42 protein-coding genes, 3 tRNA genes and 2 pseudogenes (1 of these 47 only partly in view) are annotated in these 42674 nt (G+C 67.4%); 23 read left to right on the top strand and 24 right to left on the bottom strand.

All coding sequences use genetic code 11. The features are described 5' to 3' along the window. Window positions 1-131: 131 nt before the first annotated feature. A complete protein-coding gene (locus tag CQY20_RS13470; RefSeq protein ID WP_097940579.1) occupies window positions 132-1169 on the bottom strand; it encodes a phosphotransferase family protein in 1038 nt (345 codons plus the stop codon). Window positions 1170-1178: 9 nt separating this feature from the next. Then, window positions 1179-1787, bottom strand: coding sequence for a histidine phosphatase family protein (locus tag CQY20_RS13465; protein WP_097940578.1), 609 nt, complete (start codon window positions 1785-1787; stop codon window positions 1179-1181). 17 nt (window positions 1788-1804) lie between these two features. Between CQY20_RS13465 and CQY20_RS13460 the strand changes: the two genes are divergently transcribed. Continuing rightward, complete coding sequence (locus CQY20_RS13460; RefSeq protein ID WP_097940577.1) at window positions 1805-2566, top strand: SDR family NAD(P)-dependent oxidoreductase; 762 nt, start codon at window positions 1805-1807, stop codon at window positions 2564-2566. Here CQY20_RS13460 and CQY20_RS13455 read toward each other — a convergent pair. From CQY20_RS13455 to CQY20_RS13420, 8 genes and pseudogenes are all read right to left on the bottom strand, one after another. Then, window positions 2534-2911 (bottom strand): annotated as a pseudogene (locus tag CQY20_RS13455) (MMPL family transporter); the annotation flags it as partial. The gene CQY20_RS13460 and the pseudogene CQY20_RS13455 sit on opposite strands and share 33 nt — an antisense overlap. 35 nt (window positions 2912-2946) lie before the next feature. Further along, entirely contained in the window at window positions 2947-4824 is a 1878-nt protein-coding gene (locus CQY20_RS13450; protein ID WP_097940576.1) for an alkyl/aryl-sulfatase, read from the bottom strand. A gap of 25 nt (window positions 4825-4849) precedes the next feature. Next, entirely contained in the window at window positions 4850-5545 is a 696-nt protein-coding gene (locus CQY20_RS13445) for a Rieske (2Fe-2S) protein (RefSeq protein ID WP_097940575.1), read from the bottom strand. Beyond that, complete coding sequence (locus CQY20_RS13440; RefSeq protein WP_234816232.1) at window positions 5542-6048, bottom strand: RNA polymerase sigma factor; 507 nt, start codon at window positions 6046-6048, stop codon at window positions 5542-5544. Before CQY20_RS13440 ends, CQY20_RS13445 begins: the two co-directional genes overlap by 4 nt. Window positions 6049-6130: 82 nt before the next feature. Next, window positions 6131-6631 (bottom strand): DoxX family protein, encoded by a 501-nt coding sequence (locus tag CQY20_RS13435; protein WP_097940573.1) that lies wholly within the window; start codon window positions 6629-6631, stop codon window positions 6131-6133. 141 nt (window positions 6632-6772) lie between these two features. Then, a complete protein-coding gene (locus CQY20_RS13430) occupies window positions 6773-7186 on the bottom strand; it encodes an MmcQ/YjbR family DNA-binding protein (RefSeq protein ID WP_097940572.1) in 414 nt (137 codons plus the stop codon). Further along, window positions 7179-7685 (bottom strand): metallophosphoesterase family protein, encoded by a 507-nt coding sequence (locus tag CQY20_RS13425; RefSeq protein WP_097940571.1) that lies wholly within the window; start codon window positions 7683-7685, stop codon window positions 7179-7181. The genes CQY20_RS13430 and CQY20_RS13425 overlap by 8 nt, the downstream gene beginning before the upstream one ends. 7 nt (window positions 7686-7692) lie before the next feature. Then, window positions 7693-8079 (bottom strand): nuclear transport factor 2 family protein, encoded by a 387-nt coding sequence (locus CQY20_RS13420; protein WP_097940570.1) that lies wholly within the window; start codon window positions 8077-8079, stop codon window positions 7693-7695. 62 nt (window positions 8080-8141) lie between these two features. Here CQY20_RS13420 and CQY20_RS13415 point away from each other — a divergent pair, with 62 nt between their 5' ends. The 3 genes from CQY20_RS13415 to CQY20_RS13405 all read left to right on the top strand — a co-directional run bounded on the left by CQY20_RS13415 (window position 8142) and on the right by CQY20_RS13405 (window position 11875). Continuing rightward, on the top strand, window positions 8142-9950 hold the full coding sequence (locus CQY20_RS13415) for an N-acyl-D-amino-acid deacylase family protein (RefSeq protein ID WP_097940569.1): 1809 nt from the start codon (window positions 8142-8144) through the stop codon (window positions 9948-9950). A gap of 1 nt (window position 9951) precedes the next feature. Continuing rightward, a complete protein-coding gene (locus CQY20_RS13410; RefSeq protein WP_097940568.1) occupies window positions 9952-10548 on the top strand; it encodes a TetR/AcrR family transcriptional regulator in 597 nt (198 codons plus the stop codon). 238 nt (window positions 10549-10786) lie between these two features. Continuing rightward, a complete protein-coding gene (locus CQY20_RS13405; protein WP_163701127.1) occupies window positions 10787-11875 on the top strand; it encodes a helix-turn-helix transcriptional regulator in 1089 nt (362 codons plus the stop codon). Here CQY20_RS13405 and CQY20_RS13400 read toward each other — a convergent pair. The 4 genes from CQY20_RS13400 to CQY20_RS13385 form a co-directional block, all read right to left on the bottom strand. Then, the gene (locus CQY20_RS13400; protein WP_097940566.1) at window positions 11783-12424 is read right to left on the bottom strand and encodes a dihydrofolate reductase family protein; all 642 of its coding nucleotides are present in this window, start codon (window positions 12422-12424) and stop codon (window positions 11783-11785) included. The two genes, CQY20_RS13405 and CQY20_RS13400, sit on opposite strands and share 93 nt — an antisense overlap. Window positions 12425-12486: 62 nt before the next feature. Continuing rightward, a complete protein-coding gene (locus CQY20_RS13395) occupies window positions 12487-13212 on the bottom strand; it encodes a hypothetical protein (RefSeq protein WP_097940565.1) in 726 nt (241 codons plus the stop codon). A 121-nt stretch (window positions 13213-13333) separates the two neighbouring features. Further along, window positions 13334-13406 (bottom strand) — tRNA-Arg (locus CQY20_RS13390). 35 nt (window positions 13407-13441) lie between these two features. Continuing rightward, window positions 13442-13530, bottom strand: a tRNA-Ser gene (locus CQY20_RS13385). 87 nt (window positions 13531-13617) lie between these two features. On the opposite strand from CQY20_RS13385, the gene hisC reads away from it, so the two are divergent. Then, on the top strand, window positions 13618-14664 hold the full coding sequence (gene hisC / locus CQY20_RS13380) for a histidinol-phosphate transaminase (RefSeq protein ID WP_097940564.1): 1047 nt from the start codon (window positions 13618-13620) through the stop codon (window positions 14662-14664). A gap of 27 nt (window positions 14665-14691) precedes the next feature. Here hisC and CQY20_RS13375 read toward each other — a convergent pair whose 3' ends face one another. Then, window positions 14692-15273, bottom strand: a complete 582-nt coding sequence (locus CQY20_RS13375; RefSeq protein ID WP_097940563.1) for a TIGR03086 family metal-binding protein — start codon at window positions 15271-15273, stop codon at window positions 14692-14694. A gap of 41 nt (window positions 15274-15314) precedes the next feature. Between CQY20_RS13375 and CQY20_RS13370 the strand changes: the two genes are divergently transcribed. Then, window positions 15315-15776, top strand: a complete 462-nt coding sequence (locus CQY20_RS13370) for a hypothetical protein (protein ID WP_097940562.1) — start codon at window positions 15315-15317, stop codon at window positions 15774-15776. 19 nt (window positions 15777-15795) lie between these two features. Beyond that, the gene (locus CQY20_RS13365; RefSeq protein ID WP_097940561.1) at window positions 15796-16620 is read left to right on the top strand and encodes a crotonase/enoyl-CoA hydratase family protein; all 825 of its coding nucleotides are present in this window, start codon (window positions 15796-15798) and stop codon (window positions 16618-16620) included. Here CQY20_RS13365 and CQY20_RS13360 read toward each other — a convergent pair. Then, window positions 16607-17515, bottom strand: a complete 909-nt coding sequence (locus CQY20_RS13360; protein ID WP_097940560.1) for an NAD-dependent epimerase/dehydratase family protein — start codon at window positions 17513-17515, stop codon at window positions 16607-16609. The two genes, CQY20_RS13365 and CQY20_RS13360, sit on opposite strands and share 14 nt — an antisense overlap. Beyond that, window positions 17515-17925 carry a hypothetical protein gene (locus CQY20_RS13355; protein ID WP_097940559.1) on the bottom strand — a complete coding sequence of 137 codons (411 nt, stop codon included), beginning with the start codon at window positions 17923-17925 and terminating at the stop codon, window positions 17515-17517. The genes CQY20_RS13360 and CQY20_RS13355 overlap by 1 nt, the downstream gene beginning before the upstream one ends. A gap of 55 nt (window positions 17926-17980) precedes the next feature. Here CQY20_RS13355 and pdxR (CQY20_RS13350) point away from each other — a divergent pair, with 55 nt between their 5' ends. The 3 genes from pdxR (CQY20_RS13350) to CQY20_RS13340 all read left to right on the top strand — a co-directional run bounded on the left by pdxR (CQY20_RS13350) (window position 17981) and on the right by CQY20_RS13340 (window position 21783). After that, the gene (gene pdxR, locus CQY20_RS13350; protein ID WP_097940558.1) at window positions 17981-19375 is read left to right on the top strand and encodes a MocR-like pyridoxine biosynthesis transcription factor PdxR; all 1395 of its coding nucleotides are present in this window, start codon (window positions 17981-17983) and stop codon (window positions 19373-19375) included. Next, window positions 19372-19800 carry an SRPBCC family protein gene (locus tag CQY20_RS13345; protein WP_097940557.1) on the top strand — a complete coding sequence of 143 codons (429 nt, stop codon included), beginning with the start codon at window positions 19372-19374 and terminating at the stop codon, window positions 19798-19800. Before pdxR (CQY20_RS13350) ends, CQY20_RS13345 begins: the two co-directional genes overlap by 4 nt. A gap of 132 nt (window positions 19801-19932) precedes the next feature. Beyond that, complete coding sequence (locus CQY20_RS13340; RefSeq protein WP_097940556.1) at window positions 19933-21783, top strand: glycosyltransferase; 1851 nt, start codon at window positions 19933-19935, stop codon at window positions 21781-21783. Window positions 21784-21805: 22 nt separating this feature from the next. Here CQY20_RS13340 and CQY20_RS13335 read toward each other — a convergent pair whose 3' ends face one another. The 3 genes from CQY20_RS13335 to CQY20_RS13325 form a co-directional block, all read right to left on the bottom strand. Then, window positions 21806-22651 carry a class I SAM-dependent methyltransferase gene (locus tag CQY20_RS13335; RefSeq protein WP_097940555.1) on the bottom strand — a complete coding sequence of 282 codons (846 nt, stop codon included), beginning with the start codon at window positions 22649-22651 and terminating at the stop codon, window positions 21806-21808. 74 nt (window positions 22652-22725) lie between these two features. Beyond that, window positions 22726-22812 (bottom strand) — tRNA-Ser (locus tag CQY20_RS13330). Window positions 22813-22859: 47 nt separating this feature from the next. Beyond that, the gene (locus CQY20_RS13325; RefSeq protein WP_097940593.1) at window positions 22860-23369 is read right to left on the bottom strand and encodes a MarR family winged helix-turn-helix transcriptional regulator; all 510 of its coding nucleotides are present in this window, start codon (window positions 23367-23369) and stop codon (window positions 22860-22862) included. A 66-nt stretch (window positions 23370-23435) separates the two neighbouring features. On the opposite strand from CQY20_RS13325, the gene CQY20_RS13320 reads away from it, so the two are divergent. Continuing rightward, entirely contained in the window at window positions 23436-24419 is a 984-nt protein-coding gene (locus CQY20_RS13320) for an NAD(P)H-quinone oxidoreductase (RefSeq protein WP_097940554.1), read from the top strand. Window positions 24420-24428: 9 nt separating this feature from the next. Here CQY20_RS13320 and CQY20_RS13315 read toward each other — a convergent pair whose 3' ends face one another. Beyond that, window positions 24429-25625 carry a cysteine desulfurase-like protein gene (locus CQY20_RS13315; RefSeq protein ID WP_097940553.1) on the bottom strand — a complete coding sequence of 399 codons (1197 nt, stop codon included), beginning with the start codon at window positions 25623-25625 and terminating at the stop codon, window positions 24429-24431. 629 nt (window positions 25626-26254) lie between these two features. On the opposite strand from CQY20_RS13315, the gene CQY20_RS13310 reads away from it, so the two are divergent. Genes CQY20_RS13310 through CQY20_RS13290 form a run of 5 tightly spaced genes read left to right on the top strand, consistent with a single transcriptional unit; the run spans window position 26255 to window position 29841 of the window. Further along, window positions 26255-26776, top strand: a complete 522-nt coding sequence (locus tag CQY20_RS13310; protein WP_097940592.1) for a bacterial proteasome activator family protein — start codon at window positions 26255-26257, stop codon at window positions 26774-26776. A gap of 16 nt (window positions 26777-26792) precedes the next feature. Further along, on the top strand, window positions 26793-27620 hold the full coding sequence (gene wzt / locus CQY20_RS13305; protein ID WP_097940552.1) for a galactan export ABC transporter ATP-binding subunit Wzt/RfbE: 828 nt from the start codon (window positions 26793-26795) through the stop codon (window positions 27618-27620). Then, a complete protein-coding gene (gene glfT1, locus CQY20_RS13300; RefSeq protein WP_097940551.1) occupies window positions 27613-28644 on the top strand; it encodes a galactofuranosyltransferase GlfT1 in 1032 nt (343 codons plus the stop codon). The genes wzt and glfT1 overlap by 8 nt, the downstream gene beginning before the upstream one ends. Continuing rightward, window positions 28641-29471 carry a galactan export ABC transporter permease subunit Wzm/RfbD gene (wzm, locus tag CQY20_RS13295; protein WP_097940550.1) on the top strand — a complete coding sequence of 277 codons (831 nt, stop codon included), beginning with the start codon at window positions 28641-28643 and terminating at the stop codon, window positions 29469-29471. The genes glfT1 and wzm overlap by 4 nt, the downstream gene beginning before the upstream one ends. Before the next feature lie 43 nt (window positions 29472-29514). Continuing rightward, the gene (locus CQY20_RS13290; RefSeq protein ID WP_097940549.1) at window positions 29515-29841 is read left to right on the top strand and encodes a TFIIB-type zinc ribbon-containing protein; all 327 of its coding nucleotides are present in this window, start codon (window positions 29515-29517) and stop codon (window positions 29839-29841) included. Here the strand turns inward: CQY20_RS13290 and CQY20_RS13285 are convergent. Both CQY20_RS13285 and CQY20_RS13280 read right to left on the bottom strand, forming a co-directional pair. Next, window positions 29838-30587, bottom strand: a complete 750-nt coding sequence (locus CQY20_RS13285; RefSeq protein WP_097940548.1) for a phosphotransferase — start codon at window positions 30585-30587, stop codon at window positions 29838-29840. The two genes, CQY20_RS13290 and CQY20_RS13285, sit on opposite strands and share 4 nt — an antisense overlap. A gap of 11 nt (window positions 30588-30598) precedes the next feature. Then, window positions 30599-31069 (bottom strand): carboxymuconolactone decarboxylase family protein, encoded by a 471-nt coding sequence (locus tag CQY20_RS13280; RefSeq protein WP_097940547.1) that lies wholly within the window; start codon window positions 31067-31069, stop codon window positions 30599-30601. A 49-nt stretch (window positions 31070-31118) separates the two neighbouring features. Here CQY20_RS13280 and pdxR (CQY20_RS13275) point away from each other — a divergent pair, with 49 nt between their 5' ends. Further along, on the top strand, window positions 31119-32537 hold the full coding sequence (pdxR, locus tag CQY20_RS13275) for a MocR-like pyridoxine biosynthesis transcription factor PdxR (RefSeq protein ID WP_097940546.1): 1419 nt from the start codon (window positions 31119-31121) through the stop codon (window positions 32535-32537). 461 nt (window positions 32538-32998) lie between these two features. Here pdxR (CQY20_RS13275) and CQY20_RS13270 read toward each other — a convergent pair. Further along, window positions 32999-33232 (bottom strand): annotated as a pseudogene (locus CQY20_RS13270) (adenylate/guanylate cyclase domain-containing protein); the annotation flags it as partial. Between the two features lie 151 nt (window positions 33233-33383). On the opposite strand from CQY20_RS13270, the gene CQY20_RS13265 reads away from it, so the two are divergent. The 6 genes in view from CQY20_RS13265 to CQY20_RS13240 are tightly spaced (at most 31 nt apart) and all read left to right on the top strand, a layout consistent with a single transcriptional unit that may run on beyond the window. Beyond that, window positions 33384-33761: a GtrA family protein gene (locus CQY20_RS13265; protein ID WP_097940591.1), complete on the top strand. Its 378-nt coding sequence runs from the start codon at window positions 33384-33386 to the stop codon at window positions 33759-33761. A gap of 31 nt (window positions 33762-33792) precedes the next feature. Beyond that, entirely contained in the window at window positions 33793-35160 is a 1368-nt protein-coding gene (locus CQY20_RS13260) for a decaprenylphosphoryl-beta-D-ribose oxidase (RefSeq protein ID WP_097940545.1), read from the top strand. Then, window positions 35161-35943, top strand: a complete 783-nt coding sequence (locus CQY20_RS13255; protein WP_097940544.1) for a decaprenylphospho-beta-D-erythro-pentofuranosid-2-ulose 2-reductase — start codon at window positions 35161-35163, stop codon at window positions 35941-35943. A gap of 17 nt (window positions 35944-35960) precedes the next feature. Further along, window positions 35961-37835: a galactan 5-O-arabinofuranosyltransferase gene (locus tag CQY20_RS13250; protein ID WP_174814764.1), complete on the top strand. Its 1875-nt coding sequence runs from the start codon at window positions 35961-35963 to the stop codon at window positions 37833-37835. Continuing rightward, on the top strand, window positions 37835-41110 hold the full coding sequence (locus tag CQY20_RS13245) for an arabinosyltransferase domain-containing protein (protein ID WP_097940543.1): 3276 nt from the start codon (window positions 37835-37837) through the stop codon (window positions 41108-41110). Before CQY20_RS13250 ends, CQY20_RS13245 begins: the two co-directional genes overlap by 1 nt. A gap of 24 nt (window positions 41111-41134) precedes the next feature. Next, window positions 41135-42674, top strand: the beginning of a protein-coding gene (locus CQY20_RS13240) for an arabinosyltransferase domain-containing protein (protein WP_234816231.1). Its footprint extends 1856 nt past the window's final position; the window shows 1540 of its 3396 coding nt (coding positions 1-1540); it begins with the start codon at window positions 41135-41137; the stop codon falls past the right edge of the window.

The following is a 42674-nucleotide window of genomic DNA, read 5'->3' as shown; positions in this document are numbered from 1 at the left end:
CATAATCCAGGGATAAGCCTTCAGATACACAACAACCTCCAACAAGGTGGCTGTTGCAATCACCCCCAGAAATCGCCGCGCCATTTTGTGCGAGTCTGCGACTGCTCGGCCATGAAAGTCAGCGTTTAAAGTCAGCGCTTGAGAACGCGCAGACCCTCGGCGATCAGCGGACCGACCGCCTGGTCCACCTCGTCGGTGTCGGCGGCGACGCCGCCACCCATTCTGGCGCGAAATGCGATGCCCGCGGCGATGATCGCCACCTTGAAATAGCCGAGCGCGGTGTAGAAGTCCCAGTTGTCCAACGACTGCCCCGCCGCAACCGAATAGCGTTGCGCCAGTTCGTCGGCCTCGGGCATGAGCGGTGAGGCCCACGCTGAACTCGCGTGGATCACGTTGAACAACGGGTGGCGGTAGACGCACATCAACGCGGCATCGCTGATCGGATCGCCCAGCGTCGACATCTCCCAGTCCAGCACCGCGAGCACTTTCGTGGGGTCGCCGGAGTCGAGCATCGTGTTGTCGATGCGGTAGTCGCCGTGCACGATCGAGGCTCGGCCCTGAGCCGGAATCGCTTCGGAAAGAGCCGAATGCAGCCGCCGCACGTCGGCGTCGAAGCGGTCATTCTCCCGCTTCACCAGCTCCCACTGCGAGCCCCAGCGCCGCACCTGCCGTTCCAGATATCCGGTCGGCTTGCCGAAGTCGGCCAGCCCGACGGCGTTCGGGTCGACCGCATGCAGATCGGCCAGCACCTTGATCAGCGCGTCGACGCAGGCGCTGATGGTGTCCTTGTCGCCAAGCGCCTCGAGCTCTTCGGCGTGCCGAACGACGCGGCCCTCGACGTACTCCACCATCTGGAAGGGTGCGCCGCCCACGGCGTCGTCGTTGCGCATGGTCACCGCGCGGGCGACCGGAACGGGTGTGTCACGCAGCGCGGCGACGACGCGGTACTCGCGCGCCATGTCGTGCGCCGACGGGGTCAGCCCGTGCAGCGGCGGCCTGCGCAGCACCCACTTCGCCGCGTCGTCGGACACCAGGAAGGTCAGGTTGGAACGGCCGCCGGAGATCAGCTGCCCGCGCAGTTCGCCGCTGCGCGGCACCTCCACTTCCCGCAGGTGCCGGTCCAGGGCGACGAGGTCGAGGCCGTCGAGCGAAGTTGACGAGCTGGTCATCGGACTTGTTTACCACCGTTGATTTCTCGGGAGCAGATCCCATACGTGTTCGGTGCCGTTGACCGAGGCGACGTAGAGGTCGCCTTTGCGGGAACGCAGCACCCGGGTGATGCCCGCGTAGTCGACGTTCACGCACAGGATCCTCTCGGTGCGCAGGATGACGTGCAGCAGCGCGTTGATCACCCCGCCGTGGGTGAACACCGCGACAGTGTCCTGGTGATCGCTTGCGGCGGCGATGTCGTTGATCCCCTCGGTGACGCGCCGCAGGAACGCGGCCTCGTCCACGGCGCTGGGGAGGTGGCCGCTGGCCAGCCGGGCCAACTCCTCGGGGTACTCCGCGGCGATCTGCTCGATCGGGATGTAGTGCGCGAGGTCGCGGTCGTACTCGGCGATGCGGTCGTCGATGTCGATGCCGAGCCCTAGCGCATCGGCTACCGGCGCCGCCGTCTGGATGGAGCGCTTCTGCGGGCTGCTGACCAGCCGGGTGATGGGAAACCGCGCCAACGCGTCGGGGAGCCGTTTGGCCTGCGCGACGCCGTCTGCGGATAGGTCTGGATCCGAGCCCTCGCCTGGCTCGCTGCGCAGCGGTAACGCGTGCCGGACCAGTAGGAGTTGCACCGTGACACCATAAGGCCATGGGTTACGCCGACGAGCTGTTCGACCTCACCGACCGGGTCGTGCTGGTGACCGGTGGCAGCCGTGGCCTCGGCCGGGAGATGGCGTTCGCCGCGGCGAAGTGCGGCGCCGACGTCATCATCGCCAGCCGCAAACTGGAGGTGTGTGAGGCCACGGCCGCAGAGATCTCGCAGGCCACCGGCCGCGCCGCGATGCCGTATCAGGTGCATGTAGGCCGCTGGGATCAGCTCGACGGCCTCGTCGAGGCCGCCTACGACCGGTTCGGCAAGGTGGACGTGCTGATCAACAACGCCGGGATGTCGCCGCTCTACGAGTCGCTGGGTTCGGTGACCGAGAAGATGTTCGACGCCGTCGTCAACCTCAACCTCAAGGGCCCGTTTCGCCTGTCGACGTTGGTGGGCGAGCGGATGGTCGCCGACGGTGGCGGGTCGATCATCAACGTCAGTTCCAGCGGGTCGCGACGTCCCCAGCCGGCGCAGTTGCCGTATTCGGCCGCCAAGGCCGGGCTCAACGCGCTGACCGAAGGGCTCGCGCTGGCGTTCGGCCCGACGGTGCGGGTCAACACGTTGATGCCCGGCCCCTTCCTCACCGACATCAGCAAGGCGTGGGACATTCCGGCGACGACGAAGGGTGCGCAGTCCTTCGCGCTCAAGCGGCTCGGCTATCCGCCCGAAATCATCGGTGCCGCTTTGTATCTGGCGTCCGACGCGTCCACCTACACCAGCGGGTCAATCCTGCGCGTGGACGGCGGCATCCCGTAGCTCGCCGACCTCGCTGATCCCGATGCGGTCATGCAGGCGTCTCAACGGCTTGGGCGCCCACCAGTTCCAGCGGCCGAGGACATGCATGAATGCGGGCAACAGCATCATCCTGACCAGCGTGGCGTCCACGAGAACGGCCAGCGCGAGGCCGAGACCGAACATCCGCATGATCGAAACCTGCGCGACCATCAACGATGCGAACAAAATCGACATCACCAGTGCGGCAGCGGTGACAACCCGTCCGGTGCGGGCGATGCCCAGCGCGACGCTCTCGTCGTTGTCGGCATGAGTCTGGTCCGATTCCAGCCAGAATTCGCGGATGCGGGCCACCAGGAACACCTCGGTTCCGGCCTTTGTCCCGTCGTTGCGGTCGCTGCGGATCAGGGCTCGATGATGTTGAAGTTCGGATCCGGCCGGTCGACGACGGCCATGATCGACGGTAGTGCGTCGGCGTCGCCGATGATCTCCAGTCCGGGTGAATCCGCATCGCCTGCGGCGAACGTCAACAGCCGCACCTTGTTTGCGAGTTTGATCGTGGCCTGTGCGGTCGATTCGTCGGTGGGTGCCTTGCGGTAGACCAGCACGCCGTTGCGCAGCGTCAACCGGTAGTTGGTCGCCGTGTCGAGGAACGTGACGTCGACGGCGACATCCAGATCCCATGCCCGCGGGCCGTTGATGTTGATCGCCAACGTGTCGAACATCTGCTCCGGTGTCAGCTGCGCCAGCAGCGTCGGCGACACCGCCTGGGTCGGCGTCCCGAAGTTGCCTTCCCGCAGCTCCGTCGCGCCGCCGAGGAAGAAGTTGCGCCAGACGCCGTTCTCCGCGCCGTACGCCAGCTGCTCCAACGTGTCGGCGTACAGTTCGCGAGCCCCCACGTGGTTGCGGTCGGTGAAAATCGTGTGATCGAGAAGCGTTGCCGCCCAGCGAAAGTCTCCGTCTTCGTAGGCCTTGCGGGCGATGGCCACCACGTTGTCGATACCGCCCATCGCCTCGACATAGCGAGGGCCGATCGCCTCCGGTGGATGCGCCCACAGCCTGGCTGGGTTGCCGTCGAACCATCCCATATAACGCTGGTAGACGGCCTTGACGTTGTGGCTCACCGAACCGTAGTAGCCGCGGGTGTGCCACGCCTTCTCCAGCGCGGGCGGCATCTGGAAGTTCTCGGCGATCTCGATTCCGGTGTAGCCCTGATTCAACAGTCGCAACGTCTGGTCGTGGAGGTAGGAGTAGAGATCACGTTGCAGCGACAGGAATTCCACGATCCGGTCCTTGCCCCACGTCGGCCAGTGATGCGACGCGAACACCACGTCGGCGCGGTCGGCGAACGTGTCGATGGCCTCGGTCAGATAGCCGGCCCATCCGTGCGGGTCGCGCACCAATGCGCCCCGCAGCGTGAGCAGATTGTGCAGGTTGTGCGTGGCGTTCTCGGCCATGCACAGCGCGCGAAATTTCGGGAAATAGAAGTGCATTTCGGCGGGTGCCTCGGTGCCGGGCGCCATCTGGAATTCGATCTCGACTCCGTCGATGGTGTGGGTCTGGCCCGTCTCGCAAATGTCGAGCGTCGGCACGATCAGCGCCACTTCCCCGGTGGAGGGAGTCTGGCCGAGGCCGCACCCCACCTGCCCCTGCGGCCCCCGCGCCAACGCGGCGCCGTACATGTAGCCGGCGCGGCGCGCCATCGCGGTGCCTGCGTACACGTTCTCCTGCACGGCGTGCTCGGTGAAGTGCTCGGGCGCGATCACCACGACCTTGCCTGCGTCGACGTCGGCCTGCGTCGTCACCCCGAGCACCCCGCCGAAGTGGTCGACGTGGCTGTGGGTGTAGATGACCGCGACGACCGGGCGGTCCCCGCGATGGGTCCGGTACAGCGCCAGCGCAGCCGCCGCCGTCTCGGTCGACACCAGTGGGTCGATGACGATGATGCCGGTGTCGCCCTCGACGAAGCTGATGTTGGACAGGTCGAGGCCGCGGACCTGGTAAATGCCCTCCACCACTTCGTACAGACCCTGCTTTGCGCAGAGTTGACTCTGCCGCCACAGGCTGGGATGCACGCTCGTCGGCTCATCACCGGTCAGAAAGCCGTAGAGGTCGTTGTCCCACACGACACGACCGTCCGCGGCCTTGATGACACACGGTTCCAGCGCGGCGATGAATCCCCTGTCGGCGTCGGCGAAATCGGCGGTGTCGGCGAACGGCAAGCTGCTGCGCTGCTCGCGGTGGGCGGCTTCGATGACGGCGGTGGGCGGCTTCTGGTCCATGCGCCGACCCTGCCACCAAATCGGCTCAGGCGGGCTTGGTTGGCGCGAAAACTTGGATCATACCGTCGATTTCGCGCACCTGCAGTTTCGGGAGAGGCGCTGGCGCGGTCGGCAGCTGATGCGTCATCGTCTCACCTTGCAGCGAGAACGACGTCGAGTGGCACGGGCAACGTAGCCTGCCCTCGGCCGAGTCGAGCCAGAGCTTGCAGCCCTGATGCGTGCAGACGCCGGACACGGCTTCCAATTGCGCGTCGCTGCGATGCACGAATCCGTTCACCGCTCCGACGTCGAAAGCCAGCGCCCCGCCGTCGGGCAGTTCGGCGCTCCTGCCGACGGCATACCACGCTCCCGCGTTGGGTTCCAGTTCCGTCTGCGGCGGGGGAGCCCCTTGCGATGGAGAGCGATTGGGTGTCAACAGGTTGCGGCCGATGACGATGCCGCCGGCCGCCGACGCGGCGGCGAGCCCGGTGCCGACGAGCACCGCCCGTCGGGTTCCGGTGCCCGCACGTCGGATGTCGCCCCCCTCCTCCAGATGCGCGGTCAGCCGGCGGTGCAGTTCAGTGACGAACTCCTCGCGCGGCGCGTCGCTGCCGGCCCTGGCGGCACGCAACTGGATCGCCGTCTTCATTTCGCGCGCCTCGATGTCGTCAGGGTGCGCACGCTCGCTACGGCGGTTGTTCAGCAGGTTGTCGACGAAGCGACGCACTGTTCGCCCGCTCACGGTGCCTCCCCGCCCAGGCGTGCCGCCATCTTCAGTGCCCGGTGCTGCAACACCTTTGCATTGGCGACGCTTACCCCCATCTGCTTGGCGGCATCACGCGCCGAGAACGCTTGCAGGAAGCGCAGTTCCAGGATCTGTCGGTAGTTGTCCGGCAGTTTGGCCAGCAGCCAACGCACTCGGTCCCCCGTGCCGGATTCGGCGGTCGGCTGGCCGCCATCGTCGGCGGGACCCTCCTGGATGTCTTCCTCGATCCGCGTCACTTCGCGTCCCATCCGGTCTCGCCAGTGTGAGGCGAGCACTGTCCGTGCCGTCATCTTCAGGTACTTGCGCACTTCCGGCACGGTGGCCGAGACCCGCAACGGCTTGAGCGCCGTCATGAACACCTCGGCGGTGAGGTCCTCGGCGTCGGGCTGATTGCCCACCTTTGAATACATCAACCGGTACACCCAGCCGATGTTGTCGCGGTAGACCGCATCCCAGTCCGGATACGCCGGACCTGTCACCGATCGCAGCCCTCCCTCCAGGCGCGACGTGCGCGCATGCCCTCGCCTTAGCGGGCGCGCCTCATTCTCGGTGCTCAGCCGGCTAGTGCGCGGCATCTTTGACACGCGCTGACACGCCGGTGTGGCTCAAGCGCGCGTCCAGCGCATATGCCCCCGAGCCGACGACGAGCAGGAAGAGGCTGCCGCAGAGCATCGCGACCTCCAACCGGCCCTCGTGGAAGAAGTCCCAGAATCCGTGTTCCTTCGGGTACAGCGGCGCGCTGCCCCACAGGATGGGCAGCTTGGTGATGGCCAACGCGCCGATCATGTCGACGACCATCGGCACCGCGGCCAGCCTGGTGAGCAGCCCGATCAGGATCAAGGCGCCGCAAATGACTTCGAACGTGCCGTCGAAGTAGGCGAAGAACGAGCCGGCGGGGATGCCGGCCTTCTCGAATCGGCCGGGCCCGAGGGCGTCGGCCCGGGTGAACTTCAGAATTCCCTCCCCGACGAAGATGAGCCCGACGTACAGCCGGATCAAAGCGACCGCACCGACGGGGCGGGTTGCGCACAGCTGGGCAAGCGAGAGTTCACGCTGCGACATGGGTTGGCCTTTCGTTTGAGTACCCCCAACACAGATAGGCCGCCGGGTTACACCCGCGATCTCGATCCGGTTGAACGGGGCAAACCCCGGCGACACCGTCGTGCAGCACGGCACGCGCCACGCCAAAGCGGCTGCCGCAGACTAGAGATCGCGCTCGGCCAGCCAGCGCTCGGCGCGCCGCTTGGACGCCCTCGACAGCCAGGCGTCCTGGATAAGCTCGGTGAGCTCCTGTTTGCCGATCCGGCTCAGGTCGCTGGCGCGCACCAACACCGACGGGTGGCCGTCGAAGCGGTCGGTGGTGAAGAACGGCGACGACGGGTCCTGGATGAGCGCCAGCTTGTCGGCTTCGGACTCCACCCAGATCATGATCACGTCGGTGTAGCGCTCGCCGGTATCGGGATCCTCGGCGTCGGGTTGCGGGGTCCGGAAGAACACGAACGACTTGCCGCCGACCTGATAGATCGGGTTGCCCTTCGGCCCCTCGATCCGCTTGACATGCGGCATCCCCGAGGCGATCTGGTGGACATCGCCGACCTTGGCGGGCCGGTCACGCATCGCGGCGCTCCAGCCGGTGCAGCCTGACGTCGGACAGCACGCCGTTATGGACGGTGGCCGTCATGTAGGTGCAGAACGGTTGCCTGCGCCTGTCGGTCGGCGAGCCGGGGTTGAGCAGCCGCAGACCGGTGCTCGCGGTGGTGTCCCACGGGATGTGGCTGTGCCCGAACACCAGCACGTCGGTGTCCGGATAGGCCTTGGCCATGCGGGCGTCGCGGCCGGTGGCCGCGCCGGTTTCGTGTACAATGGTGAACTTCAGCCCGCCGAGGACGACGTCGGCGCGTTCGGGCAGCCGCGCACGCAGTTCGGCGCCGTCGTTGTTGCCCCAGCACGCGACGAGCCGTTTGGACCGTGCGTGCAGCGTGTCGAGCAGCGACGGTTCGACCCAGTCGCCTGCGTGCACGACGACGTCGGCGCGGGCGACCTCGTCCCACACCTGTTGCGGCAGGTCGCGGGCGCGTTTGGGAACGTGGGTGTCGGAGATCAGCAGCAACCGCACGATCTGACTAGTGGGTGAGTAGTTCGGCCATCTTCGGCACCACCGCCTGCAGTCCCTGCAGCGGGCGCATCATCACCTTGATCGAGGTGATCTCCTCGGCGTCGTTCCAGTGGATCATGTCGATTCCGTTGACGTGCTTGCCGTCGATCGTGGCCGCGAACTCGAGGATCGCCGAGCGATCGCCGTACCACTTCTCGACGTATCCGAAGTCGGTGTCGGCGAACATCTTTCCCGCCGCGGTCAGATACGCGAGGGTCTTGTCGCGGCCCTCCTGCGGCGTGAACACGGCCGGCGAATAGAACACCGCGTCGGCGGCGAGCAGCTCTTCGAGTTGGGTGAAGTCGCCGTTTTCGACGATGTCGATCCAGCGTGCAATCACGGGTGGCGGCGTCATGAGTTCGACCCTAACTCCAAAAAAAGATTGTAACCACTTACTATCTTTGGTAGCGTCCTCGCATGACCTACGACGTGATCGTGCGCAACGGTCTGTGGTTCGACGGAAGCGGCGCCCGCCCGCAGCGGCGCACGCTGGGCATTCGCGACGGCGTCGTCGCCGCGGTTTCGGCGGAGCCGCTCGACGAGTCGGGCTGCCCCGACGTCATCGACGCCGACGGCAAGTGGGTGGTGCCCGGCTTCATCGACGTGCACACGCACTACGACGCCGAGGTGCTGCTCGACCCCGGTCTGCGCGAGTCGGTCCGACACGGCGTGACGACGCTGCTGCTCGGTAACTGCTCGCTGTCCACCGTCTACGCCGACTCCGAAGACGCCGCCGACCTGTTCAGCCGCGTCGAAGCGGTGCCACGCGAATTCGTGCTCGGCGCCCTCGAAGCCAAGAAGACCTGGTCGACGCCCGCCGAGTACGTGCAGACGCTCGACGACCTGCCGCTTGGCCCCAACGTCAGCTCCATGCTCGGCCACTCGGACCTGCGCACATCGGTGCTCGGCCTCGACCGTGCCACCACCGACGGCGTGACGCCGACCGACGCCGAACTGGAGAAGATGGCCAAGCTGCTCGACGAGGCGCTCGACGCCGGGCTGCTGGGGATGTCGGGCATGGACGCCCCGATCGACAAGCTCGACGGCGACCGCTTCCGGTCGCGGGCCCTGCCGTCGACGTTCGCCACCTGGCGGGAGCGTCGCAGGCTGATCACCGTGCTGCGCAAGCGCGGTCGCGTCCTGCAGAGCGCGCCCAACACCAAGAACCCGATCGAGGCGCTGAACTTCTTCACCTCCAGCAGCAAGATGTTCGGCCGTCGGCCCGGCGTGCGCGTCAGCCTGCTGGTGTCTGCCGATGCCAAGTCCGCTCCGGGCGCGGTGCGTGTACTCGGCCCCGGCACAAGGCTTCTCAACAGGGTGCTCGACTCGCTCGTGCGCTTCCAACACCTGCCGGTGCCGTTCGAGCTGTACTCCGATGGGATCGACCTGCCGGTGTTCGAGGAGTTCGGGGCGGGCACGGCCGCGCTGCATCTGCGTGACCAGATCGAGCGCAACGAACTACTCGCCGACCTCGAGTACCGCCGCCGGTTCCGCAAGTCGTTCGACCGCAAGAAGCTGGGTCCGTCGCTATGGCATCGGGACTTCCACGACGCCACGATCGTCGCATGCCCGGACGAATCGCTGATCGGCAAGAGCTTCGGGCAGATCGCCGACGAGCGCGGCCTGCATCCGCTGGACGCCTTCCTCGACGTGCTCGTCGAGAACGGCGAACGCAACGTGCGATGGACGACGATCGTCGCCAACCACCGCCCGAAGCAGCTCAACGCGCTCGCCGTCGATCCCTCGGTGCACATGGGCTTCTCCGACGCCGGCGCCCATCTGCGCAACATGGCGTTCTACAACTTCGGACTGAAGCTGCTGCGCCGAGTCCGCGACGCCGAGCTGGCCGGAAGGCCGTTCATGACGGTCGAGCACGCGGTACACCGGCTCACCGCCGAGGTCGCCGACTGGTTCGGGCTGCCCGCGGGCACCTTGCGCGAAGGCGACCGCGCCGACTTCGTCGTCATCGACCCGGCGGGCCTCGACGACGAGGTCGACGCCTACCACGAGGAGAAGGCGCCGTTCTACGGCAACCTGTCCCGCATGGTGAACCGCAACGACCGCGCCGTCGTCGCGACCGGTGTGAACGGCGTCGTCGTGTTCCGCAACGGCAGGTTCCGCGACGGCTACGGCGAGACGGTCAAATCCGGGCGATTCCTCAAGGCCCGGCCGGCCGGGCGATTATCAAAGGCCGGGCAACGCCACCGCCAGCCCGTCTCCGCCTGACATGGCCCGCACCCAGCAGCAGCGCCGCGAGGACACCATCGCCCGGCTGCTCGACGCCAGCATCGCCACGATCATCGAGGTCGGCTATGCGCGTGCGTCGGCCAAGGTCATCGCGCAGCGCGCCGAGGTCTCCGACGGCGCCCTGTTCCGGCACTTCCCCACCATGAGTGACTTCATGGCGGCGACGGCCGAGGAAGCAGGCCGTCGGCTGATCGAACTGGGCCTGAGGAAAGTCGCCGAGATCCCCGGCGGCAAGCCCACACTCGAGCAGGCGTTGACGATCCTGCGCGACGTCACCGTCGACCCGACCAACACCGTCATGTACGAATTGGCCGTCGCGGCCCGCACCGACGAGAAGCTGCGGGACACCCTGCGCGACGTGATGACGCTCTACATCAAGACGATTCAGGAGACAGTGCGGCCGTCGCTGCCCGAGGAATTCGAGGCGGCGGGGGACGCCGAGTTCCTCGCGCGACTCGCTCTGGTGCTCAGCTCGTTCAACGGCGCAGCGCTGTTCGGCCATGTGCTGACTGAACCCGGCTTCGGCGAGGCGCAGATTCCACTGCTGATGAGGCTGCTGAACGCGGCCCGTCCGTAGGCCCGACGAGTGTATGGCCTGTGGACGTGATGTGGGCCGTCGGTATACATAGCCCATACAGTCGACGCGGCGCCGCGGCCGAGTAGCCCTCGGCAAATTTCGATTTACGCAAATTGCTACGATTTAGCAAACTTTATTGTCTTCGGATGGCATACTTCCGTCACCACGGCGGATGCGGGGATCGACGCCGGGTCGGCCCCCAATGTGCGTGCCGCCCGACCACCAAGCAGGGGAATGCGTGAGCGGCAGTTTCATCGTCGACAGTCGTGACATCGGCGAAGCCGAAGCACTGCTGACCAAGACGTACACCCGCGTCAAGTTGTCCAACACGTCACGGTCGGCGTGCACTCGTACTCGGGTGTGGCGAACCCCTGCCACGTCATTGAATGTCGACGACATCGAGTACAGCTACGATGTGACGTTCGAGGCGGATCCGTCCGACAACATACTGCTCTGCCGAATGCTCAAAGGCGTCTTCGAGGCTCGCCAGCCGGGACGCGAACCCGTGCCGTTCGGCCGCGGCGAGTGTGCGGCGATGGGCGCGGTGGTCAACACGCCCTTCGGCGGGTTCATCAGAAACGGCTATTTCACACTGATCTCTGTACCCAGAAGCCTGTTGAGCGAAGTTGCCGGCGCGAGCGGCAAGGGCGACGAGCCGGTTCGGCTGACCTCGTCGACGCCGGTATCGACCGCGGCGGGTCGACATCTGGTCGACGTCATCGACCACGTCCGCCACAGCGTCGTCAACTCGCCCGCGGCACACGAACCGATCCTGGCCGGGGCGGTTGCCCGTTACCTTGCGGCGAGCATGCTGACGACGTTCCCCAACACCGCGACGAGCGAACCGACGACGCGGGACCGCAATGACAGCTGCAACGCCGAATTGCTGCGCCGCGCGGTCACCTATATCCACGACCACGCCCACACCGACATCTCGCCCGCCGACATCGCCGCCGCGGCCGGCGTCACGCCGCTCGCGCTGCTGAACCTGTTCCGCAAGCATCGCGACTGCACCCCGATGGAATACGTCCGCAAGGTTCGCCTCGACCACGCGCACAACGACCTCGCCGACTGCGACCCTGCGACCACCACAGTCAGCGACATCGCGCACCGCTGGGGCTTCCACCAGATGGAGGCGTTTCGTTTGCCAATACGTGCGGGCCTTCGGCGCCGAACCCGCGCTACGAGGCTGAAAACGGCGCCTAGCTCCGAGCCGGCGTATCGCATCGCGTCGTCAACGCCAGAACAAGTGGTGGGTGACGCCGCTGGGGCTCGGCACCACCTCGTGCTCGAACCGGTCCTCCAGTTCCTCCGGCGACTCCCATAACCGCGAGCCGCGGCCGAGTTCCAGCGGCGAGACCGCGACGTGCAGGGTGTCGATCAGGTCGGCGTCGAGAAACTGCCGGACGATAGTCGCACCGCCACCGAGCCGCACGTCCTTGCCGTCGGCGACCGCACGCGCCTGGTCCAACACGTCGGCCGGGTCGCCGCTGACGAAGTGGAAGGTGGTGTCCGACAGTATGAACGACGGGCGCAGATGGTGCGTCACGACGAACACCGGCGTGTGAAACGGCGGCTCCTCGCCCCACCAGCCGCGCCAGTCGTGGTCGCGCCACGGGCCCCGCTGCGGGCCGAACTTGTTGCGGCCCATGATCTCCGCGCCGATGTTGTTGTGAAAGTCGCGCGTGAAGTAGTCGTCGAGGCCGCGTGTGCCGCCCGGCTCGGTCCGGTTGGGCCAACTGGCCGTGGCACCGGCCCACGCGAACATTTCGGCGGGATCGGCGTGCCCGAACGGCCGCTCCAGACTCTGGTTCTCCCCAGCGCCGAAACCGTCCCGCGAGACGTTGAAGTTCTGCACCCGCAGCAGCTGGCCCACGCCCAACCTCCTATGTCGATCGTCGACAGGGCTGACCCGCCGACGGCCGAAATCTCATCGCGTCAGTAGAAGACCGATGTGTTGGTGCTGGTGCCGTTGTCGCAAGTGATCGTGCCGGTCCTGGTCTTGAACAACCTGACGGCCGGAACGAACAGGTCGAAAGTGCCGTTGGCCGGCAGGCCGAAACTCTGGGTGAACCCCTCCGACGAGTACGTGCACTGCGACGCGACGCCGCTGCGGTCAGTGACATGGAACGTGACGCCGGAGAGCCCGGGTGACGCGGTGACCAACGGTCCCTGCTTGGGGGCGGGAGCCTGCTGAGCAGGCGGTGGCGCGGCTTGCACGTCCTCCCAAATCGTCAGGCGTGCCGTGTAGTCGCCCGCATCGCCTGACGGGCAGTCGCTTTGGTTCAGGATTCGCACGCCGAGTGCATGTTTCCCCGGCGCGGCGTTCATGGTGAACGGCGGTTGCTCCCAGCCGGGTCCGACATAGCGGCTCAGCAGACGCTGGCCGCCGAGGAAGAATTCCGCGACCGCCCTGGCGCACTTGTTACCCGGATTGTTCGGGACGTTGCTCAGCAGGACGGTCTGCGTACCCGTCTCGACTTCGAAAGGGACCTGGACCATGTCGCAGTCATCGGCGGCTCGACAGTGGGAGAACACCCAGTCGTAGACCACCGTCTTCCGTTCCGCGGACGCCGGACCGGCCGACATGAGCGCTGCAGCGCAGGCAGCCGCCGCGACCACCGCGGTATGGGCAATGTGTGTACCGGTGTCGTCGGTGCTCATCGGAGCTCCTTTGGGGCCGTCCCCCCAAAAAGAAGAGTAGATTTGCGCGACCGCGCAGATACAAAATTGGCAAACCCGTACCGCTTGCTTGTGCAAGCGGTGATCGAGCCGCAACAATGTGCGCGCCCGAAGGGATTCGAACCCCTAACCTTCTGATCCGTAGTCAGATGCTCTATCCGTTGAGCTACGGGCGCATGTGTTCAGTTGTACGTGGCTTGGTCAGCCGCGGCGGAGGCGAGAGGATTTGAACCTCCGGTCGCCTTTTAGGGCGACAACTCATTAGCAGTGAGCCCCATTCGGCCGCTCTGGCACGCCTCCTGTGACGGTCTTACCGCCGATCCGACAGCGTACACATGGTCGGCGGCAGCAGGCAAAGCGCATATCCCCCACCCATAGACTGGTCGGGTGCCTGCCCGTTTACGCCCTGAACTGGCCGATCTGCCCGCCTACACACCGGGCAGGACCGTCCCCGGTGCGATCAAGATCGCCAGCAACGAGACTGTGCACGGCCCGCTGCCCAGCGTCCGGGCGGCGATCGCCAAGGCCACCGACACCATCAACCGCTATCCCGACAACGGGTATGTCGAGCTCAAGGAGCGGCTGGCCAAACACGTCAACTTCGCTCCCGAGCACATCGCGGTCGGCTGCGGCTCGGTGAGCCTGTGCCAACAGTTGATCCAGATCACGTCGACCGTCGGCGACGAGATCCTCTACGGCTGGCGCAGCTTCGAGATCTACCCGCTGCAGACCCGCACCGCCGGTGCCACCCCGGTCCAGGTGCCGCTGACCGACCACACCTACGACCTCGACGCGATGCTGGCGGCCATCACGGACCGCACGCGGCTGATCTTCGTCTGCAATCCCAACAACCCCACGAGCACCGTCGTTAATCCCGACGCGCTGGCCCGCTTCGTCGAGGCGGTGCCGTCGGACATCCTGATCGCCCTCGACGAGGCTTACGTCGAGTACATCACCGACGACATGTGCCCCGACAGCTTCGGCCTGGTGCGCGCCCATAGCAATGTCGTTGTGCTGCGCACGTTTTCGAAGGCCTACGGATTGGCCGGGCTGCGCGTCGGCTACGCCGTCGGCGATCCGGACATCATCACCGCGCTCGGCAAGGTGTACGTGCCGTTCAGCGCGACCAGCATCTCGCAGGCCGCGGCCATCGCCTGCCTGGACGCCGCGGACGAACTGCTGGCCCGCACCGAGGCCGTCATCGCCGAACGCAATCGGGTCACCAAGGCCCTGCGCGACGCCGACTACACCGTGCCGCCGTCACAGGCCAACTTCGTCTGGCTGCCCCTTCCCGGGCGTGCCCAGGAGTTCGCCGCCGACTCGGCCAACAACCGCATCATCGTGCGGCCCTACGGCGACGACGGCGTCCGGGTGACGGTGGCTTCGCCACAAGAGAACGACGCGTTCCTGGAGTTCGCGACGCGCTGGAAGTGACGCCAACCGCCAAGCGCCGACCGATCGCTACTGCGGGCTTCGTCCGGTGTAGGCGACGAGCTTGTCCAACGCGTCCGCGTCGGCGGGCACCGGGATCGGGTCGTCGAACCCGGCCCTCTTCCTGCCCTCCGGCGTGATGATCCGCTGCGCGAGCCCCATCACATACTCCGACAACGAGTTCGGCGCCGCCACGTCGCGGCCCATGGCCTTCGCGTAGTCCCACGCGTGGACGAGGAACTCGAGCGACAGCACGCCGGCCATCATCCGGGCAGGCGCCTCGTTGTCGCCGAAGGGCACCGTGCCGTCGAGGCCGCGGCGGTGCCACGCATCCAGCGCAGGGCGTGCCGCGGCGATGACCTGACGCTCGACCGAATCGGACGGGTCGCGCGCGGGCAACTCGGCACCGGCGGCCCCGCCGATGATCGTGATCGAGTTCATCAGGTGGTCGGTCAGCTTCTCGACGTCGAACTCCCGACACGGCGTCGGCCTGCCCCAGTCGTCGTTGGCGATGGGATGCACCACGGTCTGAAGCACGCGCAGGCTGGCTTCGGCGCTGTCCAGTTCGTCGTTCGGCGGCGAATTCGGACCAGAGGGTAAATCGGTGGGCATGGAGCCCACGCTACGTCGCTGGTGCGCCTATCGTTGCGCAGATGAGAACCGATCTGCGGGTAGCGGCCGCGGCGCTGATTTTCGTCGGGCTGGCCGCCGGATGCTCACGCACCACCGAGGGCACCGTCGCGATGACCACCGAGCCGGGCCCGCCGATCAACTCGCCGACGCGCGCGCCGTCCGCCGATCCCGACTTCCCGGGCATCCCCGGCCTGCCCGGCATCCCGGGCCTACCCCAGATCCCCGGGCTGCCGTTGCCGGGCGGCACAGACGTTCCCGAGGTTCCGGCGCCAGCCAACGCGACGACGATGAAGTGCAGCGAGTACACCAAGCTCGACGAGGCCACGCAGCGGGCTGTCATCAGAGCGATTCTGGAGGAACAGGGCGGCGCCAATCAGGGACCCGAGTCGGAGATGATCGCCTCCATCATGGCCACGGCCATGTGCGGCTTTCTGCCCAGCGCCGTCGTGAAAGAGGTAGTGGTCGGCGGGTCGCCGCCGTGACTGGCTAGCCTGTCGGTCCATGGGCGATACCTACGAATCCGTCACCGTCGACATCGACAATCACGTCGCCAGGGTGACGCTGATCGGCCCCGGCAAGGGCAACGCGATGGGGCCCGCGTTCTGGGCCGAGATGCCCGAGGTCTTCGCCCGCCTCGACGCCGACCGCGACGTGCGCGCGATCGTGCTGACCGGCTCGGGAAAGAACTTCAGCTACGGCCTCGACCTGCCTGCGATGGGCGGCTCGCTGTCGGACGTGCTCAGCGGCGGCGCGTCGGCCCGGCCGCGCGCTGACTTCCACGCCACCGTGCTGCGGATGCAGGGCGCGATCAACGCCGTCGCCGACTGCCGCACGCCGACCATCGCGTCGGTGCACGGCTGGTGCATCGGCGGCGGCGTCGACCTGATCTCGGCGGTCGACATCCGCTACGCCAGCGCCGACGCGAAGTTCTCGGTGCGCGAGGTGAAGCTGGCCATGGTCGCCGACGTCGGCAGCCTGGCCCGGCTGCCGCTGATCCTGTCCGACGGGCACCTGCGCGAGCTGGCGTTGACGGGCAAGGACATCGACGCGGCGCGCGCCGAGAAGATCGGTCTGGTCAACATTGTCTTCGACGACGCCGACGCGTCGTTGGCCGCCGCGCACGACACCGCCGCCGAGATCGCGGCCAACCCGCCGCTGACCGTCGCAGGCATCAAGGACGTTCTCGATCAGCAGCGGGTCGCCCAGGTCTCGGCGAGCCTACGGTATGTGGCCGCGTGGAACGCGGCATTCCTGCCGTCGAAGGACCTCACCGAAGGCATCTCCGCGACCTTCGAGAAGCGCCCGCCGAACTTCACCGGGGAATAGGCGTCCAGTCCAGTTCGCCCTTGGCTTTCGCGTTGGACAGCGGCAGCCACGTCGTGCCGAACGCCGTCGCGGCATAGGGCGCCAGCAGGCCGACCAGCCGGGGCGGCAGCGTGATCGGCCGCGGCCGATGCAGTTTCGCCGACAGCTCCCGCACGAAGTCCGCGAACGACTGCGGCCGGTCGTCGACGATGTTGTATATCTGCCCGCCGCGGCCGTGGTCCAGCGCGTTGGCGGTGGCCTTGGCCACGTCGTCGATGTGAACCCACGAGACGATGCCGCCACCGCCGATCGCGGGCATCGCCCACCACTTCGCGAGGCGGACGAACATCTCGTAGTGCGGCACGCCTGGGCCGTAGAAAGCGCCGTAGCGCAACACAATTCCCTCAGTGGCGCTGTGTTGCCCGGACGACAGCACCCTCTGCTCCATGCCCCGCAGCGCGGCGAGCATGGCATCGCCGCCCTTCGGCGGCGGCCCCGGATACGGGTCCGACTCGTCCATGACCGCGGGCCCGGACGACTGGTACCCGTAGGCGAAGATCACCGACTCCGCGACGATCCGCCGCACGCCGGCCTTTTGCGCCGCATCCACCAGATTGGAACCGGCTGCGGTCCACAGCTTTCGGGCCGGCTCGAAGTCCTTGACGCGCAACGGGCCGGTCTTCGGCAGGGTGGTCAGCAGCGAGACGACCACCTCCGGTCCGATGTCCTGCACCGTCGCGGCGATCTCGGCGGCGTTGAACACATCGGCCACCACCGGCTTGCCGCCCGCCGCCTCGATGTCGGAGGCCTTCGCCGACGAGCGGGTCAGGCCGACGACTTCGTGTCCGCGCGAATTGAGCTCACGGAGCAGGGGCAGACCGGGCACGCTCGTCGCACCCGCAACCAGCACTCGCATCAGGCTTTCCTTTCACCGACCAGGCTGGCGCGCAGGGCGAGCGCCAGGATGACCGTGGTGATCACCAGGCCGCCGGCCTCCAGCCAGCCGTACAGATCGCCCGCGCCGTGGTGCGGGTCGACGATGTGGCTGAGGGCATGCAGCGCCCAGTGCACTGTGGCGAACGCCAGCGCGGGCACCCGCCACGACTTCAGGCGGACCGCGGCCAGCAGCATCAGGCCCTGCGGCACCTCGAACGTCGCGTTGTCGAAGATGTAGTGGTCGTTGCGCACCCCGAAAGCGCCGAGGGTGTCGTAGAAGGTGCCCGGCATGAACATCATGAGCAGGCCGATGCCGAGGGCGTACACCCCGAACACGATCAGGGTCACCTCGACTAACCCCGCTCTTGTGCGCGTCCCTGTCGTTGTCATACGTTCACGCTAGAACCATATTGGCCTCAAGATAGGCACCACTTTGACGGCAATTGTGGGTACCACTTCTCAAACCCGCGCACGCAGCGGCCCGGAGCTCCTCGTCGAACTCGACCGCAACTCACCCGAGCCGCTGCACCGCCAGCTGGCGGAGGGACTGCGCACCGCGATCCGCACCGGCCGGCTCGCACCGTACTCCCGGATGCCGTCGACGCGCGTGCTCGCGGCGGATCTCGGCGTATCCCGGCGGCTCGTCGTCGACACATACAGCCAGCTGGTCGCCGAGGGCTTTCTGATCAGCAGGCACGGTTCGGGCACCCGGGTGGCCACCGTCGAGCCGGCCAGCGCGCCGCGCGATGTCCCCTCGGGTCGGCGCTACGACGTCGACTTCCTGCCCGGCTCACCGGATCTCAGCAGTTTCCCGCGCACCGCATGGCTGCGCGCGCTGCGGCAGGCCCTCGCCCAGACCGACTCGGAATCGTTCGGATACGTCAACCCGCAGGGGCTGCACGCCGCCCGCGCCGCCATCGCGGACTACCTCCGTCGCACCCGCGGCGTACAGGCCGATGCGCGCCACATCGTGCTGTGTTCCGGTGCCACACAAGCGATCGCGCTGCTGGCCCGCATGCTTCGCGACGACGGACTGCCGCTGGCCATGGAGGATCCCGGCTTCTGGCTGCATCGGATGGTGCTGCGCCACAACGGGATCGAACCGCACCCCGTCCGCGTCGACGACGAAGGACTCGATGTGGCGGCGCTGGCCGACAGCGGCGCCAAAGCCGTGCTGACCACACCGGCGCATCAGTCACCGACCGGAGTCGTGCTTTCGGCGACGAGGCGAACCGGGCTCGTCGAATGGGCGCGCGCCGGGCACCTCGTCATCGAGGACGACTACGACGCCGAGTACCGCTACGACCGCGCGCCGGTCGGCGCCCTGCAGGGCATCGCGCCGGATCGGGTCATCTACATCGGGTCGACCAGCAAGACGCTGGCGCCCGGGCTGCGCATCGGATGGCTGGTGGTGCCGCCGCAACTGGTCGGTGCGATCCGGTTGACCAAGAGCCTCGCCGATACCGGTAGCTCGGTGATGGACCAGCTCGCCTTCACCCAGTTTCTGTCCTCCGGCGGTTACGACCGGCATCTGCGCCAGATGCGCAGGCGCTACGTCGCCCGCCGCAACGCACTGCTTGACGCGTTGGCGCGCCATCTGCCGCAGGCCACCGTGCTGGGCGCGGCCGCCGGTGTGCACCTGACGGTCCGCTTCCCCGACTGGTATCCGATCGCCGATCTGGTGCGGCGGGCGGCGGCCATGCGGGTCAACGTCGAGCCGCTGGCCGCCTGCTACGCCGACCCCGCGACCGCGCCGCCGGGTCTGCTGCTCGGCTACGCCAACCTCACCGAGTCGCAGATCGAAGCCGGTGTGGCGACGCTGGCACGGGCCGCGCGATGACCATCGACGTCGAGGTACACACCACGATCGAGCGGGCCCGCCCGCAGGTCGCGCGGTACTGCTGCGATCCGGACAACATCACCGCGTGGTGCGCCAATATCCAAGCGGTGCACTGGGAAACGCCGCCGCCGCTCGACGTCGGTACGCGCATCCGGCTCACCAGCGGCTTCCTCGGCCGCACCGTCGAGCACACCTCCGAGGTGGCCGAGCTGGTGGCCGGCGAGTTGCTGGTGATGCGGTCGCTCCTCACCGAGACCACCTACCGCTGGACCGATTCCGACGAGGGCGGCACGTGGATGACGGTGCGCAACCGCGGCGAGCCGACGGCGTATCCGGGGCTGGCCGCGCCGATCATCGCGACGGCCATCAGGCGGGCCACGGCTAACGATCTTGATCGCCTGAAGTCGATCCTGGAAGCCCGCTGAACAGCGGATTCAAACAAGTGCCTCTGACCTGCGCGCGGCCAACTTGTCTTCGAACGGCAGCTTGTTACGCTCCCCCGGGGACCTTGGCAAGAGCTGAGTGGCTCACCTGGAATTTCACGGTGTAGGAGCAGCATGACCGAGCGCGGGGCGCTCATCGAGCACGCCGCCCCCGAGCGGCTGGTAGTGGCGCGTGGCCTGTTCACCGGGCCGAGCGCCCAGGTGCCCGACGAGATGTACGCCCGCATCGTCAGGGGCAAGGCCCACCGCGAACGCAACGCCCTGCATCTGGAAAAGGGTGCGACCGTCGACACCAACACCTACTTCGGCCGCTTGCCTGCCAGCTACTTCCAGCGCTGGACCACCGCGCCCGAGATCCAGCTGAAGCTGGTGTTCGACGCGGCAGGGCCCGCCACGGTTCTCTTGCGCGCATCCGACGCAGGCGGTACCGAACGCACCGTCACCAGCACCGAGGTCGACGGCACCGGAACCGCGGTGCTGTCGGCTCGGCTCAACGAATTCGTCGACGGCGGTGCCCTGTGGATGGAGTGCCGCGCGGTGGGCGGCCCGCTGCGGGTCACCGACCTGGAGTGGATGGTGCCGGGACCCGAGAAGATCCGGCCCGCCGCGATCGCCATCTGCACGTTCAACCGCGCCGACGACTGCGCGACGAACCTGGCGACGATCGCAGGCGACAAAAGCCTGCTGGCCGGCATCGACGCGATATATGTCGCCGACCAGGGTAACGATGCCGTCGAGACGCGTCAGCTGTTCCGCGACGTCGCCGCGCAACTCGGCGACAAACTGGTGTACCTGCGGCAGGACAACCTCGGCGGCGCAGGCGGTTTCGCGCGCGGCCTCTACGAGATCTCCGGCATCTCCGACCACGCCAACGTCATCCTGATGGACGACGACATTCTGCTTGAGCCGGACACGGTGTTGCGGCTCAATGCTTTTGCCAACCTGACGCCGCACCCGACGATCGTCGGCGCGCAGATGCTGTACCTGAAGAACACCAAGCAGCTGCACGTCAGCGCCGAACAGACGGAAATGCATCGGCTGCGGGCGGGCCGGTGGGCACCGAACGCGTTGCACAACGCGAACATGCTCAAGCACCGCCAGGATCAACGCGTCGACGCCGAGTACAACGCGTGGTGGTCGTGCCTGATCCCGTCGGAGGTCATCTCCGCGATCGGTCTGCCCATCCCGATGTTCTTCCAGTGGGACGACATCGAATACGGTCTGCGCGCGGCGGAAGCGGGCTTTCCCACCACGACGCTGCCGAACGCGGGTGTGTGGCATGCCGACTTCCACTGGAAGGACCGCGACGAGTTCATCCGGTACTTCAGCGTGCGCAACGCCCTGATCACCTACGCCGCACACGGCAACATCGACGGCAAGACGACCAGCAGGTGGCTGGCCCGCGAGATCACCGAGTGCCTTGTGGCGATGCAGTATGGCTTGGCCTACACCATGATTCGCGGTATCGAGGACTTCCTCAAAGGTCCCGAGGTGTTGCACGACGGCGGTCCCGCCGCGCTGGCGGCGATCCGCGCCGAGCGGTCCGAGTTCCCCGAAACCAAGGTGCATCCGGCGGTGAAGATCGACGAGCTGACCGGCGGCGTCGTGCCGCGCATCGTCCCGATCGGACATCGGCCGCGCAAGGACCGCATCAACCTCGTGTTGGCCAAACGCATTATCTATCAATGGCTTGGGCGCGCCATTCCCGGTCCTGTGGCGATCACCGCCGCGCACAACGAGTGGTGGCATGTGTCGCTGTTCGACTGCGCTGTTGTCACCGACGCGTCGCAGACCGGCGTGCGGATTCGTCGCCGAGACAAGAAGAAGCTCAAGATGCTGGCGCTGCGCGCCGCAAAGGTGTTGCGGCAGTTGAGTAAAGAAGCGCCTGACGTTCAGGAGAAGTGGCGTGCCGCGCTTCCCGAGCTGACCAATCGAGACAACTGGGGACGGTTGTTCTCCGCCTGACAGAGGCCCAACCGCCCGCACTTCAGTGCAGCCGCACCACGACCTGTTCGTTGTTGCCGGTGAAGCCGAGGTATTCGAACGTGCGGCCGGTGCGCTCGACGAACTCGGTCCACGCCCGGAATTCGTGGCGCCGCCAACCGGGATAGTTGAAGAACTCGTCGAACACCAGCACCGCATCCGGGGCCAGCCGATCCCCGACCAGATCCAGCACCGTCTTGCTCGACGAATACAGGTCGCAGTCCACATGCAGGAACGCCACCGGTTCGTCGTTGCGCGCCAGGAACTTCGGCAGTTCGTCCTCGAACAGGCCGACGATGATCTCGGCGCCCTCCACGGTCGGGATGTCGGTCTGCGCGAATTCGCCGACGGGAAAGCCGCTGCGCCAGGCCTCGGGTAGGCCGGTGAAGGAATCGAACCCGACCACGGTCCGGTCGGCGGCGACCCCGTCGGCGATGATCTTCAGCGTCGTGCCCGTGGCCACCCCGAATTCCAGCGCCAGGCCCGGACCTTTGATGAGCCCCAAGGCGAACCGAAGGGTGTCGTGCGGATACCAGAACACCGCCGCGTTGGGCATGTGTTCGAGGACGAAGGCCGCGGTCTCTCGGGCCGCGGTGATGTCTTGCGAGTTGAGGATGTCGCGCCGGGCGATCTGTTCGAGGTCGTACAGCCGGCGGTGCAGCCGCTCGTCGGCCTCGGCGAACCGATCGGCCAGCCGGTCCAGCACGGCCCGGTTCTCGGCCTGGGCATCCCGCAGCTGTCGGTGCTGCTCGTCGAGCTGCTGCTGCCGTCGCGCCAACTCGGCGTCGACCACCTCGGCCACCGCGCGTTGCAGCTTTTCCCGCGCGGAGCGCTTCAGCCGCTCCAACATGCGAACACCGTAGCTCAGGGCCTCAGCGCCGCCGCCGCGAAGTGTCAGCCGACGGTCGATCTGCCGGCGGAAAGCGGTGGCGGAGGGATTTGAACCCCCGGACGGTTTTAGCCGTCTCTCGCTTTCAAGGCGAGTGCATTAGGCCGCTCTGCCACGCCACCGCCGACAAGACTAACGGGGGCCGTTTCGGGTCGGTGCGCGCAGCAGGTCAGAACCGGCCGATCCGGCCCGCCGACCCGGTTTTCAGGCCCGCGCTGATGCGACGGCAGTTCTCGCCCATCGCGGCGATCTGGGGCCGCGACAGCTTGCCGAGGAAGTGCTCGCGGACGCCCTGCCCATAGGTGACCATCGCCTGGCGCACCAGCACGCGGCCGTCGTCGGTGATGCTGGCCAGAACCCCCCGGCCGTCGTCGGGGCTGGCGCCGCGGCGTACCAGGCTCTGCCCCTCCAACCGGCGGATCTGTCGCGTCACCCGGCTCGGCAGCGACATCAGGTTCTCGGCGAGATCGCCCATGCGGGCCGCGCCGGTCGGGGACTTGTCCAGGATGTCAAGCAGGCGAACGTCATTGAGCGTCAGGCCGTGCGACTCGACCAGCATCCGGTTCAAAGTCGCGTACATCCGCAGCGCAGAGTCGAGGAAGTTTTGCCACGACCTCTGTTCTGCGATGTCAAGGCCAGGCATATCACCAGCCGTACGCCCAGCAATCATCCCGTCCATCCTGGGCATGGTAAACGACTTGCGCATTGCTAAGGGTCAATTCTCTCAGGTAGTAGGCTGATCAAAATGCATGCAATCGTCGCCGAATCCGCCGACCGCCTGACCTGGCACGAAGTTCCCGATATCAGTCCCGACAAGCGGGAAGTACTGATAAAAGTCACCGCAGCGGGCATCAACCGCGCCGACCTGCTCCAGGCCGCAGGCAAATACCCGCCGCCCCCTGGGGCCAGTGAAATCCTGGGCCTCGAGGTGTCCGGCACCGTCGCCGAGGTCGGTGAACTTGTCGACGACTTACAGATCGGGCAACCGGTCTGCGCTTTGCTAGCGGGCGGCGGTTACGCCGAATACGTCGCGGTGCCGCGCGGTCAGGTCATGCCCGTGCCCGACACCGTCGAATTGGTCCACGCCGCAGCGCTTCCCGAGGTGGCCTGCACGGTGTGGTCGAATCTGGTGATGACGGCGGGGCTGTCGGCGGGCAAGGTGGTGCTGCTGCACGGCGGCGCGAGCGGCATCGGCACCCACGCCATCCAGGTGGCGCGCGCACTGGACGCCCGCGTCGCCGTGACCGCCGGCTCGAAGGCGAAGCTCGACCTCTGCGAAGAGCTCGGCGCCGAGATCCTCATCAACTACCGCGAGGAAGACTTCGTCGAGCGGCTGCGGGAGGCGACCGACGGCGCCGGCGCCGACGTCATTCTCGACATCATCGGCGCGGCCTATCTGGACCGCAATCTCGATGCGCTCGCCAATGACGGCCGGCTCGTCATCATCGGCATGCAGGGCGGCGCGAAGGCCGAGTTGAACATCGCCAAGCTGCTGGGCAAGCGGGGCGGCGTGATCGCCACCGCGCTTCGCGGCCGGCCGGTCGACGGGCCGAACAGCAAGAGCGAGGTCGTCTCCGAGGTCATCGCCAACGTGTGGCCGATGATCGCCGACGGCCGGGTGCGCCCCATCATCGGCGCGGAGTTCCCCATCGAACAGGCCTCAGCCGCCCACGAACTGCTCAACTCGGGCGACGTGTCGGGGAAAGTGCTTCTGCGCGTAACAGATTAGATACGCCGTCTAGCCCAGCGAGGCCAGCGTGCGGATCAGCTGGTCGACCTCTGCTGTCGTCGTGTAGTGCGCGAGGCCGATGGTGACGGCGCCGCCGATGTCGTTGACGCCGATGACGTCGAGCACCCGCGAACTCGCGTTCGCGATCGCCAACACGCCGTTGTCGGCCAGCCGCTGCACCACCTGCTCGGCGGGCACCTCTTTGACCACGAAGCTCAGCACCGGGATGGAGACCTCGGGCCTGCCGATGACCATGATCAGTGGCAGCGAGCGCAGCGAGAGCAACAGGTAGTCGAACAGCCGCGACATGTAGGCCGCCGCGGACTCCATCGAGAGCGCGAGCCGTTCGCGTCGTGTCCCGCGCGCTGTTTCGTCAAGCGAGGCAAGGTATTCGATGCTCGCGACGAGGCCGGCCAGCAGCGGGTACTGATGCGCGCCGAGCTCGAGCCGCTCGGGCCCAACCGCATACGGGTTCAACGCAACCGAGCCGAACGACCGGATCAGGTCCGGATCGCGGAACACCAACGCGCCGACGGGAGGCCCGCCCCACGCCAGCGCATTGACCGCGACGGCGTCGGCGTCGATCTCGTCGATGTCGATGAGCCGGTACGGCGCGGCGGCCGAGTGATCGACGATCACCAACCCGCCGTCGACATGCACCAGCTTGGTCGCGGCGCGCAGATCCGTCACCGTGCCCAGCGTCGCCGAGGCCGATGTGACGGCCACCAGACGCGTCGCCTCGGTGATCAGGTTCTCCCACTGCCATGTCGGCAGCTCGCCGGTTTCGATGTCGACCTCGGCCCATTTCACCTTGGCGCCATAGCGATTCGCGGCGCGCAGCCACGGCGCGATGTTTGCCTCGTCGTCGAGCCGGGTGACAACCGTTTCATAGCCCAGGCCCACGCGCGAGGATGACGCGTCGGCCAGCGAATTCAGCAGGATGGCGCGGTCGGCGCCGAGGACGACACCGCGCGGGTCCGCGTTGACCAGGTCGGCGACCGCCTGGCGCGCCGCTTCCAAGACTCCGACGCTGCGCCGGGCCGAGGGATGGGCACCGGCCGTCGTCGTCATCGAGTTCCGGAACGCCGTCGACACCGTGGTGGCCACGGAGTCCGGCAGCAGCATGCCGTTCTGAGCGTCGAAGTGCACCCACCCGTCGCCCAGAGACGGGTGCAGTCCGCGCACCCGGGCGACGTCGTATGCCATGCCAGCCACCTTAGAGAGTTCGTGAAGTGCACAAACCGACAGCAATTGTGGGTGCCCAACCCCACGTGGGCAGTGCCGGACCGGGTCACCTGGCCAGCCATACTAGTCCAGCGAGCTTGGGCTTCGGAGTGCTACTGGCTCTGTTGCTGCTGGTAGCCCTGGAAGCCATAGTTGCCCGCGCTGCTCGCGTGCCCGCTGCGGCGGCGGTGACGGTCGGTCCCACACTCGCCGACGGCGTTGTCGCGCTGGCGATCGGGCCGTTCGGCGCCATGAGCACCGCGTGGAACGCCTGGGCGGCCTTCTTTGCTCGCGCGATTGTGACAGCGCCCGCCGCGAGTTTGCCGTGGCTGCCGCTACCCTGTGCAGCAGGGCCCGGGCTGTTACCGCTTCGCGTTCTGGGTCTAGACCGACGACGCCGACACCGACCCTCCATAGCCGAAGCTGTGAAGACATTCAACATCCGCTATGTGCTGACCAGCACCCCGGTGGTGTTGAAGTTCGCGATGCCCGACGGGCTAGTGTCGCTAGATAAGTCACGATCGTGGGAGAAGATCTACGACAACGGCGAAGCCCGTACCTATGAACGGCGGGGCAAGGTTAAGGAAGGGAAAACAGGGTTTCCTAGACCAATGACTACCAACAGCGACGACGACAACATCGAAATCATCGGCCGCGAACAACAGGCCGACTCCGAGCAGCAGCAGCAGGAGGAGTCCCAGAGCAAGTCGCTGACCGATCTCGTCGAGCAGCCGGCCAAGGTCATGCGGATCGGCACCATGATCAAGCAACTGCTCGACGAGGTGCGGGCCGCACCGCTGGACGACGCCAGCCGCAACCGGCTGCGCGAGATCCACAGGACCAGCATCACCGAGCTGGAGGACGGGCTCGCGCCTGAGCTGCGTGAGGAACTCGAGCGGCTGACGTTGCCGTTCACCGAGGAGGGGGTCCCGTCCGACGCGGAGCTGCGGATCGCCCAGGCGCAGTTGGTGGGCTGGCTGGAGGGGCTGTTCCACGGCATCCAGACCGCGTTGTTCGCCCAGCAGATGGCCGCGCGCCAGCAGCTGGAGCAGATGCGCCAGGGCGCCCTGCCTCAGGGCATGGGCGGTCCCGGCCAACGTCCGTCGGCCAGCGGCACCGGGCAGTACCTGTAAATCACGAGGATTTCGGGTGACTCGCCCTTCGGCACCGCATATCGAGACGCGCAACGCGTGGGTGGAGTTCCCCATCTTCGACGCGAAGTCGCGCTCACTGAAGAAAGCCTTCCTCGGCAAGGCCGGCGGCGCGATCGGCCGCAACGAGTCCAACGTCGTGGTGATCGAGGCGCTGCGCGACATCACGATGAAGCTCGAGCTCGGCGACCGCGTCGGCCTCGTCGGGCACAACGGCGCGGGCAAGTCGACGCTGCTGCGGCTGCTGTCGGGCATCTACGAGCCGACCCGCGGGGTGGCCACCGTGACGGGCCGGGTGGCGCCGGTGTTCGATCTCGGCGTCGGCATGGACCCCGAGATCTCCGGTTTCGAGAACATCATCATCCGCGGCCTGTTCCTGGGCCAGACCCGCAAGCAGATGCTGGCCAAGGTGGACGAGATCGCCGAATTCACCGAGCTGGGCGACTACCTGTCGATGCCGCTGCGGACGTATTCGACGGGCATGCGGGTGCGGTTGGCGATGGGCGTCGTCACCAGCATCGACCCCGAGATCCTGCTGCTCGACGAGGGCATCGGCGCCGTCGACGCCGAATTTCTGAAGAAGGCCCAGGCGCGGCTGCAGGGCCTGGTCGAGCGCTCCGGCATCCTCGTCTTCGCCAGCCACTCGAACGAATTCCTGGCCCGGCTGTGCAAGAACGCGATGTGGATCGACCACGGCACCATCAAGATGACGGGCGGCATCGAGGAGGTCGTGCGGGCATACGAGGGCGAAGAAGCCGCACGCCACGTGCGTGAGGTGCTCGAGGAGCATCGCGCCGACTGGCCTGCGACGGTGCCCGATGACTGATTCGGTGTGCGCGGTACTGGTCACCCACCGACGCCCCGACGAGTTGACCAAGTCGCTGGGTGTGCTGACCACCCAGAGCCGCGCGTTGGACCACATCGTCGTCGTGGACAACGACAACGACGACCGGGTGCGCGACCTGGTCGCCGGCCAGCCCGTGCCCTCCACCTACATCGGCTCGCGCCGAAACCTCGGCGGCGCAGGCGGATTCGCGCTGGGCATGCTGTACGCTCTGGCACTGGGCGCCGACTGGATCTGGCTGGCCGACGACGACGGCCGCCCGCAGGACGGCGAAGTTCTGGCCACGCTGTTGGCGTGCGCTGAGAAGCACGGCCTCGCCGAGGTTTCCCCGATGGTGTGCAACCTCGACGACCCCGACCGGCTGGCGTTCCCGCTGCGCCGCGGACTGGTGTGGCGCCGACTGGTCAGCGAACTACGCGCCGACGGGGCTTCGGACGTGTTGCCGGGCATCGCGTCGCTGTTCAACGGTGCACTGTTTCACGCGTCGACGATCGAGGCCGTCGGCGTGCCCGACATCCGGCTGTTCGTGCGCGGCGACGAGGTGGAACTGCACCGCAGGCTGGTCCGCTCCGGCCTGCCGTTTGGAACCTGTTTGACCACAAGCTATTTGCACCCGTGCGGCACCGACGAGTTCAAACCGATCCTCGGCGGCCGCATGCATACTCAGTATCCGGACAATCCGACGAAGCGGTTCTACACCTACCGCAACAGAGGGTATCTGCTGTCGCAGCCGGGCCTGCGAAAGCTGTTGCCGCAGGAGTGGTTGCGGTTCGGCTGGTACTTCTTGGTGTCCCGGCGGGATCCACGGGGGCTGGCCGAATGGGTTCGGCTGCGCAGGCACGGCCGCCGCGAAAGGTTCCAACGCCACCGCGGACGCGAGGAGCGAAAAGAGCCAAGCGCACGCGAGGAGCGAAAAGAGCCAAGCGCACGCGAGGAGCGAAAAGAGCCGCGCGCACGCGAGGAGCGAAAAGAGCCAAGCGCACGCGAGGAGCGAAAAGAGCCATGACGTTCACCGACGCCGCCGCTCAGTCCAGGACGATGTCGCGCGCCTGGGGCGACCTCGTCGACGGTTTCGCCCGCCGCGAACTGTGGCTGCACCTGGGTTGGCAGGACATCAAGCAGCGCTACCGCCGGTCGGTGCTCGGACCGTTCTGGATCACGATCGCCACGGGTGTCACTGCCATCGCCATGGGCGGGCTGTACTCGAAGCTGTTCAAACTCGAACTGTCCGAGCATCTTCCGTATGTCACGCTCGGGCTGATCATCTGGAACCTGATCAACGCGTCGATCCTCGAAGGGGCCGACGTGTTCATCGCCAACGAGGGTTTGATCAAGCAGTTGCCGACGCCGCTGTCGGTGCACGTCTACCGGCTGGTGTGGCGGCAGATGATTTTGTTCGCGCACAACATCGTGATCTTCGTGATCATCGCGATCATCTTCCCGAAGCACTGGACGTGGCCCGACCTGGCCGTCATTCCCGCGTTCGCGCTGATCGTGCTGAACTCCGTGTGGGTGGCCATCTGCTTCGGCATCCTGGCGACCCGTTACCGCGACATCGGCCCGCTGCTGTTCAGCCTTGTGCAGCTGCTGTTCTTCATGACACCGATCATCTGGAACGAGGCCACACTCGAGCACCAGGGCGCCGGGTCGTGGGCCAAGATCGTCGAGCTCAACCCGCTGCTGCACTACCTCGACATCGTGCGCGCGCCGCTGCTCGGCGCCGACCAGGAGCTGCGGCACTGGGTGGTGGTGCTGGTGCTGACCGTCGTCGGCTGGACCGTGGCGGCTTTTGCGATGCGGCAGTACCGGGCACGCGTGCCGTACTGGGTCTGAGCGTTTTCAGGCACTCCACAGCGCGCACGGGCGTTAATGAACCATGAGCATCCCGCCATACGAACCGCCGAAGTCCCCGCCGCCTGCAGGCGCAGGCAAGACGCTGCTGTGCCCGAAGTGCGCCGGGGTGATGCATACCTACGAGCGCAACGGCATTCACCTGGAGCAGTGCGACACGTGCAAGGGCATCTTCCTCGACTTCGGTGAACTCGAAGCGCTCACTCAGATGGAGAACAGGTTCATGCAGGCCGCTCCGCCGCCACCGCCTCCGCAGCAGGGTTACGGCTACAACTACGGCCCGGGCTGGGGCCACCGCGGCAACAAGCACTACCGCAAGCAGGGCTTCGGCCGGCTGTTCTTCTCGAGCTAGCCCATGCGGGCGCACGCCGCGATCAACAGCGCGTCGTCGGGCTGACTGGCCGCCGCCTGCACGACGGCTGCCCGGGCGAACGGCTCGAGCGTCGGCCACGGGTCACCGGGCGGCAGCGCCGGTCCGGCGGACCCGCGGTAGGCCGACAGAAAGGCCTGCCAGTCGTCGTCGGGAATCAGCCCGGCCGCCCAGAATCCGGCCGGCCGCGCCAGATCCCACGCCGGGTCGCCGACGCCGAGGTCGTCGACGTCGATGAGAAGCCACGGACCGTCCGCGCGCCTGCCCAGTTGGCCGAGATGCCAGTCGCCGTGAACGAGGGCGCACGGGCGATCCGGTGAGCCGGCCCGCCACGCCTGGGCGGGCAGGGCCGCGGCGGCGCGACGCACGGCGCCGTATGCGGTGTCGGTGTCGCGTGTCCGGTCGACGGTGCGTCGCATCCTTTGCGGCCAACCGTGGGCCGGCGTCCGCGGTGCGGCGGGTTCGGTGTGCAGCCGGGCCAGCAGCTGCGCGGCCTGCTCCCACGGCAGGTTGTCCGGTTGCGGGGCAACGGTTTCCACGCGCGGCCAGATGGTGCGCCACCGCCCATCCACCTGCTGCGGAATCGTGTCGATTGGTGAGACGAAAGAACCCGACGCCGCGGCGATGCGGAGCCGGGTTCTCAGCGCCCTCGGGTCGGTGCCCGGCCGGTGCAGCTTGTAGACCACGTCGCCGTCGACGACGATCTCCGCACCGGATCGGGTCTGCACCCTTGCGAGTATCAGCGCCTCGGCACGTGTTGGTGAACGGTCACGTTGATGCGGTTCCACGCGTTGATGGTCACGGCCATGGCGATCACCTGAGCGAGCTCCCGTTCGGTGAAGACCGCGGCGGCCCGGTCGTAGACGTCGTCGGGCACGCCGTGGCTGACGTGGGTGATCGCCTCGGTGAGCGCAAGCGCCGCCCGCTCCCGTTCGGTGAAGATGTCGCCGGCCTCTTCCCAGGCGGCGAGCACGTCGAGCTTCTGCTCGCTGACCCCGTGCTTGCGGGCGTCGACGAGGTGCATGTTCAGGCAGAAGCCGCAGCGGTTGATCTGGGATGCGCGGATCTTGATGAGCTCGCCGAGTTCCGGCTCGACGTCCTTGGCCGACGCGGCGCTGAGGTTCATCATCGCGTCGAGCAGTTCCGGTGCCGCCTTGTAGATCTTGAGGCGGTCGCTGGCGTGGATTGCAGTGTCGAGTGTCGTTGTCATGGCTTTGACGCTAGTGCGCAAAGAACCATCAGCATGGTTCAATTGATCTGTGAGTTCATGGGCCAATTCCGGCGGCCGCGACCTGCATCTCGACCTACAGAAGGTCATCACGCCGGGCGCGAGGGGTGCCCGCGAACTGCTGCTCAGCGCGCTGCGCGACGCCGTGCGATCGGGCCGGCTGGCGCCCGGGTCGATGCTGCCGCCATCGCGCAGCCTCGCCGCCGATCTGGGATTGGCGCGCAACACCGTCGCCGAGGCCTACGCCGAACTGGTCAACGAGGGCTGGCTGGCGTCGCGGCAGGGCGCGGGCACCTGGGTGCTCAACACCGGTGGCGCCGACGCCCCACCGCGACCCCGGGGCAGTCGGACCACGCCGGTCCACAACCTGATGCCGGGCACACCGGACGTGTCGGAGTTCCCGCGCACGGAGTGGGCGGCGTCGACGCGGCGGGCGCTTTCGTCGGCGCCGACGGAGGCCTTCCGGTTGGGCGACGCACGGGGCAGGCCCGAACTGCGCGAGGCGCTCGCGGAGTACCTGACGCGGGCGCGCGGCGTGCGGACGACGGCGGACTCGATCGTGGTGTGCGCGGGCATGCGCCATGCGGTCGAGTTGCTCGGCCGGGTATTCCGCGAGCGGGGCCCGATCGCGGTGGAAGCGTATGGGCTCTTCATCTTTCGCGATCTCTTCGCCGAGCTCGGTGTGCCGACGGTGCCGATCGGGGTCGACTCGCGGGGCGCGGTCGTCGACGAGCTCGACTCGCATTCGGCGGCCGCGGTGATGTTGACGCCCGCGCATCACAGCCCGTTCGGGATGCCGCTGCACCCGGTGCGTCGCACCGCGGCGGTGAACTGGGCGCAGCGCACCGGCGGGTACATCTTCGACGACGACTACGACGGCGAGTTCCGCTACGACCGCCAGCCGATAGGGGCGTTGCAGCCGCTGTGCCCGGAGCGTGTGGTGTATCTGGGTTCGGCCAGTAAGAGCCTGTCACAGGCGCTGCGGCTGGGCTGGATGGTGGTGCCCGACAGTCTGATTGACGCGGTGACCGAAGCCGCTGGGGGACAGCAGTTTTACGTCGACGTGATCACGCAGCTGACGATGGCGGACTTCATCAGCACCGGCGGATACGACAAGCACATTCGCCGCATGCGCATGCGCTACCGCCGGCGTCGCGACACGTTGGTGGAGGCTTTGTCGTCATTCAACGTCTCGATCAGCGGCCTGGCGGCCGGGGTGAACCTGGTATTGACCCTGCCGCAGGACACCGAGCATGAGGTGTTGCGCCGAGCAGGCGAGGCCGGAATCGCGTTGCAGGGCTTGGCGATCATGCGCCACCCGCTCGCAGGCCCATCGGTGCCCGATTACGACGGAATCATCATCGGCTTCGCCGCGCCGGCCGACCACGCGTTCGCACCCGCAGTCGAAGCATTTCTGGGTGTGCTGACGGCGTGCGGGCTGGCAAAGTAGTGCTGCGTGAGCCGCCTCCGAGATCACCGACCCACAGGAGCGCGACCGGGCCTGGGACCTGGCGCTGGACTTCTATGCCGGCTACCGCTGGTGCGCCTCACGCGCAAATCCTGAACCGAAGTCGCCGCGTCTCCGTGGCGTTGCCGCGAGACGGAACCTACGCAGGCGTCCACTCGCACTTTCGCCGCGAGGATTCCGTCTCGCGGGAAGAGGTGTGGCGGAACGGATCAGCCCGTTGGTGTGACGGCTCTGGTCGAACCTCTGGTCGCGGTCAGCACCTCCAGGGTGACGGGTTCGGTGAAGTGTCCGGAGGGTTCGATGTCGAGCAGGGTCGAAATGACCGTGTCCTCGAAGTCTGACTGCTGGTCACCCAGCAGTGTTCGAAGAGGCAGCGACGTCGAGTAGAGATAGCCGATGGCTTGCTCGATGTTCCACGAACGCCGGAACTCTTAGACGCGGCGAGCGGTGATGCTGTCGGCCCACTGCTCCAGGGTCGGAAACTCGCCCGGCGCTAAGGGATCGGACGCACCCGAGCCCGGCTGATCGAAGAAGATCAGCCGACCCAGCGACGTCATCGCCTCGATCCACCCCTGCAGCGACGGCAGTACCGGAAGCACCTCGCAGTTGGTGAGCCAATTCGGCACGAACACGATGTCGCGTCGCCCCTCCGCCGACGCGCGATAGGCCACCCGCATACCCGAGTTCCACGCATACCGCGTCGGAGAACATGGCCGGAGTGTAAGTCGGGAATAGGGCCGAAATTCGATGTCGAGCAATCGGCCCACGCGACCGTTCTAATAGGCTGCCCGGGTGACCGAGCCCCCCGTGCAGCCTCGTCTGGGTCTGATGACCCAGGTGTGGCGCTTCGTCGTCACAGGTGGGTTCGCCGCCATCGTCGACTTCGGTCTGTACGTGCTGCTGTACCGCGTTGGAGGCATGCAACCCGACCTGGCCAAGATCATCGGCTGGATCGCCGGGACGACGACGGCATACCTGTTCAACCGCAGATGGACCTTCCAAGCGCCGCCGAGCAACGCGCGATTGGCCGCGGTCTGGGCGCTCTACATCACGACCTTCGTCGTCCAGGTCGGGCTGAACCACCTCTTCCTGCGCTGGGGCGGCTACACGCCCGTGGCGGTGGTCGTCGCGTTCGTCATCGCCCAAGGCACCGCCACCGTCATCAACTTCGTGGTCCAGCGAGCAGTCATTTTCCGGCTGCGCTGAGCCGACCGCACCGCACGGTACCCTCGTCACGATGTTCTCGACCACGCCGCGACGCCTGACCGGCTGGGGCCGCACCGCTCCATCGGTGGCCCAAGTGCTGTCGACCCGCGACACCGAAGCCATCGCCAAGGCGGTCGCGCAAGCCGCCGACGGGTCCCGCGGCGTCATCGCCAGGGGCCTCGGCCGCTCCTACGGCGACAACGCGCAGAACGGCGGCGGCCTCGTCATCGACATGACGCCGCTGAACCGCATCCACTCGATCGACGGCGAAAGCCACCTCGTCGACGTCGACGCCGGCGTCAACCTCGACCAGCTGATGCGGGCCGCACTTCCGCTCGGCCTCTGGGTTCCCGTGCTGCCCGGCACCCGTCAGGTCACCGTCGGCGGCGCCATCGCCTGCGACATCCACGGCAAGAACCACCACAGCGCGGGCAGCTTCGGCAACCACGTGCGGTCGATGGAACTGCTCACCGCCGACGGCCAGATCCGCCACCTGACTCCGGACGGCGACGACGCCGAATTGTTCTGGGCGACAGTGGGCGGCAACGGCCTGACCGGAATCATCCTGCGCGCCACCATCGCGATGACCCCCACCGAAACCGCCTACTTCATCGCCGACGGCGACGTCACCTCGAGCCTGGACGAGACCATCGCCTTCCACAGCGACGGCTCCGAAGCCAACTACACCTACTCAAGCGCCTGGTTCGACGCCATCAGCCCGCCACCGAAACTGGGCCGCGCCGTGATTTCCCGCGGCTCGCTGGCCACCGTCGACCAGCTGCCGAAGAAGCTGCAGGCCGACCCGCTGAAATTCGATGCGCCGCAGTACTTCACCACGCCCGACATCTTCCCGAACGGGCTGGGCAACAAGCTGATCTTCGGCGCGATGACCGAACTGTGGTACCGCACCGGCAAGACCTACCGCGGCAAGGCGCAGAACCTCACGCAGTTCTACCACCCGCTCGACATGGTCGGTGAGTGGAACCGCGCCTACGGCAAAGTCGGCTTCGCGCAATACCAATTCGTGGTGCCCACCGAAGCGGTCGAGCCGTTCAAGGAGATCATGTACGACATCCAACGCTCGGGGCACTACTCGTTCCTCAACGTGTTCAAGCTGTTCGGGCCCGGCAACAAGGCGCCGTTGAGTTTCCCGATCCCCGGCTGGAACGTCTGCGTCGACTTCCAGATCAAGCCGGGCCTCAACGAATTCCTCAGGGATCTGGACCGCCGCGTGCTCGAATTCGGCGGCAGGCTCTACACCGCCAAGGACTCCCGCACCACCGCTGAGATATTCCATGCCATGTACCCGCGGATCGACGAATGGATCGCCGTGCGGCGCAAGGTCGATCCCGCCGGCGTGTTCGCCTCGGACATGGCCCGACGTTTGGAGCTGCTGTAGATGGTGTTCGACGCGACGGGCAATCCTCAGGCCATCCTCCTGCTCGGCGGCACGTCCGAGATCGGTCTGGCCATCTGCGAGCGCTACCTGCGCAACGCGGCCGCGCGCGTCGTGCTGGCCGACCTGCCCAACCACCCGAAGCGCGACGACGCGATTGCCCAGATGAAGGCCGCAGGCGCCAAATCCGTGGACTGGATCGACTTCGACGGCCTCGACACCGACAGCCATCCGAAGGTGATCGATCAGGCCTTCGCCGACGGCGACATCGATGTCGCGATCGTCGCGTTCGGCTTGCTCGGTGACGCCGAGGAGTTGTGGCAGAACCAGCGCAAGGCGGTGCAGATCGCTCAAATCAATTACACCGCAGCCGTTTCCGTTGGCGTACTGCTCGGCGAGAAGATGCGCGCGCAGGGCTACGGGCAGATCATCGCGATGAGCTCGGCCGCCGGCGAGCGCGTCCGGCGCTCCAACTTCGTGTACGGCTCCACCAAGGCGGGCCTCGACGGCTTCTACCTCGGCCTGGGAGAAGCGTTGCGCGAACACGGTGTTCGCGTCCTGGTCATCCGCCCCGGCCAGGTACGCACCTCGACCACCATCGATCACTGGAAGGCCACGGGCACCAAGGAAGCGCCGTTCACCGTGGACAAGGAGGACGTGGCCGAACTCGCGGTCACGGCCGCGGCCAAGGGCAAGGAACTGGTATGGGCGCCGGGAGCGTTCAGGTACGTGATGATGGTGCTGCGACACATCCCGCGGGCCATCTTCCGCAAGCTGCCCATCTGAGCACCGCCGGGTCGATGATGCGTGGCGCGCTGGCGGTGCTCGGCCATATGGCGGTGGCGACTGTCGTCGCGGTCGTCGTCTCCGCGGTCTCGCTCGCAGCGATCGCCCGGGTCGAATGGCCCGCCTACAACTCGTCCAACCAGTTACACGCGCTCACCACCGTCGGCCAATTCGGTTGTCTGGCAGGAATCCTCGCGGCCGGCTGGCTGTGGCGGCGCGGCCGCAGGATCGTCGCGCACACCGCCGCGCTGCTGTTCCTGTCGGCGTTCTCGGTCGTCACACTGGCCATGCCGCTCGGCGCGACCAAGCTCTACCTCTTCGGCATCTCGGTCGACCAGCAGTTCCGCACCGAGTATCTGACCCGGCTGACCGACACGGCGGCGCTGCGCGACATGACCTACTTCGGGCTGCCGCCGTTCTACCCCGCCGGCTGGTTCTGGCTCGGCGGCCGCGCGGCCGCGCTGACCGGCACGCCCGCATGGGAGATGTTCAAACCGTGGGCGATCACCTCGATCGCCATCGCGGTCGTGCTGGCATTCGTGCTGTGGGCCAGTATGATTCGGTTCGAGTACGCGCTGATCGTCAGCACCGCAACGGCCGCGGCCGCCCTGGCTTACTCGCCCGCCGAGCCGTACGCCGCCGTGATCACCGTGCTGCTGCCACCGGTGTTCGTGCTGGCGTGGTCGGGGTTGCGCGGCCGACACCGGGCGGGCGGCTGGGCCGCGGTCGTCGGCGTCGGCCTGTTTCTCGGTGTCGCCGCGCTGTTCTACACCTTGCTGCTGGCGTACGGCGCGTTCACCGTCACCCTCATGGCGGTGGCGCTCGCGCTGGCCCGCCGCAGCGCAGAACCGCTGCTGCGGCTCGTCGTCATCGCGGTGATCTCCGGCGCCATCGCGCTGATCGGTTGGCTGCCTTACCTTTTGGCGGCCATCGGCGGGTCGCCCGCGGATTCCGGCACCGCACAGCACTACCTGCCACCCGACGGCGCAGAACTGCACTTCCCGATGCTGGACTTCACGCTGCTCGGCGCGCTGTGCATGGTCGGCACGCTGTGGCTGGTCGTTCGCGCCCGCACGTCGACCCGCGCCGCAGGGCTGGCCTTCGGCGTCGTCGCGGTCTACGCCTGGTCACTGCTGTCGATGCTGACCACACTGTTGGGCACCACGCTGCTGTCCTTCCGGCTGCAGTCCACGCTGACGGTTCTGTTGTCGTCGGCGGGTGCATTCGGGTTCATCGAGACCGCGCTGGCGTTGGCCCGCCGCTACAGCCCGCAGACCGGCCGCCGCATCGTGGTGGCCGCCGGCGCGGTCGGGGCCATCGGTGCGATGACGTTCGCGCAGGACATTCCCGACGTGCTGCGCTCCGACATCGTGGTCGCTTACACCGACACCGACGGCGACGGGCAGCGCGCCGACCGCCGCCCACCGGGCGCCGAGAAGTACTACAAGGAGATCGACGCCAAGATCCAGGAGGTCACCGGCAGGCCTCGCGACGAGACCATCGTGATGACCGCCGACTACAGCTTCCTGTCCTACTACCCCTATTACGGCTTCCAAGGGTTGACGTCGCACTACGCCAATCCGCTCGCGCAGTTCGAGGAGCGGGCGGCCGCGATCGAGCGCTGGGCCACTCTCGACAGCGCCGACGAGTTCATCGCCGACTTGGACTCGCTGCCCTGGGAGCCACCGACGGTGTTTTTGATGCGGCGCGGCGGCGCGGGCGACTCGTCGGACACCTATACCCTTCGGCTGGCCGCCGACGTCTACCCCAACCAGCCCAACGTCCGGCGCTACCACGTCAACCTCGACGCCAAGCTGTTCGACGAGGCCCACTTCACCGTTTCCGAGATCGGACCGTTCGTGTTGGCCATCCGTAACCCCGAGGGCCGCTGATGGCCGTCGAGACGTCGCCGCAGCCCGGCCAATTACCATCGAACCCCGTGGTCCACGACCGGCCGCTGGCCAGCAATCACCGCACCGCGCGGTTGATCGCCATCATCGCCGGGTTGCTGGGCGCCGCGCTGGCGGCCGCCACCCCGTTTCTGCCCGTCAAGCAGACCACCGCCCAACTGAACTGGCCGCAGAACGACGTGCTGCAAAGCGTCGACGCCCCGCTGATCGGCTACGTCGCCACCGACCTGACCATCGACGTGCCGTGCAGCGTGGCCGCCGGGCTGGTCGGGCCGGAGAACGCCAACCGCACCGTTCTGCTGTCGACGGTGCCGAAGCAGGCGCCCAAGGCCATCGACCGCGGGCTGCTGATCGAGCGCGTCAACAGCGACCTGCTCGTCATCGTCCGCAACACCCCGGTGGTCAGCGCGCCGCTGTCGCAGGTGCTCAGCCCGGAATGCGAAAAGCTGACCTTCACCGCCCACGCCGACAAGGTCACCGGCGAATTCGTCGGGTTGACCAAGGGACCCGACAGCGACGACCCCGGCGCACCCCTGCGCGGCGAGCGCAGCGGCTACGACTTCCGCCCCCAGATCGTCGGCGTCTTCACCGACCTGGCCGGCCCCGCCCCGCCGGGCCTGCAGTTCTCGGCGACCGTCGACACCCGCTACAGCACCTCCCCGACGCTGCTGAAGCTGATCGTGATGATCGTCGGCGTCGCAATGACGATCATCGCGCTGGGCGCACTGCACGTGCTCGACGCCGCCGACGGGATCCGGCACCGGCGGTTCCTGCCGCCGCGCTGGTGGACGGTGACCCCGCTGGACGGTGTCGTGACCGCGGTGCTGGTGTGGTGGCATTTCGTCGGCGCCAACACCGCCGACGACGGCTACATCCTGACCATGGCCCGTGTCTCCGAACACGCCGGCTACATGGCCAACTACTACCGCTGGTTCGGCACGCCGGAGGCGCCGTTCGGCTGGTATTACGACCTTTTGGCGCTTTGGTCCCACGTCAGCACCCACAGCGTCTGGGTGCGGCTGCCGACCCTGGTGATGGCGCTGACGTGCTGGTGGGTGATCAGCCGCGAAGTCATCCCACGCCTGGGCCACGCCGTCAAAACCAACCCGGCGGCCAAGTGGACCGCCGCCGCGATGTTCCTCGCGTTCTGGCTGCCGCTGAACAACGGGCTGCGGCCCGAACCGATCATCGCGCTGGGCATCCTGCTGACGTGGTGCTCGGTCGAGCGCGGCGTGGCCACCAGCCGGGTGCTTCCGGTGGCGATCGCGATCATCATCGGCGCCCTGACGCTGTTCTCCGGGCCCACCGGCATCGCCGCCGTCGGCGCGCTGCTGGTCGCGGTGGGCCCGCTGAAAACCATTGTGGCCAGCCACACGTCGCGGTTCGGCTACCTCGCGCTGCTCGCGCCCGTGCTGGCGGCCTGCACCGTCACCATCATCTTGATCTTCCGCGACCAGACCTTCGCCGCGGAGATCCAAGCCAGCACCTTCAAGTCCGCCGTCGGCCCGAGCCTGGCCTGGTTCGACGAGCACATCCGCTACGAGCGGTTGTTCATGGCCACGCCCGACGGTTCCATCGCGCGCCGGTTCGGTGTGCTGACGGTGTTGCTCGCGCTGGCCGTGTCGGTGGCAATGTCGTTGCGCAAGGGCAAGATTCCCGGCACCGCCGCTGGACCGAGCCGACGCATCATCGGCATCACCATCATCTCGTTCCTGGCGATGATGTTCACCCCGACCAAATGGACGCACCACTTCGGCGTGTTCGCCGGACTGGCCGGATCGCTCGGGGCGCTCGCCGCGGTCGCCGTCACCGCCGCGGCCATGAAGTCGCGGCGCAACCGGATGATCTTCGCTGCCGCGACGCTGTTCGTGATGGCGCTGTCGTTCGCCAGCGTCAACGGCTGGTGGTACGTCTCCAACTTCGGTGTGCCGTGGTCAAACGAGTTCCCGCAGTGGAAGTTCGGCTTCACCACCATCCTGCTGGGGCTCGCGGTGCTGGCGCTTCTGGTGGCCGCGTGGTTCCACTTCTACGGCCACGACCGGTCGCCGCCGGACGGGCACGGCGGCCGACTGTCGCGAATCCTGCAGTCGCCCTTGGCGATCGCCGCATGGCTGATCGTCATCTTCGAAGTGCTGTCCCTGACGCTGGCCATGGTCGATCTCTATCCGGGCTGGACGGTTGGGCGCTCCAACTTCGGCGCGCTCGTCGGCAAGCGCTGCGGGCTGGCCGATTTCGTGATGGTCGAACGCGACCCCAATGTCGGCATGCTCACCCCCAACGGGGCGCCCGTTGGCGAGGCTCTCGGCGCGGACACTGCAGAAGGCTTCGGCCCCAACAACATCCCGAGCAACCTCTCCCGCGACGAGGTGATGGGCGGACCGGGAACATCGAGCAACTTCGCCGACACCGATCAGAACGACGACGACGCCAGCGGCCAGTCAGGCACCGAGGGCGGCACCACGCCGCAGGCCGGTGTCAACGGCTCCCGCGCGCGGCTGCCGTTCAACCTCAACCCGGCCACCACCCCGGTGATGGGCAGCTGGCGCAGCGGCACCCAACAGCCTGCGCTGCTGCGGTCGGCGTGGTACCGGCTGCCCGACGACTGGGCCGAGCGCGAACGGTCGTCGAACATCCTGGTCGTCTCGGCCGCCGGGCGCTTCGACCGCGAAGACATCGCCGTGCAGTGGGCAGGCGACGACGGCGAGCCGAAGGGCTCGGTCGAGTTCGACGACGTCGGCGCGCCGCCGGCCTGGCGAAACCTGCGGGTGCCGCTGAGCGCGATCCCCGCCGACGCCACCCAGGTGCGGCTCGTCGTCAACGACGACGACCTCGCGCCGCAGCACTGGATGGCCGTCACACCGCCGCGCATCCCGCAGCTGCAGACCCTGCAGGAGGTCGTCGGGTCCCAGGACCCCGTGCTGCTTGACTGGCTGGTCGGCCTGGCCTTCCCGTGCCAGCGGCCGTTCGGCCACCAGAACGGCGTCATCGAGGTGCCGAAGTGGCGCATCCTGCCGGACCGATTCGGCGCCGAGGCGAACTCGCCGGTGATGGACAACGTTGGCGGCGGCCCGCTCGGCATCAGCGAGTTGCTGCTGCGCGCGACCACCGTGCCCTCCTATCTGAAGGACGACTGGTCACGCGACTGGGGCGAGCTGCAGCAGTTCACGCCGTACTACCGCAACGCCGAGCCCGCGCGGCTAGATCTCGGTTCGGTGACGCGTAGCGGCCTGTGGAGCCCGGCGCCGCTGCGTCATTAGGTCTGTCGCATACCATCGACCCTCGTGCCACGCGACGTATCCGAGCGGACCCGGCTGTCCGCCATCGCCCGGGTCGTCGCTGTCGTCGCGGGCATCGCGGGTGTGGTGCTGTGCGCATTGGTGCCGTTGCTTCCGGTCAAAGAGACCACCGCCACCATCAATTGGCCGCAGGCGCCGGGCCCCGACGGGACCGGAGCCGCGTCGGCGGCGACATCGGGCACCGGAGCCGCGTCGGCGGCGACATCGGGCACCGGAGCCGCGTCGGCGGCGACATCGGGCACCGGAGCCGCGCCGGGCCCCGACGGCACCGTCTCCGACATCACCGCCCCGCTGGTGTCGGGGGCTCCGCTGGCGCTCGACATCTCTATCCCGTGTCAGGCCATCGGCACGCTGCCCGAGGACGGCGGGCTGGTGCTGTCGACGATTCCGCCGCAGGCCAGTGACGTCACCAAGGCAGGCCTGTTCGTGCGAGCCACCTCGGATGTGGTGTTCGTCGCGTTCCGCGACTCCGTGGCCGCGGCCGCACCGCGCGCCGCCGTCAACGCGGGCAACTGCAGCACGCTGCACATCTGGGCCAACGTCGGGCAGGTCGGCGCAGACTTTGTCGGCATCCCCGGCGCCGCGGGCACGCTCGAGCCGGAGAACAAGCCTCAGGTCGCGGGCATCTTCACCGAATTGAAGGTGCCGCCCGGGCCGGGGTTGTCCGCGCGCATCGACGTCGACACCCGCTTCATCACCTCGCCCACCCCGCTGAAGCTGGCCGTCATGGTGCTCGGCGTCGCGTCGGTGCTGGCCTCGATCATCGCGCTGGCGGTGCTGGACACCAGATCCGGCCGCAAGTTGGCGCACGCCTGGCGGCGCTTCATGCGGGTCGGGGTCGTCACCTGGATCACCGACATCGGTGTGGTCGGCACGCTGCTGCTGTGGCACGTCATCGGCGCCATCTCCTCCGACGACGGCTACAACCTGACGATCGCGCGGGTGTCCGCAGAGGCCGGCTACACCGCGAACTACTACCGCTTCTTCGGCGCCAGCGAAGCGCCGTTCGACTGGTATCAGAGCGTGCTGGCCCAGCTGGCGTCGATCAGCACCGCTGGGGTGTGGATGCGGCTGCCCGCGACCGCGGCGGCGATCGGCACCTGGCTGATCATCAGCCGCTGCATTCTGCCCAGGCTCGGCCGCCGCATCGCCGCCAACCGCGTCTCGGTGCTGACCGCGGGCGCGGTGTTTCTGGCCGCGTGGCTGCCCTTCAACAACGGCCTGCGCCCCGAACCGATCATCGCGTTCGGCACCGTCGCCGCCTGGGTGCTGGTCGAGAACGCCATCGGGACCCGCCGGATGTGGCCGGCCGCGGTCGCGATCGTCGTCGCGATGTTCAGCGTCACCACCGCACCGCAGGGCCTCATCGCGTTGGCGCCGCTGATCGTCGGCGCCCGCGCCATCGCCCGCAACATCCGGCAGCGCCGCCCGGTCGACGGCCTGCTCGCCCAGATCGCGCCGCTGGCGGCCGCGTTCTCGCTGATCTTCGTGATCGTGTTCCGCGACCAGACGTTGGCCACCGTCG

Origin of the sequence: Mycolicibacterium agri (assembly GCF_002553505.1) — a bacterium.
In the GTDB taxonomy this organism is placed as follows: domain Bacteria; phylum Actinomycetota; class Actinomycetes; order Mycobacteriales; family Mycobacteriaceae; genus Mycobacterium; species Mycobacterium agri.
This window is presented reverse-complemented; position numbering and strand designations above follow the sequence as displayed.

Coding starts and splice junctions, on each gene's coding strand:
- CQY20_RS13470 (WP_097940579.1), bottom strand. CDS start 1,169: ATGACCAGCTCGTCAACTTCGCTCGACGGCCTCGACCTCGTCGCCCTG.
- CQY20_RS13460 (WP_097940577.1), top strand. CDS start 1,805: ATGGGTTACGCCGACGAGCTGTTCGACCTCACCGACCGGGTCGTGCTG.
- CQY20_RS13450 (WP_097940576.1), bottom strand. CDS start 4,824: ATGGACCAGAAGCCGCCCACCGCCGTCATCGAAGCCGCCCACCGCGAG.
- CQY20_RS13435 (WP_097940573.1), bottom strand. CDS start 6,631: ATGTCGCAGCGTGAACTCTCGCTTGCCCAGCTGTGCGCAACCCGCCCC.
- CQY20_RS13430 (WP_097940572.1), bottom strand. CDS start 7,186: ATGCGTGACCGGCCCGCCAAGGTCGGCGATGTCCACCAGATCGCCTCG.
- CQY20_RS13420 (WP_097940570.1), bottom strand. CDS start 8,079: ATGACGCCGCCACCCGTGATTGCACGCTGGATCGACATCGTCGAAAAC.
- CQY20_RS13415 (WP_097940569.1), top strand. CDS start 8,142: ATGACCTACGACGTGATCGTGCGCAACGGTCTGTGGTTCGACGGAAGC.
- CQY20_RS13410 (WP_097940568.1), top strand. CDS start 9,952: ATGGCCCGCACCCAGCAGCAGCGCCGCGAGGACACCATCGCCCGGCTG.
- CQY20_RS13395 (WP_097940565.1), bottom strand. CDS start 13,212: ATGAGCACCGACGACACCGGTACACACATTGCCCATACCGCGGTGGTC.
- CQY20_RS13375 (WP_097940563.1), bottom strand. CDS start 15,273: ATGCCCACCGATTTACCCTCTGGTCCGAATTCGCCGCCGAACGACGAA.
- CQY20_RS13370 (WP_097940562.1), top strand. CDS start 15,315: ATGAGAACCGATCTGCGGGTAGCGGCCGCGGCGCTGATTTTCGTCGGG.
- CQY20_RS13365 (WP_097940561.1), top strand. CDS start 15,796: ATGGGCGATACCTACGAATCCGTCACCGTCGACATCGACAATCACGTC.
- CQY20_RS13360 (WP_097940560.1), bottom strand. CDS start 17,515: ATGCGAGTGCTGGTTGCGGGTGCGACGAGCGTGCCCGGTCTGCCCCTG.
- CQY20_RS13355 (WP_097940559.1), bottom strand. CDS start 17,925: ATGACAACGACAGGGACGCGCACAAGAGCGGGGTTAGTCGAGGTGACC.
- CQY20_RS13345 (WP_097940557.1), top strand. CDS start 19,372: ATGACCATCGACGTCGAGGTACACACCACGATCGAGCGGGCCCGCCCG.
- CQY20_RS13340 (WP_097940556.1), top strand. CDS start 19,933: ATGACCGAGCGCGGGGCGCTCATCGAGCACGCCGCCCCCGAGCGGCTG.
- CQY20_RS13335 (WP_097940555.1), bottom strand. CDS start 22,651: ATGTTGGAGCGGCTGAAGCGCTCCGCGCGGGAAAAGCTGCAACGCGCG.
- CQY20_RS13325 (WP_097940593.1), bottom strand. CDS start 23,369: ATGGACGGGATGATTGCTGGGCGTACGGCTGGTGATATGCCTGGCCTT.
- CQY20_RS13320 (WP_097940554.1), top strand. CDS start 23,436: ATGCATGCAATCGTCGCCGAATCCGCCGACCGCCTGACCTGGCACGAA.
- CQY20_RS13315 (WP_097940553.1), bottom strand. CDS start 25,625: ATGGCATACGACGTCGCCCGGGTGCGCGGACTGCACCCGTCTCTGGGC.
- CQY20_RS13310 (WP_097940592.1), top strand. CDS start 26,255: ATGACTACCAACAGCGACGACGACAACATCGAAATCATCGGCCGCGAA.
- glfT1 (WP_097940551.1), top strand. CDS start 27,613: ATGACTGATTCGGTGTGCGCGGTACTGGTCACCCACCGACGCCCCGAC.
- wzm (WP_097940550.1), top strand. CDS start 28,641: ATGACGTTCACCGACGCCGCCGCTCAGTCCAGGACGATGTCGCGCGCC.
- CQY20_RS13290 (WP_097940549.1), top strand. CDS start 29,515: ATGAGCATCCCGCCATACGAACCGCCGAAGTCCCCGCCGCCTGCAGGC.
- CQY20_RS13280 (WP_097940547.1), bottom strand. CDS start 31,069: ATGACAACGACACTCGACACTGCAATCCACGCCAGCGACCGCCTCAAG.
- CQY20_RS13265 (WP_097940591.1), top strand. CDS start 33,384: ATGACCCAGGTGTGGCGCTTCGTCGTCACAGGTGGGTTCGCCGCCATC.
- CQY20_RS13260 (WP_097940545.1), top strand. CDS start 33,793: ATGTTCTCGACCACGCCGCGACGCCTGACCGGCTGGGGCCGCACCGCT.
- CQY20_RS13255 (WP_097940544.1), top strand. CDS start 35,161: ATGGTGTTCGACGCGACGGGCAATCCTCAGGCCATCCTCCTGCTCGGC.
- CQY20_RS13250 (WP_174814764.1), top strand. CDS start 35,961: ATGCGTGGCGCGCTGGCGGTGCTCGGCCATATGGCGGTGGCGACTGTC.
- CQY20_RS13245 (WP_097940543.1), top strand. CDS start 37,835: ATGGCCGTCGAGACGTCGCCGCAGCCCGGCCAATTACCATCGAACCCC.